The sequence below is a fragment of the Salegentibacter sp. genome, from assembly GCF_036568425.1.
In the GTDB taxonomy this organism is placed as follows: domain Bacteria; phylum Bacteroidota; class Bacteroidia; order Flavobacteriales; family Flavobacteriaceae; genus Salegentibacter.
Genome location: NZ_DATCSO010000027.1, coordinates 1 through 41,470, shown reverse-complemented (window position 1 = coordinate 41,470; position 41,470 = coordinate 1). Strand labels below are relative to the sequence as shown.

At 40.0% G+C, this 41,470-nt stretch carries 42 protein-coding genes and 1 rRNA gene; 18 read left to right on the top strand and 25 right to left on the bottom strand.

Annotated elements, in window-relative coordinates; translation table 11 throughout:
• From VIM94_RS03200 to VIM94_RS03135, 14 genes are all read right to left on the bottom strand, one after another.
• On the bottom strand, window positions 1–495 hold a 495-nt coding region (locus VIM94_RS03200; RefSeq protein WP_332037848.1), incomplete at its 3' end, for a response regulator transcription factor.
• A gap of 3 nt (window positions 496–498) precedes the next feature.
• The gene (locus VIM94_RS03195) at window positions 499–2,070 is read right to left on the bottom strand and encodes a HAMP domain-containing sensor histidine kinase (protein ID WP_332037847.1); all 1,572 of its coding nucleotides are present in this window, start codon (window positions 2,068–2,070) and stop codon (window positions 499–501) included.
• A gap of 67 nt (window positions 2,071–2,137) precedes the next feature.
• Window positions 2,138–2,728 carry a dephospho-CoA kinase gene (coaE, locus tag VIM94_RS03190; protein ID WP_332037846.1) on the bottom strand — a complete coding sequence of 197 codons (591 nt, stop codon included), beginning with the start codon at window positions 2,726–2,728 and terminating at the stop codon, window positions 2,138–2,140.
• Entirely contained in the window at window positions 2,725–3,681 is a 957-nt protein-coding gene (locus VIM94_RS03185; RefSeq protein WP_332037845.1) for a YbbR-like domain-containing protein, read from the bottom strand. Before VIM94_RS03185 ends, coaE begins: the two co-directional genes overlap by 4 nt.
• Window positions 3,674–4,681: a glycosyltransferase gene (locus tag VIM94_RS03180; protein ID WP_332037844.1), complete on the bottom strand. Its 1,008-nt coding sequence runs from the start codon at window positions 4,679–4,681 to the stop codon at window positions 3,674–3,676. Before VIM94_RS03180 ends, VIM94_RS03185 begins: the two co-directional genes overlap by 8 nt.
• Before the next feature lie 82 nt (window positions 4,682–4,763).
• Window positions 4,764–5,585, bottom strand: coding sequence for an enoyl-ACP reductase FabI (locus VIM94_RS03175; protein ID WP_332037843.1), 822 nt, complete (start codon window positions 5,583–5,585; stop codon window positions 4,764–4,766).
• A 74-nt stretch (window positions 5,586–5,659) separates the two neighbouring features.
• Window positions 5,660–7,312 carry a DNA repair protein RecN gene (gene recN, locus VIM94_RS03170; RefSeq protein WP_332037842.1) on the bottom strand — a complete coding sequence of 551 codons (1,653 nt, stop codon included), beginning with the start codon at window positions 7,310–7,312 and terminating at the stop codon, window positions 5,660–5,662.
• A gap of 60 nt (window positions 7,313–7,372) precedes the next feature.
• Window positions 7,373–8,260 carry a DUF4835 family protein gene (locus VIM94_RS03165; protein ID WP_332037841.1) on the bottom strand — a complete coding sequence of 296 codons (888 nt, stop codon included), beginning with the start codon at window positions 8,258–8,260 and terminating at the stop codon, window positions 7,373–7,375.
• A complete protein-coding gene (coaBC, locus tag VIM94_RS03160; protein ID WP_332037840.1) occupies window positions 8,253–9,461 on the bottom strand; it encodes a bifunctional phosphopantothenoylcysteine decarboxylase/phosphopantothenate--cysteine ligase CoaBC in 1,209 nt (402 codons plus the stop codon). Before coaBC ends, VIM94_RS03165 begins: the two co-directional genes overlap by 8 nt.
• Window positions 9,462–9,470: 9 nt before the next feature.
• Window positions 9,471–9,800 carry a DNA-directed RNA polymerase subunit omega gene (locus VIM94_RS03155; protein WP_332037849.1) on the bottom strand — a complete coding sequence of 110 codons (330 nt, stop codon included), beginning with the start codon at window positions 9,798–9,800 and terminating at the stop codon, window positions 9,471–9,473.
• A gap of 16 nt (window positions 9,801–9,816) precedes the next feature.
• Window positions 9,817–10,641, bottom strand: a complete 825-nt coding sequence (locus VIM94_RS03150) for an outer membrane protein assembly factor BamD (protein WP_332037839.1) — start codon at window positions 10,639–10,641, stop codon at window positions 9,817–9,819.
• A 183-nt stretch (window positions 10,642–10,824) separates the two neighbouring features.
• Window positions 10,825–11,700: a 4-hydroxy-tetrahydrodipicolinate synthase gene (dapA, locus tag VIM94_RS03145; protein ID WP_332037838.1), complete on the bottom strand. Its 876-nt coding sequence runs from the start codon at window positions 11,698–11,700 to the stop codon at window positions 10,825–10,827.
• A gap of 6 nt (window positions 11,701–11,706) precedes the next feature.
• A complete protein-coding gene (locus VIM94_RS03140; protein WP_332037837.1) occupies window positions 11,707–12,219 on the bottom strand; it encodes a DUF6913 domain-containing protein in 513 nt (170 codons plus the stop codon).
• Between the two features lie 110 nt (window positions 12,220–12,329).
• The gene (locus VIM94_RS03135; protein WP_332037836.1) at window positions 12,330–13,028 is read right to left on the bottom strand and encodes a hypothetical protein; all 699 of its coding nucleotides are present in this window, start codon (window positions 13,026–13,028) and stop codon (window positions 12,330–12,332) included.
• A gap of 166 nt (window positions 13,029–13,194) precedes the next feature.
• Here VIM94_RS03135 and VIM94_RS03130 point away from each other — a divergent pair, with 166 nt between their 5' ends.
• Both VIM94_RS03130 and VIM94_RS03125 read left to right on the top strand, forming a co-directional pair.
• Window positions 13,195–13,959 (top strand): 5'-nucleotidase, encoded by a 765-nt coding sequence (locus tag VIM94_RS03130; protein ID WP_332037835.1) that lies wholly within the window; start codon window positions 13,195–13,197, stop codon window positions 13,957–13,959.
• Window positions 13,960–14,002: 43 nt separating this feature from the next.
• Complete coding sequence (locus VIM94_RS03125; protein WP_332037834.1) at window positions 14,003–14,911, top strand: metallophosphatase; 909 nt, start codon at window positions 14,003–14,005, stop codon at window positions 14,909–14,911.
• A gap of 83 nt (window positions 14,912–14,994) precedes the next feature.
• Here VIM94_RS03125 and ligA read toward each other — a convergent pair whose 3' ends face one another.
• The 5 genes from ligA to VIM94_RS03100 are packed head-to-tail and all read right to left on the bottom strand — an operon-like array spanning window position 14,995 to window position 19,700.
• Window positions 14,995–16,989 (bottom strand): NAD-dependent DNA ligase LigA, encoded by a 1,995-nt coding sequence (gene ligA / locus VIM94_RS03120; RefSeq protein WP_332037833.1) that lies wholly within the window; start codon window positions 16,987–16,989, stop codon window positions 14,995–14,997.
• A gap of 19 nt (window positions 16,990–17,008) precedes the next feature.
• Window positions 17,009–17,680: a VOC family protein gene (locus tag VIM94_RS03115; RefSeq protein ID WP_332037832.1), complete on the bottom strand. Its 672-nt coding sequence runs from the start codon at window positions 17,678–17,680 to the stop codon at window positions 17,009–17,011.
• 18 nt (window positions 17,681–17,698) lie between these two features.
• Entirely contained in the window at window positions 17,699–18,280 is a 582-nt protein-coding gene (locus tag VIM94_RS03110; RefSeq protein ID WP_332037831.1) for a TIGR00730 family Rossman fold protein, read from the bottom strand.
• A gap of 40 nt (window positions 18,281–18,320) precedes the next feature.
• Window positions 18,321–19,172 carry a peptide chain release factor N(5)-glutamine methyltransferase gene (gene prmC, locus VIM94_RS03105; protein ID WP_332037830.1) on the bottom strand — a complete coding sequence of 284 codons (852 nt, stop codon included), beginning with the start codon at window positions 19,170–19,172 and terminating at the stop codon, window positions 18,321–18,323.
• A gap of 42 nt (window positions 19,173–19,214) precedes the next feature.
• Window positions 19,215–19,700 (bottom strand): GNAT family N-acetyltransferase, encoded by a 486-nt coding sequence (locus VIM94_RS03100; RefSeq protein ID WP_332037829.1) that lies wholly within the window; start codon window positions 19,698–19,700, stop codon window positions 19,215–19,217.
• A gap of 27 nt (window positions 19,701–19,727) precedes the next feature.
• On the opposite strand from VIM94_RS03100, the gene ribD reads away from it, so the two are divergent.
• Genes ribD through VIM94_RS03080 form a run of 4 tightly spaced genes read left to right on the top strand, consistent with a single transcriptional unit; the run spans window position 19,728 to window position 22,850 of the window.
• Window positions 19,728–20,771 carry a bifunctional diaminohydroxyphosphoribosylaminopyrimidine deaminase/5-amino-6-(5-phosphoribosylamino)uracil reductase RibD gene (ribD, locus tag VIM94_RS03095; RefSeq protein ID WP_332037828.1) on the top strand — a complete coding sequence of 348 codons (1,044 nt, stop codon included), beginning with the start codon at window positions 19,728–19,730 and terminating at the stop codon, window positions 20,769–20,771.
• Window positions 20,764–21,372: an HAD family phosphatase gene (locus VIM94_RS03090; RefSeq protein ID WP_332037827.1), complete on the top strand. Its 609-nt coding sequence runs from the start codon at window positions 20,764–20,766 to the stop codon at window positions 21,370–21,372. The genes ribD and VIM94_RS03090 overlap by 8 nt, the downstream gene beginning before the upstream one ends.
• Window positions 21,369–22,241, top strand: coding sequence for an EamA/RhaT family transporter (locus VIM94_RS03085; protein WP_332037826.1), 873 nt, complete (start codon window positions 21,369–21,371; stop codon window positions 22,239–22,241). The genes VIM94_RS03090 and VIM94_RS03085 overlap by 4 nt, the downstream gene beginning before the upstream one ends.
• Window positions 22,242–22,850 carry a YigZ family protein gene (locus VIM94_RS03080; protein WP_332037825.1) on the top strand — a complete coding sequence of 203 codons (609 nt, stop codon included), beginning with the start codon at window positions 22,242–22,244 and terminating at the stop codon, window positions 22,848–22,850.
• Here the strand turns inward: VIM94_RS03080 and VIM94_RS03075 are convergent.
• Window positions 22,847–23,245, bottom strand: coding sequence for a thioesterase family protein (locus VIM94_RS03075; protein ID WP_332037824.1), 399 nt, complete (start codon window positions 23,243–23,245; stop codon window positions 22,847–22,849). The two genes, VIM94_RS03080 and VIM94_RS03075, sit on opposite strands and share 4 nt — an antisense overlap.
• A 206-nt stretch (window positions 23,246–23,451) precedes the next feature.
• Between VIM94_RS03075 and dnaA the strand changes: the two genes are divergently transcribed.
• From dnaA to VIM94_RS03060, 3 genes are read left to right on the top strand one after another with little or no spacing between them, the layout of a single operon-like run.
• Window positions 23,452–24,879 (top strand): chromosomal replication initiator protein DnaA, encoded by a 1,428-nt coding sequence (gene dnaA, locus VIM94_RS03070; protein ID WP_332037823.1) that lies wholly within the window; start codon window positions 23,452–23,454, stop codon window positions 24,877–24,879.
• Window positions 24,880–24,891: 12 nt separating this feature from the next.
• A complete protein-coding gene (locus VIM94_RS03065) occupies window positions 24,892–25,359 on the top strand; it encodes a low molecular weight protein-tyrosine-phosphatase (protein WP_332037822.1) in 468 nt (155 codons plus the stop codon).
• Entirely contained in the window at window positions 25,359–26,090 is a 732-nt protein-coding gene (locus VIM94_RS03060; RefSeq protein ID WP_332037821.1) for an SAM-dependent methyltransferase, read from the top strand. The genes VIM94_RS03065 and VIM94_RS03060 overlap by 1 nt, the downstream gene beginning before the upstream one ends.
• Here VIM94_RS03060 and VIM94_RS03055 read toward each other — a convergent pair.
• From VIM94_RS03055 to dapF, 4 genes are all read right to left on the bottom strand, one after another.
• Complete coding sequence (locus VIM94_RS03055; RefSeq protein WP_332037820.1) at window positions 26,087–26,743, bottom strand: peptidoglycan-binding protein LysM; 657 nt, start codon at window positions 26,741–26,743, stop codon at window positions 26,087–26,089. The genes VIM94_RS03060 and VIM94_RS03055 overlap by 4 nt on opposite strands.
• Window positions 26,744–26,954: 211 nt before the next feature.
• Entirely contained in the window at window positions 26,955–27,998 is a 1,044-nt protein-coding gene (gene mltG, locus VIM94_RS03050) for an endolytic transglycosylase MltG (RefSeq protein WP_332037819.1), read from the bottom strand.
• Window positions 27,998–28,522, bottom strand: a complete 525-nt coding sequence (locus VIM94_RS03045; protein WP_332037818.1) for a GNAT family protein — start codon at window positions 28,520–28,522, stop codon at window positions 27,998–28,000. The genes mltG and VIM94_RS03045 overlap by 1 nt, the downstream gene beginning before the upstream one ends.
• Complete coding sequence (gene dapF / locus VIM94_RS03040; RefSeq protein ID WP_332037817.1) at window positions 28,510–29,301, bottom strand: diaminopimelate epimerase; 792 nt, start codon at window positions 29,299–29,301, stop codon at window positions 28,510–28,512. The genes VIM94_RS03045 and dapF overlap by 13 nt, the downstream gene beginning before the upstream one ends.
• A 136-nt stretch (window positions 29,302–29,437) precedes the next feature.
• On the opposite strand from dapF, the gene VIM94_RS03035 reads away from it, so the two are divergent.
• From VIM94_RS03035 to VIM94_RS02995, 9 genes are all read left to right on the top strand, one after another.
• Window positions 29,438–30,832, top strand: a complete 1,395-nt coding sequence (locus tag VIM94_RS03035; RefSeq protein ID WP_332037816.1) for a trypsin-like peptidase domain-containing protein — start codon at window positions 29,438–29,440, stop codon at window positions 30,830–30,832.
• 126 nt (window positions 30,833–30,958) lie between these two features.
• Window positions 30,959–32,407 carry a glyceraldehyde-3-phosphate dehydrogenase gene (locus tag VIM94_RS03030; RefSeq protein WP_332037815.1) on the top strand — a complete coding sequence of 483 codons (1,449 nt, stop codon included), beginning with the start codon at window positions 30,959–30,961 and terminating at the stop codon, window positions 32,405–32,407.
• A gap of 184 nt (window positions 32,408–32,591) precedes the next feature.
• Entirely contained in the window at window positions 32,592–33,173 is a 582-nt protein-coding gene (locus VIM94_RS03025) for a hypothetical protein (protein WP_332037814.1), read from the top strand.
• Between the two features lie 33 nt (window positions 33,174–33,206).
• Window positions 33,207–33,893, top strand: coding sequence for a tRNA (guanosine(37)-N1)-methyltransferase TrmD (gene trmD, locus VIM94_RS03020; RefSeq protein ID WP_332037813.1), 687 nt, complete (start codon window positions 33,207–33,209; stop codon window positions 33,891–33,893).
• Between the two features lie 113 nt (window positions 33,894–34,006).
• Window positions 34,007–34,357 (top strand): 50S ribosomal protein L19, encoded by a 351-nt coding sequence (gene rplS / locus VIM94_RS03015; protein WP_093405349.1) that lies wholly within the window; start codon window positions 34,007–34,009, stop codon window positions 34,355–34,357.
• Between the two features lie 592 nt (window positions 34,358–34,949).
• On the top strand, window positions 34,950–37,169 hold the full coding sequence (locus VIM94_RS03010; protein WP_332037812.1) for an NADP-dependent isocitrate dehydrogenase: 2,220 nt from the start codon (window positions 34,950–34,952) through the stop codon (window positions 37,167–37,169).
• Window positions 37,170–37,310: 141 nt separating this feature from the next.
• Window positions 37,311–39,683, top strand: coding sequence for a TonB-dependent receptor (locus tag VIM94_RS03005; RefSeq protein WP_332037811.1), 2,373 nt, complete (start codon window positions 37,311–37,313; stop codon window positions 39,681–39,683).
• A gap of 2 nt (window positions 39,684–39,685) precedes the next feature.
• On the top strand, window positions 39,686–40,495 hold the full coding sequence (locus VIM94_RS03000; RefSeq protein ID WP_332037810.1) for a DUF4249 domain-containing protein: 810 nt from the start codon (window positions 39,686–39,688) through the stop codon (window positions 40,493–40,495).
• A gap of 10 nt (window positions 40,496–40,505) precedes the next feature.
• Complete coding sequence (locus VIM94_RS02995) at window positions 40,506–40,727, top strand: DUF6095 family protein (RefSeq protein WP_332037809.1); 222 nt, start codon at window positions 40,506–40,508, stop codon at window positions 40,725–40,727.
• 610 nt (window positions 40,728–41,337) lie between these two features.
• Here VIM94_RS02995 and rrf read toward each other — a convergent pair.
• Window positions 41,338–41,446, bottom strand: a 5S ribosomal RNA gene (rrf, locus tag VIM94_RS02990).
• Between the last annotated feature and the right edge of the window lie 24 nt (window positions 41,447–41,470).

Here is a 41,470-nt window from a genome sequence, read left to right as displayed (position 1 = left end):
TTCTTTTGGAGATAGTTTTTGAGGTTCTTCATCTCTAAAGGTAAGGAACCTTAGTTTTGAATTCAGGTGGAAGTCACCGATTTCAAATTCAAACTGCTTGCTATCGGCAACGCTATCGGTAGCCTTGCGCTGCATAATAGCCTTGATCTTCATAAGCAGAACTTCAGAATCAAAAGGCTTATTCAGATAATCGTCGGCTCCTACTTTATAGCCTTTAAGTACATCTTCCTTCATCGCTTTGGCAGTAAGGAAGATAATTGGAATTTCTTCATTCTTTTCGCGAATTTCCTTTGCCAGGGTAAACCCGTCTTTATAGGGCATCATCACATCAAGAATACAAAGGTCGAAATCGTCTTTCTTGAATTTCTCAAAGCCTTCCATTCCGTTTTTGGCGTGAGTGACCTCATAGTCGTTCATCGCCAGGTAATCTTTAAGGACAGTTCCGAAGTTCGGATCGTCTTCTACTAACAGGATTTTTTTGTTTTCAGTTTCCATATATTAAGATATTAGTGGTAATTTAATTATAAAGGTACTTCCTTTTCCTTTCTCGCTCTCTACGGTGATCTCTCCGTGATGGTCTTCCACGATGCGTTTAGTATAAGCCAGACCTAAGCCGTGGCCTTTTACATTGTGAATATCACCGGTATGTTCGCGATAAAATTTTTCAAATATTTTCTTCTGAACGATCTTACTCATCCCGGCCCCCTGGTCCCGGATCTTCAGGATGATATAGTTCTTTACATTTTCAGTATAGATATCTATCTTAGGCTCTTCTGGCGAATACTTAACGGCATTATCCAGAATATTCACCACCACATTGGTAAAGTGATCGGGATTGGCCAGGATAGAAGATCTCAAGGCTGCGAAGTGTGTTTTCACATAGCCACCACGGTCTTCTATTAGCAGTTGTACGTGGGTAATGGCTTCTTCCACCAGGTCGTGCAACTGTATTCTTTCCTTTTTAAGATCGAGTTCGTTTTTTTCGAGCTTAGAGATTCGTAACACGTTCTCCACCTGCCCGTGCATGCGCTTATTCTCATCCCTTATCATTTGCAGGTAACGACTGATTTTTTCATTATCATTCTTGATCTTGGGATTCTTTATGGCGTCCAATGCCAGGTTGATAGTGGCAATTGGGGTTTTGAATTCGTGGGTCATATTATTGATAAAATCGGTTTTGATCTGGGAAATCTGCCGTTGTTTTATCAATTGAGACAAAGCGCTGGAATACGCGATTACGATAATAAGCGTAAATATAATAGATAGAGCGGCCATCAATACCACTGAAGAAAGCACAACTTTTTTCTTTCCGGGAAGATTAACCAGCAATTGGTAATTGCTGTTCCCTGTATTATCTACAAAAAGAGGTACTCCGTAAGTAGCCGGATGATTTAAACTAAAATTTTCAGAATGAAGGTTGGTCGCAATTGAATTGCTGTAAACACCATATTCGAAATCGGTATCAAGATCACGGTTTTTGAGTTCTTTGGTAAGGAGTTTTTTAATTTCCTCATCGCTAACCCGATTATGCAGCGGAAGTTTACTGGTATATTCGGCAATACTGCTTTTCAGAATATCTTTCTCTACCTGATCCATCCTCATCATACGGGATATTTGTTGCCTGGCACTTAAAGTATTGTTGGCATCAAGGTTTCGCCGGGACACGATATTGGTAACCCGTTTATTAATAAGTTTAGTGAAAGGGATACTATCGTTGGCCGCACTTAAAAAGCCTGAAGAAACCTTATAATCTTCTTCAAGGATAGATTCCGTATGAAAGAGCGATTGATTGCGTAACTTATTTTCGCTGGTATAGGAATATTCGGTGAGTTTAGATTCTTCCAACTTAGAGTTGGTGGTATCGGCATCAATAAATCTTATATAATATTCTTCTAACTCCTTGTTTTGTATCTGGTTAGAGACTTTAATCAGCACCTGTTTTGCATTATAAGAAAACTGTTCTTCCTTATCATCAACCGCACCCTTAATCCAATATCCCTGGACGAAAATAATCCCAATAAGTGAAAGGCTCATTAAGACAACCAGGATGAAGAAAAGCTTTTTATTCATGCCCCCAAAAGTAAGATTTTAACATTTAGAGCTTAAGTGGTTTAACCAAATGTTAACAAAACTTTTTTCATTTTTTACGGGATTTTAAGAGAATCTCATTCAATTCTTCAACCTGTGATTTTGTAAGGGCTAGATCGGTATTTTGGATCCGGAAATCGGCAAGTTCTAACTTTTTTTCATCAGACCACTGATTGTCCATTCGCGCTTCTATTTCTTCTATTTCTGTATTATCACGAAACCGCAATCTCTTTATCTTCTCATCGTGGGGAGCGGTCACCAGAATAGTATAATCGCATTTTTCATCACCTCCGGATTCAAAAAGGATAGCTGCCTCATAGATTATGTAGGGGGCTTTTTGTCTGGTGAGCCAGCTTTGAAAATCGGCAGCCACGGCAGGATGAATTATTTTATTTAAAGCCTCCAGTTTTCCTGAATCCTTAAACACCCGGGAAGCGATATATTTTCTGTCTGGCTCATTACCGGAATATGCTTTTTCTCCAAAAAGCTCCTGCACTGCATCTTTAATTTCTTTGGAAGAAAGCATCAGGCGTTTCCCGGCCTCGTCGGCGATATAAACCGGGATGCCAAGTTCCCTGAAGAAATTAGCCACGGTGGTTTTCCCACTTCCTATCCCTCCTGTTAAGCCTACTATCATCATCGTTTTATGATAAACTGGATCTTCCGTTCACTAAGCCGGATATTAGTAACAAAATCCGGTTTTCTAACCAGCTCGGCCAGTAAGTAATCCTGACCTTCGGTGATATCTTCAAAATCACAAACAACTGAGAAATCTTCAGGATGAACCAGGTGGTATTGCTTAAGGTTTACCTGGAAAAACAATTTCACTTCCTGCGGAAAAATATTCAGATTAACACCTTCGGGAACGTTTTGCACCTCAACCGGCACCTGAACCTGGCCTTCGGTAAATTTTTCCACTTCCAAATTATAGGTTACTTCAGTTTGATAAAAACTTAGCATCCCAAGGCCCGTGGTATCTATGGTGATTTCTCCCATAATATCATCGTTGATATCGCTTTTTTCAAGCGGAAATGTTTTGATTTCGCTTAGGGTATCAATAATAGACGCCGGGCCACTAACATTAATAGAATCGGGATTTAACCGAATCTCTTCATTTGCCGAGTAACCAACGGCATATGAAAGATTTAATCTTGGAACCACTTTAAGTCGTTTCAGCTTTTTAGGTTGAAAATCTATAATTAACTCTTCAAGAAGGAATCGGGTTTCCTCAAAATCAATATCGAGTTGCCGGGCAATATCCTCTCTATTATCTTCGAAAGAATAAATCAATTGACCGTCTTCCTCCCGGGCTTTTTCCAGGTCGATTTGAAGTTCAGGTGTGAATAATTGAAAATACAGAATACTAAATCCTTTATCCTGCATCCTTATCTCTGCATAAGCCGGTTTCTCTTCAGCGATACTTTTATCCATTGGGGGGTTTACATATTCCAAAGGTATAGGCATCACCTGGGTGTAATCTTTTGACAGCTGAACCAGAACCCATACCAGAGCAGCAAAAAGGAGAAAGAACCCAAAGGTTTGCAAATTGGATTTCTTTAAAAAGTCAGGGGTTTTAATCGTGGTTTTACGCATGTTTAAAGAATAAGTTTGGAAAAGCAATTTCAGGATTCTTTTTCAGGACCTTAAGCTGCCATACAGATTTAAAAAAACCATATCCATAACCAACAAATTGCACCAGGACAGCATAGACCGAAAACAATCCAATGCTAACACTTTTGTTCTTAATAGCCGAATCGAGAAACACCAGGATAAAATAAATTAGGTAGAGTCCAAAAAACCACCAAAAGCCGGTACTGAGCAGCAGAATTGACAAAATAAACCCGGCAGTAAAGAGCGTAGGAAACCAATAGGTAATTTTGCCCGAACCGGGATGCCAGGAATTAAGGATGGGCCGCACCATTCCAAATTTTTCAACCTGGTGATAGAATTTATTCCAGTCGATACGGCGCTTGTGAAAAACTTTAGCATCGGGGATAAGGCAGGTTTGATAACCTTCTTTCTGAAGCCTAAGAGAAAGATCGGGGTCCTCTCCGGGGTGGATAAGGCCAAAACCGCCTGTTGCTTCAAATGCTTTTCGGGAAATCCCCATGTTAAAACTGCGGGGTTCAAATTTATTTACCGACGATTTTTTGCCGCGTATGCCGCCAGTACTTAAAAAAGAGGTCATCGCATAATCTATAGCCTTTTGGGTGTTGCTAAAAGAGGGGTGTGCAGCATCTGGCCCGCCAAAGCAATCGCAGTACGTATGGGTAAGAAAGCCGTCTATATACTTTAAATAATCAGGAGGGAGTAAAACATCAGAATCCAGAATTATAAAGTAATCCCCTTTGGCATAACGCATCCCATAATTACGGGAATGGCCGGGTCCTGTATTTTTTTTATAATAATAGCTAATATTAAGTTGCTGCTGAAACTCTTTAATAATCTCTTCAGAAGATTTGGAGGAACCGTCTTCTACTATCACAATTTCAAAAGGCCTTGTGAAATCCAGAGCCAGCATACTCTGCAACAACTCCCTGATTTCCCCGGGCCGGTTGTAGACAGGAATGATAAACGAATATTCCAATTTCATCTTATAAAGGTACTAAAAGAAAAGGGCTGCCAGAAAAAACAATTTTGCATTTTTTCTCACAGCCCTTTATCAGGTAAGAATATTATTCCTGGTCTTTCATAAAAGTATCCATCACTTCCTGGCTAACTCCCATATTGGAGAAACCACCATCGTGATAAAGATTCTGAAGGGTCACTTTTTTCGTAAGGTCAGAGAAAAGTGTAAGGGTATAATCGGCACATTCAAGAGCTGTGGCATTCCCAAGCGGCGACATCTTATCGGCATAGGCAATAAAACCGTCGAAACCTTTCACCCCGGTACCGGCAGTGGTTGGTGTTGGGGATTGTGATATGGTGTTCACCCTTACCTTTTGATTTGTTCCGAAGAAATACCCGAAACTACGGGCTATAGACTCCAGATAAGCCTTGTTATCTGCCATATCGTTATAATCAGGGAACACGCGCTGGGCGGCCATATAGCTAAGGGCTACAATACTTCCCCACTCGTTCATCGCTTCTTTTTTGTATAGAACCTGCATTGTCTTGTGGAAAGAAACCGCAGAAACATCCCAACCCTTAGTGGTGAAATCGTAATTCATATCGGTATAATGATTTCCTTTTCTCACATTCACCGACATTCCGATGGAATGCAAGACGAAATCGATTTTTCCTCCAAGAATCTCCATCGCTTTTTCAACAAGGTTTTCAAGATCTTCTACTTTTGTGGCATCGGCAGGAATAATCTCAGAACCGGTTTTTTCGGCAAGTTGCTGAATGTTTCCCATTCGCATGGCTATAGGCGCGTTAGTGAGTACAAATTTTCCGCCTTCTTCATTTACCCGTTCAGCTGTTTTCCAGGCGATGGAATTTTCATCTAAAGCCCCGAAAATAATTCCTCTTTTCCCTTTTAGCAGGTTGTATGACATGGTTTTGGTTTTTATGGATTGTTGAGCCGGTAAAGATAGTAAAATTCCCTTCAGAGGCTCAACCGGTTAGTTTTCTAATTCAACAAAGCCCGGGCGTGTGCCATGGCCGATTCACTAATATTATTCCCGCCAAGCATCATCGCAAGTTCTTCTATGCGTTCATTTTGCTCAAGTTCAGATATCTTGGTGGTTGTTATTTGTGCCGATTCTTCTTTAAAAATCTTAAAGTGACTGTTACCCTTTCCGGCTATCTGCGGAAGGTGGGTGATCGCGATCACCTGCATAGATTCTCCCATCCGCTTCAGGATCTCCCCCATTTTTTGCGCGATATCCCCGGAAACCCCAGTATCAATCTCATCAAAAATAATGGTGGGCAAACTGCTTTGCGCAGCCAGAATACTCTTCACCGCCAGCATAATACGGGATAATTCCCCACCAGAAGCAGCTTTTTTCATCTCCTTGAAGTCTCCGCCTTTATTGGCGGCAAGATACCAGAATAACTGGTCCTGCCCGTTAGGAAGAAGTTCCTGTTGTGGTTTGAGTTCAATCTTAAGGCGGGCATTAGGCATGCCCAAACCGGCAAGAATTTCTTCGGTTTGTTTGATAAATACCGGAATGATCTTCTTGCGATTCTGGTGGATCTTTGCTGAAACCTCAACAAGGCTGTTTTTCGCTTCTGAAATGGCCTTTTCAGCTTCCAGCAAGGAGGCTTCGGCATTCTCACTTACCGAAACTTTTTCCTGAAGCTGATTCTTAATTTCCAGTAATTCTTCAATATTCTCTGCAGAATGTTTCTTCTGAAGATTATAGATAAGCTGAAGTTTTTGATTTGTTGCTTCCAGCTCTTCCGGGTTAGCTTCTACCCTCTCAAGTGCATCTGAAAGTTCCTGGGAGATATCATCCAGTTCAATGATAATGCTTTCCACGCGCTCATTCAAACTTTCATAAGTAGCTGAAAAACCTGCGATTTTAGACAAGCCTGCCCGCACCTCTTTCAGGGTTTCCAGGCTACCGATGTCTTCCCGGCCTATAAGATCTACCGCCGAACCAAGTTTTTCGGTAAGCTCTTCTACATTATTCAATTCCTCATAACGGCTTTCCAGGGCTTCCAGCATCCCGGGCTCGAGTTTAGCTTCCTCAAGCTCATTGAGCAGAAACAGGTTATAGTCATATTCGCGGGCAGCCTGGGCCTGCTCTTCTTTGAGCTCTTCCAGCCTGCGGTTAAGTTTTTTAAATTCCCTGAAGCGGTTGCGGTAATCAAGCAACAGGGCCTCATTCCCGGCAATAGTGTCTATTACCTGAAATTGATATTCATTATTCCCCAGGCTAAGCGTTTCATGCTGACTATGAACATCTATAAGAAATCCTCCCAATTTATTAAGAGAAGAAAGTTTCACAGGGGTATCGTTTACAAAAGCACGGGATTTCCCGGAAGGCAAAATCTCCCTTCGAATAATAGTTTGGGTTTCAAAGTCCAGGTCTTCCTTAAAAAAGAAGTCTTCTAAATTGTAATTACCAATATTAAAAGTCCCTTCGATAACACACTTTTTAGCGCTATCCCGAATAGAACTATAATCGGCGCGATCGCCAAGCAAGAGACCAAGAGCCCCAAGCATAATTGATTTTCCGGCACCGGTTTCTCCGGTAATGATAGTAAAGCCTTGCTGAAGTTTGATATTTATATCTTCAATAAGGGCGTAATTTTTTATGGATAGTGCAGTAAGCAAGTTCTTAGAATTTGTGCTAAATATACGTGAGAATTATTTCCCAATCAACCGGGAAAATTATTATTGCAGGTTTCGCCAGTTACGGGAATAACGCGGGGCGATATTGTTTAAGGTTTGGGTTAAACCAGGCCGGTTTATAGCAGGACCTCCACTAAAGATTTGCGAGATCTCATCGGCTTTGGAATCGAAAAAAGTACGAAGCAGGAGTGAATTAGCACGACGACGGTTCATGATTTCAAGTTTTTCCAGTGCATCGGCAATTGCCATCTTGCCTTTTTCCTGGTCGCGGTGCATTTCATCCAGTCCGAGGCGGTGGTATTGGTAAAGTGCCGTACGGTATTCAGCAAAGGTATTTGAAAGAAGATCGGTATTCAGGCGATAACGGGAGCTATTCCCATCGGCCCCACTCCAGCCCTGCCTTCCACCCTGCTGTGCGGTTGTGACTATCCTGTTGGCCTCCTGATAATATTGGGTGCCGCCTTCAGGAGAAAAAGTATCGGCATCCAGGCCTAAGATGGTATAGACATAAAAGCTCACCACGGAAACAAGATTGGAGCTGTAAGAGTTCTGGTTATAATTTAAGGGTTCGTATTCCCGGTAATTAAACCCGAATTGTTCATCGTTAAAATTAAAGACAGGACTCACCATTGTACTTCCGTAAACGGGACGGGATGACTGCACCTGGATGGTGCCTGAAAAAGATTCTCCCTCAAAGCTGTTTAGGGTTATAAACATACTACAGTTAATGCGCTCATGCGGCAAAAATTCCTTATCGGTCCAGCTGTTTTGGTTAACGAATTCGGTGAGAGCGCGTTCCAAGGTACGAAAAACCGAAAGATTGCTTTGGCCGGTTTGTTCGGTATTCAAAACCACCTGACAATTGAGTTCCTGGGCGTTTATTTGACTCAGACTGAAAAACATCAAAATAATCAGGAGGAAGTTACGCATTTATCAAAGTTACGATTTCATTTAATATATCCTTCGCTACTTCCGATTTTGGTTTCAAATCAAATTCTTTAACCGAATCTGGATATACGATAGTAATCTTATTGGTGTCTTTCTGAAAACCAGCTCCCTTGTCCTGCAAGGAATTCAAAACGATGAAATCAAGGTTTTTCCGCTTCAGTTTTCCGCGGGCATTTTCAAGTTCATCGTTAGTCTCCAGGGCAAAACCTACCAGAAGTTGTTCACTTTTATTTTTCCCCAGGGAGGCAAGAATATCACGGGTTTTTTCGAGTTCCAAAGTAAGCTTATTGTCGTTTTTCTTGATCTTTTGCGAAGCGACTTGTTTTGGCTTGTAATCGGACACTGCGGCAGCGGCGATCACCACATCGGCTTCAGCAAAGTATTTATTTACCTCGGCATACATTTCCTCGTTACTTACCACTCTGATTAACTTCAAATTTGGTTCACTGATCTCCAAATGGGTGGGACCGGTAACCAGGATAACATCGGCTCCCAAAGCGGCAGCGGTTTCAGCCAGAGCAAAGCCCATTTTTCCACTGGAATGATTCCCGATAAAACGAACGGGATCAATGGCTTCATAAGTTGGCCCGGCTGTAATTAATATGGTTTTATCCCTTAATGGAAGTTCCGCTGAAAAGTGCTGCTCCAAAAACTCAAGAATATCTTCGGGTTCAGCCATCCGGCCTTCCCCGTGGAGTCCGCTGGCGAGTTCACCTGTGCCTGCCGGGATCATAATATTCCCGTATTCCTTAAGTTGATCAAAGCTGTTATTGGTAGACGGATGCCGGTACATATCCAGATCCATAGCCGGAGCGAAAAACACCGGGCATTTAGCTGAAAGATATACGGCAAGCAATAAATTATCGGCGGTGCCTGAAGCCATCTTGGCCAATGTATTGGCCGAGGCAGGGGCTACAATCATAAAATCGGCCCAAAGGCCGAGTTCTACGTGATTGTTCCAAACAGCATTTTCATCTTCTTCATTGGTAAAAGATGAAAAGACTTCATTTTTTGAAAGTGTGGAAAGTGTTAGCGGAGTAACAAATTCTTTAGAGGCCGGTGTCATCACCACTTTTATGTGGGCACCGGCTTTAATAAGCAGTCTTACTAAAAAGGCCGTTTTATAGGCAGCAATACCACCAGTAACGCCTAAGAGTACGTTTTTACCTTTTAGCACGGACATAATACCAGATTATGCTTCTTCAGATTCCTTGGTATTGCGGTAGTAGATTTTGTCATCTAACCACTCCTGGATTGCTAAAGAATGTGGTTTAGGAAGTTTTTCGTAAAACTTAGAAACTTCTATCTGCTCTTTGTTCTCAAAAATCTCATCAAGGCTATCGTTGTAAGTGGCAAATTCGTCCAGCTTCTCAAGCAATTCCTTTTTGATTTCAGCATTGATCTGGTTAGCGCGTTTCGCCACTACAGAAATAGCCTCATAAATGTTATTTGTGGGTGCATCTACCAAGTTCTTGTCGATAGTGGTAGTGTTCACCGGGGCGTCAGATTTCTTAATATCCATCATACTTTCTTGCTAATTATAAATTTTGTAACCTCGTTTCAATATCTTCTAAGGAAGCGTTCATCGAAGAAAGGTATTCCCCTTCCGGATATCGCTTCACGTATGCCTCATAATACGTTTTTGCTTCTTCCAAGCGCTCTTCCATAAGACTGGCAAAACTGTTTATTGCCAGTTGGTAAGCCGCATCAAACCTGTAATAGAAAGCCGCTTCTCTAAATGGAGATCCCGGATACTCTTTGATGAAATTATCAAAGGAGGTGATAGCCGCTCTAAAATTACCTGCACGGGCAAGACCTGTGGTATGGTATTGTTTTGCAATTTCAAAGGCCTTTTTCTCCAGTTTGATTCTTAATTCTGTTGCCAGTTCATTGGCACGGGTAGCATATTCACCCTCTGGGAAAGTATTTAAATAAGCCTGAAGTTCGGTAATAGCCTTCCGGGTATCGGTTTGATCCAGATCATAGCGTGGGGAAAGCTCGTAATAACTCGCAGCTTTCTTGAAAGCGGCCTCCTGCAGCTTCTCAGAATTTGGATAAGACTGCTGAAAACGCTCAAACTGATAGGAAGACAGATAAAAATCACCCAACTGGTAGTAGGTATCAGCAAATAGGAAACTTAATTTTTCTCCTTGCGGCTTACCTCTGTATTTAGGTACTATTTGTTCAAAAAGACGAAGGGCCTTCCTAAACTTAGATTTATCTTCTTCTTCTTTAGCTTCATTATAAAGCTGTTCGGCAGTAGTATATTTCTCGCCGGTGTCCTCACTCTTCAGGAGTTTTTGATACTCGCTACAAGAGACACTTAACAATAATACACTGAGTAATAAAAAGGCTTTTTTCATTCTTTGTAAAAACATCTGGCAAAAGTACATTTTTTCCTGAGTATAAAAAAACTTTCAATCGCACTGCATTAACCCTAAAACAGGAGTTTTATTGTAATTCCTACAAAAACTTAAACCCAATGAAAGCCGGATGAAGTCTAAGAGTAACAACCCCCGCTATAGAAACGGGGGTTAGGGCTTATATTAAAAGTTATCTACAAAATCGTTTATCTGTTTTGTTAAAGCAGCTGTAGCTTTTACAATTGGAAGTCGCAATACATTTTGACAAAGCTCCTTTTTATGAAGTAAAGCTTTGATCCCGGAAGGGTTGCCTTCAGCAAAAATCATATCTATTGAAGGTGCGATTTTATAATGTATCTTATAGGCTTCCTTTGCTTTTCCGGCCAGGCCGAGGGAAAGCATTTCTGAAAATTCTTTCGGAAAGCCCTGTCCAATCACCGAGATCACTCCTTTTCCTCCGGCCAAAACCATAGGCAGGGTAATCATATCATCTCCTGATATTACGAGAAAATCTTCAGGAACCAACGAGATAAGTTTCATTGCCTGTACCATATCTCCGGCCGCTTCTTTAATCCCTATCACATTTGGAAAATCGCGAGCAATTCGGTTTACAGTTTGAGGCAAAACATTCGAGGCAGTTCTGCCAGGCACATTATATAAAATAACAGGCACGGGTGAAGCTTCTGCTATGGTCTTAAAATGCTGATATATACCTTCCTGAGTTGGCTTATTATAAAAAGGCGAAACCGATAAAATAGCTGAAAAACCTTCAAGATTTCCCGTTTTTAGTTCGTCTGCAAGGGCGGCAGTGTTATTTCCTCCCGCTCCCAGGACCAGGGGAAGACGGCCATTATTTTTTTTAACAACCGTAGCTTTTATAAGCTCTTTTTCTTCTTTAGTGAGGCACGCACTCTCTGCGGTTGTTCCAAGAACAACCAGGTAATTTATATTATTTTCAATCTGATTTTCGACCAGGTTTTCCAGGGCTTCCACATCAACTGAAAAATCTTCCCTGAAAGGGGTGATTAGTGCTACCCCTGTACCAACAAACTCTTTCATTTCTATTTACTCTCCTTTTAAAATTTTTAAATATTTGATCAACTCTTCCGTAAAGACCCCAGGTTCCTTCCCATCGTTTATGCTAAGGTTAACCTCTTTTTCTTCAAATCTCCCGGCTTTTACAGGAGCCGGAATCACTTCCCGTAGAAATAAAGCCCTCCGATTATTTTTTTCAGTATAGCTTATCACAAGATCGGGGCCAGACTGAATAACCTCCATTAGAGCCTGGTTTTTAATCCTTCCGGTATAGGCGATATCCTTTAACTGAAAACCTACTGAGTCTTTCATTCCTTTGTTGCCGCTTCCGCAGAAAACAGAGTGGAAAGCCTCTTCAGGAACACCTATCCCGCTTTTCAAGCTCTCCAGGTTTTTAATTAATCGCTCGTCAGGCGAATCATAGAGCAAAACCAGACTTTTTAGCTCCCCTGAAGCATTCTTTCCAGGGGTAAAAGCTTTAAGTCTTTTCTTAGCAAGGTAGAGTTTATAAGATTCCAGCAATACAGTTCTTTTTGGACGCACAAATGTAAATAATTAAAAACACAGCGAAATACTTTAAAGTCTTTCGGATTAAGGAAAACCACATTTTTAACAACTTTATTTTTTTTGTGAAAATAGGTGCTGGCAGGAGATTAAATCATATGTAAAAGCCTGAGTTTCTTTTCCGGGGTTACAAAGAACAGGAAAGCAAAGAGAATAGCAGCTAGTCTTAGCAGGTTCCCCAAAACCACAACCACGGTGTCCTGCAGGTAAAATTCTCCCATATCCCTGAAAACATCAGCGAAAATAAAAGCCAGGACAAGGGTAATAAAATAAACCGATTTCCGGGAATAGGAATTGAGGTAAAAGACAAGAGCCACCCCGCCTAATAACAACAGGTTTAAATAATAAAATACATAAAGCAAATACTCAGCCTGGCTGTTTATATAAAGTTCAAGCTGTAAGAGGTGCTCCAGAAGTAAATAAGAATTCACCATAACCACCAGCAAAAAATAACCAAGCATATATTTACTGGCCTGCTCTCTCTTGGTATAATGCAAAGCCTCCCGACCCAGAAAAATATAAGCCGACATAAAACAAATAAGTCCGGTGATTTTATAATACCAGCTTTCTTCAAGGCTATAGGCAAAAATACCCACCAGAGCAAAGCAACAAAAGGCAACCAGGTTCAAATTTGATGCATTAAGTTTTTTATAATAAAATGCCAGGAGGGGCAGAAAAAACAATAGACCGGAGCCCAAAACTAAATCAGGGATCCCGAAGACCACTCCATAGATATTAATAATGGCCAGGAGAAAAATGCAGCAAAAAAGAAGTATAGGGAATCTCATTATGATTTAATTATGATAAATATAATAAATTTTAGTGTTTATTGCTTATTCTACTGCTTTATCCTAACAATTCATTAAAATCACCTTTCAAAAGGTTGAGATAAATTTTCTTCTTCAGGATTAGACTTTAAATAACTCTTTATCTTTGCTGAAAATATTTCAGCAAATGATCAATCTAAAAAATATTTATTTTCTCGCTCTCGGCTTGCTAATGCTGAATTCTTGTAAGACCGAAAACCTTCGCCTTTCGGAAATAGAGGGAAAAAGAATCGCCATAGACACAAATCAGCAAGCGGATGCTGAATTAGAGGAATTTATACAACCTTACCGCGCACACCTCAACAAAACCCTGGACAGCAGCCTGGCGTATAATCCTAAAAGCATGAATAAGAGTGAGGGAGAGCTCAATACCGCAATAGGCAATATGATGGCCGACATCGTGATGGAACAGGCTAACCCCGTATTTAAAAGCCGGACAGGAAAGGAAATCGATTTGGTCTTGTTAAACAAAGGCGGAATTCGTTCTGGCCTTAATAAAGGAAAGGTGAATGCCAGAAGCGCCTATGGACTGATGCCCTTTGAAAATGAAATTGTGATTGCAGAGCTTTCGGGAGAAAAGATTATGGAGATGCTGGAATATCTGGAACGAGCCAAAACCGCACATCCTGTGAGTGGCGTTCAAATTGAAATGGACAGTGATTTCAAGATTACTTCAGCTAAAATACAGGGCGACGAAATAGATACTGAAAGAACCTACTTTGTAGCTACTTCAGATTATTTACAACAAGGCGGCGACAATATGAATTTCTTTAAAGATCCCGTTTCTCTCTATAATGTAGATTACAAACTGCGCAACGCGATAATCGATTATTTTGAGAAGGTTGACACAATAAGAACTGAAAGAGATAACAGGTTCATCAGAAAGAATTAAACCATAAGGTCTTTAAGCTTGGAAGGTTTAAAAAATAAATAAAATGAAAAGAAGAACTTTTATTCAGCAAACCACGACAGCAACGGCATTTGTTGGTCTCGGCGGACTTTCGAGCCTTGCTATGAGCCCGGTCCCCAAAAAACATATCACGATTCTGCACACCAACGATGTACACAGTCATATTGATCCTTTCGGACCTGATGATGCGCGTAATCCAAATATGGGAGGTGTGGCAAGGAGAGCTACTTTAATAGAAAAGATCAGAAAAGAAAATCCCAATACCCTGCTGCTGGATGCCGGCGATATTTTCCAGGGGACCCCATACTTTAATTTTTACGGAGGTGAGCTGGAATTTAAGCTGATGAGTAAGATGAAATATGACGCATCTACAATTGGAAACCACGATTTTGATAACGGAATAGAGGGGCTCTATGCCCAACTTCCTCATGCTGAATTCGATTTTATTTCTTCCAATTACGATTTTAGCAATACCGTGATGGATGGTCATACTCAGCCGTTTAAAATATTCAAAAAAGATGGGATTAAGATCGGCATATTTGGATTGGGTGTGGAATTGGCTGGGCTGGTATCTAAAAAGCTATACAAGGAAACCCAGTACCTGAATCCCATAGAGATCGCTCAGGATATGAGCAGAAAACTTAAAGAAGAAAAAAAATGCGACCTGGTAATTTGTCTTTCACATTTAGGGTACGAATACCAACACGATAAGGTATCAGACCTTAAACTGGCACGCGCCACCGAGAACATAGACTTAATCATTGGAGGGCACACCCATACTTTTTTAGAGAAACCTACTATAGAAACCAACCGGGCCGGAAAAAAAGTACTGGTCAACCAGGTAGGCTGTTACGGTTTGTACCTGGGAAGGATAGATTTCTACCTGGACAGCCAAAACAATATCGAAACAAACGGCGTGAAAATTGCTGTTTAGAAGAAGACCTTAATGCACTATGAAGCTCTTACCCAGATCAGCCAGCCGGCAAGGCAGGTTTAGAGTACCGTAGTCTTTTAGATTCAGGATAACATCTTCAGAAACTCATTTTCGGAGATTATATTAGTACCAAGTTTTTCGGCTTTAGCGAGTTTACTGGGCCCCATATTTTCTCCGGCCACCAGGTAATCGGTTTTCCCTGAAATAGAGCCTGATACCTTGCCGCCATTCTCTTCTATCATTTTCTTTAGTTCATTACGGGAGACTTTTTCAAATACTCCGGAAATCACAAAGGTATTTCCTGCAAGTTTATCGGTATGATTCGCGAGCACCTCAGCATTTATCTTCAGTTGAACCCCATATTCTTTTAGGCGTTGAACTATTTCCCTGTTTTCTTCTGAAGCAAAAAATTCTCTAACGCTACGGGCTATACTTTCTCCAATTTCGTCAATAGCGACCAGGTCTTCTTCTGAAGCAGCCATAAGCGCATCGATGCTTTTATAATGTTTCGCAAGCTTTTTAGCTACGGTTTCCCCTACATACCTAATTCCAAGGGCGAACAAAGTCCTCTCAAATGGAATTTCCTTAGATTTTTCTATTCCGTTTATCAGGTTATCTGCCGATTTCTCTGCCATACGTTCAAGAGGTAAAATATCCTCTTTTTTCAGGGTATAGAGGTCGGCATAGTTTTCTATGAGACCAGCATTTACAAGCAAGGCTACGGTCTCTCCGCCCAGGCCTTCAATATCCATGGCCTTACGCGAAATATAATGCTGAATACGCCCGATGATTTGCGGTGGACAGCCATTGTAATTCGGACAATAGTGCTGGGCTTCGCCTTCTTTTCTAATTAGCTTTGTTCCACATTCCGGGCAATGTTCAGCATATTTTGTCTCGGGAGTTCCAGGGTCACGTTTGGTAAAATCAACCCCCACGATCTTAGGAATGATCTCCCCTCCTTTTTCCACGAAAACCGTATCCCCTTCCCGAATATCCAACTTAGCGATTTGATCGGCATTATGCAGGGAAGCACGTTTTACGATAGTCCCGGCAAGTTGAACGGGTTCAAGATTTGCTACGGGAGTGATCGCTCCTGTTCGGCCCACCTGATAGGTTATCTTTTTGAGCTTTGTCGCTTCCTGTTCGGCCTTGAACTTATAAGCTATAGCCCAGCGTGGCGATTTCGCCGTATAGCCAAGTTCATCCTGTTGGTGTAAATCGTTCACTTTCACCACAACGCCATCGGTCTCATAAGGCAGGTCATGACGATGAATATCCCAGTAATTGATATATTCCAGCACCTCTCCCATATTATCTTTCAATTCGGCTTCGCCAGGCACTTTAAAGCCCCAGCTTCTGGCTTTTTCCAGGGTTTCAAAATGCGTTTTTGCTGGAATCCTTTCAGCAACTATCGAATAGAGCAAACAATCCAGAGGTCTTCTTGCCACCTCTGCACTGTCCTGAAGCTTCAGACTTCCTGATGCTGTATTCCTGGGATTAGCATAGGGTACTTCCCCCGCTTCTACCCGTTCTGCATTCATCTTCGCAAAACCTTCGTATGGCAGGATAATCTCCCCACGGATATCAAATTCATCGGGATAATCACCTTTCAGCTTAAGAGGGATAGACCGGATAGTCTTGATATTATTGGTCACATCATCTCCCTGAAAACCATCCCCTCGGGTAACGGCTCGTTTTAACTTACCGCCTTGGTAAGTGAGGCTTATGGAAGCTCCATCATATTTGAGTTCACAAACATATTGTAATTTACCATCAACAAGTTTTTTTATCCGTTTTTCCCAGTCTTCCAGTTCCTCCTGAGAATAAGAATTGGAGAGGGAATACATACGATACTGGTGAGCCACCGTTTCAAAGTTTTTAGTTACGGCACCTCCTACCCGCCTGGTTGGGGAATTGGGGTCATCAAACTCAGGATAATGCTCTTCAAGCTCTTGCAATTCCTTAAGTTTCATATCGAAATCAAAATCGCTTATTTCAGGCTTGTCCAGCACATAATAGAGATAATTATGATGATTTAATTCTTCACGTAACTGCCTAATCTTTTCTTCAGTGGTCATATAAAATCTTAAAATATTTTTATTCTGAAAGCGTCTTTAAAGCATCGTTTTCAAAAACTAATTGGTGTTCTTTCTGCTTATGGCGGAATTCCACCCGGAATTCCGCTGCATAAGCTTTATCATCGCTGGGGAACCAGTCTTTTTTATTTCGGTCTATAGTGATCAATAAACCTTCATCATCTCCAATAGCGCAGAATTTCTCGAAATCTCCATCATATTTTTCCAAATCAAAATGGGAATTAAGGAAATTGAACTTTTCCCGAACCTCGGTGGCGCCAATGCCTATCTCAGCAACGCCCAGAATACTTTCTTCTGAAAACAAAGCAGATTGAGGTTTATTAAAATCTCTGCGGGAGATGAATTCCAGAATATTCTCATCGGCATCATAGAAGTATAAGGATTTTGCATTCCAGGCGCTAAAATCTATAATCTCCTCATTATTATTTTTTAAAACCGGCATGCGCTCCTTCACCCATTCAAGAGCCTCTTCTTCCTGATTATCGGGAATATGAAATGCAATATGATAAGGTTTAGCGTCCTGTTTATATTGAAACTCCAGCAAGCTATACCCCATTTGCACTTCAAAATTTCCCTCGGAATTCTGTTTGACCTCCAAACCCAGGGTATTGCGATAGAAATGCAACTGCTCCCTGAAATTTAAAGAGTATAGCTGAAGTTTGCGGATTTTCATTTTTGTATTTTTAGATAATCAGGTCTGCTCTTTTTCTATCCACTTAGAGACAGGCAATGGTTTAAAATTATGCATTTTCTCCAAAAGTTCTTCGGTATCCTCACCGATTAGTAATATATCGAAGTTCTCTTTTCTAAGTAATTCTTTGCGAACCATGGTTTTCAACATGGCTATTAATTCATCATAAAAGCCATTAATATTGAGTAAACCAATGGGGTTTTTATGCAAGCCCAGCTGCCCCCAGGTTATGATCTCGAATAACTCTTCAAAAGTTCCGAAGCCACCGGGCAAGGCTATAAAACCATCGCTAAGTTCGTGCATCTTCAGTTTGCGCTCGTGCATATCGCGGGTGGTGATAAGTTCGCTTAAGCCTGGATGCACCACCTCTTTGGTTTTGAGAAAATCGGGGATAACCCCAATCACCTTTCCTTTATGATCCAGTGCTCCGGCGGCAACTTTTCCCATAAGTCCGAGTTTGCTGCCACCAAAAACCAGGTTTATATTTTTCTGGGCTAGAATTTTCCCCAGCCGGTAGGATTCATCTGAAATGAGAGGATCATTACCGTCACTGCTAGCACAAAAAACAGCAATGCTTTTCATTGTATTTTCTTTCCGGGCTTGTTCCAAATCAGTAAAATTTTCAGGTTTCTTTTACGCCTTTCAACATTCTGAAATTTCCGTAAATATCTTTTCGGAGTTCAGTTTTAAAACCATACTCCTGCAGTAATTTTTCTGTTTCGGGCCCCAGATACTGATTTATTTCAAAATAAAGCTTACCTCCGGGCACAAGTGCTTTTTGTGCCAAGCCTGCGATCTTTCGGTAAAAAACCAGAGGATCATCATCCTTTACATATAGCGCAGTTCCCGGTTCATATCTAAGCACGTTGGGCTGCATATCTGCTTTTTCCAATTCCCGCACATAGGGAGGATTGGATACGATAACATTAAAATCCTGCCCGAGTTCTTCCAGCTTCAATACATCCTTTTCAGCAAAATTAATAACCACTTTATTATTTTCGGCATTCAGCATAGCTGTTTCAAGAGCTTGAGCTGAAATATCCATCGCGAAAATTTCGGCTTCAGGAAGATTTTTAGCCAGGCTAATCGCGATACAACCGCTCCCGGCACCTATATCCAGGAGTTGTATTTTTTTGTTTTCTGATTCCAGATCATCCAGGATCCATTGTACCAGCTCCTCGGTTTCGGGACGTGGCACAAGCACCTTTTTACTCACCTGGAAATGTAATCCGAAAAATTCGGTCTTACCAAGAATATGCTGGATAGGTTCCTGATCTAAAAGCCTTTGCTTCGCACTTTTAAATTTGGCGAGATCGGTCTCGCTTATTTCTTTTTCGCGTTGCAAGGCTACCTGAAATCTGCTCATTCCAAGGTAAGCTTCCGTTAACAAACCAAAAAATGAATTGGCCTCCTCACAAGGATATTCTTTGATAAGTTCAGCAAGAAACGATCTTTTTAATTCCGTTATGGTCAAATTCCTGATATTTTGTTCTTTAGGATAGCCTTATGCTTAAGACTAAACCTCCTTGATCATCCACATAGTACAGTTATAATGGCCGGTATTTCCCATTGGAGCATCCAAAGACCTAAAACCGCTTTTCCCGTAAAGTTTTCTGGCATTTTCCATATACGGCAGAGTTTCAATATAACACTTTTCAAAAGCCTGGGAAGCCGCATATTTAAGACAGGTATCCATCATCTGGGAACCGAGACCTTTGCCTCGCGCTTCGGGAAGAAAATACATCTTTTGTAATTCACAAACCTTTTCCTCCAAGCCTTTTAAGGGAGCTATTCCCGCTCCCCCAATAATTTTTCCTTCACTTTCGAGAACAAAATACTTCATTCTGGAAGGCTCATATGTGCCATACATGTCATCCAAGGCTTTATCTTCGTAGGCCGTACCCACTTTAGGCACACCCATCTCCACGAGTACACTGCGCACTACTTTAGCAACCTGTTCGTTGTCTTCGGGTTGAATTTCCCTTATTTTAAAACTACTCATTCTTGTTATAAATCCTATTTTTGCGGGGTGAATATACACGAAAAATACATAAAAAGATGCATCCAACTGGCCCAAAACGGACTGGGAACCACCTATCCCAATCCTATGGTGGGGAGCGTGATCGTTTACAAAAATAAGATTATTGGCGAAGGCTGGCACCGTGTTGCGGGAGAACCGCACGCCGAGGTGCTTGCCATCAGATCTGTTAAGGATGAATCCTTATTAAAGCACAGCACTATTTATGTGAGCCTGGAACCCTGCAGCCATTATGGAAAAACCCCACCCTGCAGCGATCTAATAATTGCAAAAGGCATAAAAAAAGTTGTAATTGGAAGTGTTGATCCTTTTGCTGAAGTTTCAGGGAGGGGAATTAAAAAACTGCTGGATGCCGGATGCAAGGTACATGTAGGAATTCTTGAACAGGAATGCCAGATTCTTAATAAACGTTTTTTTACTTTTCATCAAAAGAACAGGCCTTATATAATTCTGAAATGGGCCCAAAGTCAGGATAATTTTATTGCTCCCGAGAAGCAAGAAAAGCGTGAACCGGTTTGGATCACAAAGCCGTATACCAAGCAACTTGTGCACAAATGGCGCAGTGAAGAACAAGGTATTATGGTTGGCACCCAAACCGCAGTGGCCGACAACCCAGGGCTTAACACCCGACTATGGAACGGCCCTGATCCCCTGAGAATCGTTTTGGACCGCAACCTCAGGATTCCAAAGGACTCTACCCTGTTTGATGGCAGGATAAAAACCATCGTTTTTACAAAGAACAGCGAAAAGGCCACTTCAAAAAAGAACCTGATCTTTAAAACTATAGATTTCACCAGGGGAATTACCCAGCAGATCTGTGAAGTGCTTTTCAGCCTTGAAATTCAATCGGTAATAATTGAAGGTGGAGCTAAGACGCTTCAAACTTTTATCGATGCCGACCTTTGGGATGAAGCCAGGGTCTTTACCGGAAAAATTCAACTACAAAAAGGAATTAAAGCCCCAGTATTTTCAGAAAAAATAATTTCAGAAAAAAACATCGGGTGCGATAACCTGAAAATATATATCAATGATTAAAGCCATTATCTTCGATTTTGGAGATGTTTTTATAAACCTTGACAAATCCGCAACCCTTAGGGAGATGCGAAAACACCGCATTGAAGATCTTACAGAAGATATTCTGGAACTCAATCGCAAGTATGAAAAAGGCCTGGTAAGCTCCGACAAGTTTATCACTACCTACCAGGAGGAATTCAAGCAGTTGGAAGCAGAGATCTTTGTGAACTCCTGGAACGCGATATTGATAGATTTCCCCGAATACCGCTATCAGTTTCTGAAAAAACTTTCAGAAGAAAAAGATTATAAGCTCATCCTTTTGAGCAATACCAACGAGATCCATATAGATTGGGTAAAGGAAAATGTGCCGTTTTATGAAGATTTCAAGACTTGTTTTGATGCCTTTTACCTTTCACACGAGATCAACTTCAGAAAACCTGATGCCGAAATTTATGAGTTCGTCTTAAAGAAAAATAAACTGGAGCCTGAAGAATGTCTTTTTATAGACGACACCATCGAAAACACGAAGGCTGCCGAAGCACTTGGCATTCACACCTGGAATATCGAACCTACCCGGGAAGATGTGATTGATCTTTTCACCGCTAAAAAGGAATTGTTTTGATCTATCTGCTCCTCAGCATACTCTCTTCCACCATAATATTTGTGGTCTTTAAACTTTATCAGAAATACGGGGTGAATACCTTGCAGGCAATTATCGTAAATTATTTCATCGCCTGTACGGTAGGTTTTGTAGGTTATATTGAAAGCACTGATGACCTGATAAGAATCCCTTCGGAAATCTGGTTTCCGGGATCACTTTTCCTGGGAGCTCTGTTCATAACTGTATTTTATCTTGCAGCTATTACCACCCAACGAAGTGGAATGGCGGTTGTATCTATAGCCTCAAAAATGTCGGTGGCTTTGCCGGTTTTCTTCGGAATTTTTATTTACCATGAAAGCACCGGATTCATGAAGCTGTTAGGAATTGTGCTTGCCCTGGCAGCAGTATACCTGAGTTCGATAAAGAAAAAAGAAGGTCTGAAGATCAAGAAGAAAAACCTCATTTTCCCCTTTCTGGTATTTTTAGGCAGTGGAATTATAGATACCAGTCTTAATTTTCTGGAAAATTTTTACGTATCTGAAACCGATGTAGGTTTGTTTTCTACCAGTATATTCGCCGTAGCCGGAGCTATTGGAACATCTATTATCATTATCCAAGCCATCTCAGGAAAACTCAAGCTCAGTTGGAAAAGCCTTGCAGGCGGAATAGCTTTAGGTATACCCAATTATTTTTCTATTTATTTTCTGGTGATGGCGCTTCGAAGTCCGGGATTTGAAAATTCAGTACTTTTCACCCTGAATCATGTGGGTATCGTCCTGGCCTCAACCCTGGTAGGAATAATTTTCTTTAAGGAGGTACTCTTAAGAAAAAACTGGATCGGACTTATTTTAGCGATAATTAGTATTTTATTAGTGGCAAACTCCCAGTAAATGAAAGATACCTACAAGACCATAACCAAGGCCTCGCCAGAAGTACTTTTTAAAGACAGAAATTCTAAGTTTTTTGGCTATGCTTTTCCGGTTAAAACCGAAGAAGAGATCAATGCACATCTGGAAGAATTAAAAAACAAACATCATAAGGCACGCCACTGGTGTTATGCCTGGCAGCTGGGAAAAGAAGAAGTTCAATATCGTGCCAATGACGATGGAGAACCATCCAATTCAGCCGGAATGCCCATCTACGGCCAAATTCAGTCTTTTGAGGTCACCAATGTTCTAATTGTGGTAGTCCGTTATTTTGGCGGAGTGAAACTAGGGGTAGGCGGCCTGATAAACGCATACAAAACTGCAGCGCAAATGGCCCTGGAGGAATCAAAGATTGTGACCAGGACTATTGATGAAGTATTTGAAATAAAATTTGATTACCCTGAGATGAATACCGTGATGCGCATCATCAAGGAAAATGACCTTAACATCATTGAGCAGAAACTGGAACTGGATTGCAGGATTAGAATTTCAGTAAGAAAAAAAGAGGCCGAAAGTATTTTTCAAAAATTCGATACCACTTATAAGGTTAAGATAAAAAGGCTCGAAGATTAATCTTTTAATTTTTTCAGGATATATTCAGGACACCTAACAGGCCGCCTTGTTTTTGAGTCCATAAAAACCAAAACTGTTGAAGCCTGAGTAAGCAAATCTCCCTCTTTGTTGAACACTTCATAATCAAATTCAATTTTAACATTTGGGAGCGTTTTGAGTCGGGTTATAATTTCCAGTTCATCCCCAAAAAAGGCCGGTTTTAAGAAACGAAATTCCATCGAATAAACCGGTAACATCATCCCGTTTTCTTCCATAGTTCTATATGAAATCCCGAGTTTCTCTAACCACTCAATGCGAGCAATCTCAAGGTATTGCGCGTAATTTCCGTGATGCACCACCCCCATCTGATCGGTCTCGGCATATCTAACTTTAACAAAACTATTATGGCTTTTCATAAAGATTTAATAGGTTAATAGAACAAGGTTTTGTACTTTCATAAGCGGATTTAAGTATGCATAAAATTTTCTTAAAATTCAACCCCCAAATGGTTTTTTTTTTACATTTTTTGTTCACATATTTGTTCCACCAAGATCGGAAGCTTAAACACTTTCGTTCGCCCATTGTAACTAACTACTAACCCATAAATAACGTACAACAAAGCATGTCGAAAACTGCGCAATCAGTTTGGAATAGCTGTCTGGCTTTTATACAAGATAACATCACACCTCAGGCCTACAAGACATGGTTTGAGCCTATACAAGCAGTAAAACTTACCGATTGTGCGTTAAGCATTCAGGTGCCTTCCAAATTTTTTTACGAATGGCTCGAGGAGCATTATGTAAAGCTTCTAAAAGTATCGCTTACCCGGGAACTGGGGGAGAAAGCAAAACTGGTATATGTTATTAAAATGGAGAATACCTATGGCAATAAACTCCCTTTTACAGAGAAAATTCCAAGTACTCAAAGATCCAATATGGCATCCCAGGAAGTAGATGTTCCTATTAAAAATAAAAACCCGGAATTAAAGAATCCCTTTGTAATTCCCGGAATAAGAAATGTAAAAATCGAGTCTCAGTTAAACCCAAGTTATAATTTCGAGAACTTTCTGGAAGGTGATTCTAACAGGTTAGCACGATCTGCAGGGATGGCCGTCGCTAACAAACCGGGAGGAACATCATTTAATCCGCTACTGATTTTCGGAGGGGTTGGACTAGGAAAAACCCATTTGGGACACGCAATTGGGGTTCAGATAAAGGATAAATATCCCGAGAAAACCGTCCTTTATATTTCTGCGGAAAAATTCACCCAGCAGTATATCGAATCGGTAAAGAAAAATAACAGAAACGATTTTATCCATTTTTACCAGATAATTGATGTTCTTATTGTAGATGATATTCAGCTACTTTCAGGGAAAGCAGGAACCCAGGATGTTTTCTTTCATATATTTAATCACTTGCACCAAAATGGAAAGCAGGTAATCCTGACGAGTGACAAAGCTCCTGTAGATATGCAGGATATTGAACAAAGATTGTTATCAAGGTTTAAGTGGGGACTTTCGGCAGAGTTGCAGCATCCTGATTTTGAAACCCGCGTTTCTATCATAAAAAACAAGCTTTATCGCGACGGGGTAGAAATGCCCGAAGACATCGTAGAGTTTCTGGCCAATAACATCAAGACCAATATCAGGGAACTTGAAGGCGCTATAATTTCCCTTATCGCCCACTCTTCCTTCAATAAAAAAGACATCACGCTGGAGCTCGCTAAAAAGATTGTAGATAATTACGTAAAAAATACCAAGCGGGAAGTTTCCATAGATTATATTCAGAAAGTGGTAAGCGATTATTTCCAGATGGATGTGCAAACCCTTCAGTCTAAAACCAGGAAACGCCATATCGTGCAGGCGAGACAACTTGCGATGTTCTTTGCCAAGAAATACACCAAGGCATCTTTAGCCAGCATAGGTTCGCAAATAGGAAAACGAGACCATGCCACGGTATTGCACGCCTGTAAGACGGTTGATAATCTGGCCACGACGGACAAACAATTCAAAAAATTTGTTGAAGATCTCAGCAAAAAACTTACAGCATAAAAAACTCTAGTTATGAAAACCAAGGTATTAATGGTGTGCCTCGGCAATATTTGCAGATCACCCCTTGCCGAAGGTATTCTAAAGTCTAAAATTGATCAGGATAAATTCCATGTGGATTCTGCCGGAACCGGGGATTACCATATTGATGAAATGCCCGACAAGAGATCGATTACGGTAGCCAAAAAATACGATCTTGACATCACAGACCAGCGCGGGCGCCAATTTAGCGCTTCAGATTTTGACAACTTCGATCATATTTATGTGATGGACAATTCAAACTATGAAAACGTAATCTCTTTGGCCCGTAATGAAGAAGACAAACAAAAGGTTAAACTTATTTTAAACGAGATTTTCCCGGGCGAAAACGTTGATGTTCCTGATCCCTATTTTGGTGGCGATCACGGGTTCGAGAATGTTTACCAGATGCTAGAGGAAGCCTGTGAAAATATAGCAAGGAAACTTCACAGGGAAGAAGAATAATGTCTGAAACTTCATTTAAATATTCTGGCAGGTTATTTTTGATTCCTACTACGCTGGGTAATGAAAATCCACTCGATGTAATTCCTGAGAAAGTAAAAAATATTCTGGATGGTTTAAACGATCTCATCGTTGAAAACGAAAAAACAGCCAGAAGACATATCAAACAACTTCTACCTGAAAAAAGCCAACAAGCCCTAGTTCTACACAGCCTTAACAAATTCACGGAAGCGGCTGAACTACCAACATTTCTAAATGCCTGTAAAGAAGGCCGGGATATGGGCCTGATGAGTGAAGCCGGTTGTCCCGGAGTTGCCGATCCAGGGGCAGAAATAGTAAAGATAGCTCACCGGGAAGGAATTCAGGTAATCCCTCTTGTTGGCCCTTCTTCAATTCTGCTTGCCATGATGGCCAGTGGGATGAACGGACAAAGTTTTAGTTTTCACGGCTACCTCCCCATAGATAAAAAGGAACGAAAACAGGAGATTAAATTTCTGGAAAGACTTTCTACAGAAAAAGATCAGGCACAAATTTTCATTGAAACTCCTTACCGCAATAACAAAATGCTGGAAGACCTGATTCAAAATCTACATCCCGAAACCAGAATTTGTGTAGCTTGTGATCTCACTTTAGCCTCAGAATTTGTGATTACCAAAACCGCCTCGGATTGGAAGAAAACAAAAACAGACCTTCATAAAAGGCCTGCTATTTTTATTATTCAGAAAGAATTTTAAGTACGGGTAGGCTGAACTACAGCTTTAGCACGGCGTTCCGGATGAACGAAAGAAGTATCATATCCCCCAAAACGCTTCATATAATTTCTGATACTGGTGCCAAAGGCATCACTAAAGGCATTTGCCCCCCAACTTCTAAGGTATTTTTTAACACTTCCCGGCCCCGCAAGGTGAGCTGCGGCCAGAATTCCGGATTCGGTCACTTCTACCCCATTTATCACTTTTCCTTCAAAACGGGCTATATCTCTAATAAGTATCCATTTATTTCGCGAAGCATTAGCATAAAATGCGGCTTCCTGTAATTCGGGAGAGTCAAGAAATTCGCTTGGGTTATAAATCCCTATTAATTCAAGGGTTCCTTTCCCGAATTGATATTTCCCCATATACCCGTATTCATTCACAACGCTGTAACGTCCACCAGACTCTTTGAAGCCCACAGCTTCTTTAAAACCGAGATAAGATTTTCCGAGAACAGGTAAATCGGTAAGGACTTCATCGTTTTCAGGATCCTCATCATAGGACACAGTATAATCCAGATCCAGATTGGAGGTGGAGTACATTTCCAGGTTTGCCTCTTCTTTGGTTGAAAAGCTAAAAAACATACTACCTGCAAAAACAGGCAAGATTGAAAATTTTGCAACTTTCCTTCTCATTACTTTTTGGTTTCTGAAGGGATAACGGTTATGCTTATTTTAAGACATATACCCCCTTCAAATTCGCCCGGCAAATGTACAACAATTTTTAATAATTTGATATACAGGATGTTAATCAATTCACAAAAGCTTAGGACAGATTAACAAGACGCTAAGATTCTTACTAACAAGGAGTTATAAAAAAGTTAATGAAATTAGAGTTGAGATATCTTTAACGCTTAATACCTTGTTTGTTTATCCATCGCACATACTCCTGCTTATTTCGGTTATGTTGTGCGAGGTTTTTCGCAAATTTATGATACCCCATATTCTGAACATCGGCTACAAAATAGAAGTAATCATGGTCTTCGTAATTTAATACCGCATCGATGGAGGAAATATCAGGCATGCTTATAGGTCCGGGAGGTAATTCTTTATACAAATAAGTGTTATAGGGAGAATCTATGGTAAGATCTTTATACAATACCCTTTTAATAATAGTATCAAAATTTTGATTTTCGTGTTTAATCGCATAGATAACTGTTGGATCGGCATCCAGTTTCCAGCCATTTTTGTATCTATTCATGTAAACGCCGGCTACTTTTGGCCGTTCATCTACTTTGGCCGTTTCTTTCTGAACAATTGAAGCGATAACAGTCACTTCATTGGGGGAAAGGCCTATGGCTTCAGCTTTTTCTATTCTTTCAGGAGTCCAGAATCTATTGTATTCGCGCTTCATGCGCTTTCGGAACTCTTCAGCAGAAGTATTCCAGAAAAATTCGTACTTATTGGGAATATACATGGCCAGAGCCTGGGCTTCGGTAAAATTATTCTCCTTCAAAAAAGATTCTTCTTTAAAGGCTTCCACTAGACTGACTGAATCTGCTTCGATCTGTGTGGAAATTCTACCCGCAAGGTTTTCCAAACGCTCCTGATTGTTAAAGGTGACGTTTATAGGTTTATTACGGGAACGCAGGGCATTAACCATTTCGTTATTGTTCATATTTTTATCCAGCACAAAACGCCCAGCCCTGATATTATTATGATATCCTTTTTTTCTGGCAACGGCATCGAATGACTCAAAATTTTTAACCAATGGTTTTATACTATCTAATAGCGTTTGATAATCGGCTCCGGTCGGAACGTACACAACAGCTTGTTTTTCAGAGAATTCGGTATTAGAAGAAAAGATGCTGTTATAAATATAATAGCTAAATCCCGCCAGGGCTATAATTCCTAAGATAGCAACAACAACGAGTATTTTTTTAATGTACATTATTTATTGATAAGTTGATAAAGGGCTTCGTCTTTAAATTTATTATCCACAAAAATCCAATCTTTTTTTACTCCCACCCGTGTAAACCCAAGGCTTTCGAATAATTTAATACTGGCTTCATTATCGGTGGTGACATTAACATATACCTGGTGGAGTGCCAGGTGTCTGAAACAATAATTGCAAATAAGGGAAATACTTTCGGTTCCATAGCCTTTCTTCCTATCTGCTGGATCTGCAATTAGAATACCTAAAGCTGCCCTTTTGTCTTTTGGTTCCAGATCAAAAAGATCTATTAGTCCTACCGCTGTATGATTATAATCGCAAATAACGAGCCTTAACTGTTTTACTTCATATATATCGCGATGAGCATTCTCCAGGTATTTCTTTATCATATACCGGGAATAGGGAGATTGGGTAGCACTAACCACCCAAAAATCTTCATTATTTTCGACTTCGTGAACGAAATCAAGATCTTCGGGCTCCAGGGCCCGGAGGTATATCTTATTTCCTTTTAGAGTTCGCATACTATTTCTCCTTTAAAAACCTGTGTCGCCGGCCCGGTTAACCATATTTCATTATATCCATTATCATCTTTATGGAAAGTAACACTTAGCTCTCCTCCTAGGGTATGTAATTTCACGCTTTCTCCCTGGGCCCTATTAGAAGCACTGGCAGCAATTGCTACCGCTGTAACCCCGGTTCCGCAGGAGAGAGTTTCGTCTTCAACTCCGCGCTCGTAGGTTCTTACCTTATATTCGTCTATGCTAAGCTGTTCTACAAAATTCACATTTGTTCCTTCCTGTGCGTACTTCTGATTATAACGTATTGCAGCTCCCTGTTTTTTGACATCGAGGGAATCTAAGGAGGTAGTAAATTGGATATAATGTGGAGATCCGGTATCGAGGAACAGGTCTTTCCCTTCCTGTTGTATGGCTTTTACATCCTGCATTTGCAGACTCACCAACCCGTTGCGAATAGTGGCTTTATGAGACCCATCAATGGCAGTAAACTGCGCTTCATCTTTAATGATTCCGAGAAACTTCGCAAAGGCTACCAGGCAGCGACCTCCATTGCCACACATACTACTTTGGTTGCCATCTGCATTAAAATAAACCATCTTGAAATCATCTCCCTTATTTTCAGGAGTTTCGAGCAACATCAAACCGTCTGCACCAATGCCAAATTTTCGGTCACACAGAAAGTTAACCAAATTGGTATTGTTTTTGGAGAAAAATTGAGTACGGTTATCGATAATAACAAAATCATTACCGGTACCCTGATATTTATAGAAATCAAGAGTCATTTTGTAGCAACTAAAAGGATGCAAATATACAATAAAACAGCGGATTTTTCTGCTGTTAAATGGCAGTTAAAAGTCTTAAGTTCAAAATTAAAATAATTAATTTAATGTTTACTTCATTCAAATTCAGTTTGGAAAAATGAAAAAATTTGCAAGTTTACTTATCGTTTCAATACTGGGAGGCGTACTAACGCTTGGCAGTTACAAATTATTCATCGAGCCCGAAACCCAAGCTCAGTTTATTCAGGAGAAATCCACTTCACAAGATTTTATACCGGCTAATTACAGTAGCAGGATTTACGGTACTAATGCCGATTTTACGGAAGCTGCTGAAAACACGGTAAATGGAGTGGTTCACGTTAAAAATGTTGCAGTTTACCAGGGCCCGCGTAGTATCTGGGATCTGTATCGCGGAAATCAGGGCGGCCGTGCCTTACAAGGTGCCGGTTCCGGAGTAATTATTTCTCCTGATGGTTATATAGTAACAAATAATCACGTAATTAAAGGAGCAAGTGAGGTTGAAGTCACCTTGAATAACAATAAAAATTACACAGCGGAAATCATAGGAGTGGCTGAATCTACTGATATCGCCTTATTAAAAATAGATGCTGAGGATCTGGATTATATTCCCTTTGGAGACTCTAACAATGTTAGGCTTGGTGAATGGGTTCTGGCCGTTGGAAACCCTTTCAATCTTAAATCTACGGTTACCGCCGGAATTATAAGTGCTAAGGCAAGGGACCTCAATACTTATGATGCCACCCCTCAGTCTTTTATTCAAACAGATGCCGCCATTAACCCCGGCAACAGTGGGGGTGCCCTGGTAAATATTAATGGTGAATTAGTGGGAATAAACACCGCTATAACCTCACAAACCGGTAGCTATATTGGTTATGCTTTTGCTGTACCTTCTAATATTACTCGAAAGATAGTAGAAGACATCCTGGAATACGGCGATGTTCAGAAGGGAATATTGGGAATAAGAGGAGGAAGTATAACCCCTGAAGCTGCGGAAGAATTCGATCTTGAAACAGCCCAAGGTGTTTATGTAGCCGAAGTAACTTCTGGTAGCGGCGCTGAAAAAGCAGGAATACGGGAAGGAGATGTCATAAGACAGATAGACAATATTACTATCAACAAGTTTTCTGATCTTACCGGCTACATCAATTCCAAGCGTCCTAATGACGAGGTAAGAGTGAAAATTCTAAGAAAAGGCAGGGAAAGAGATCTAAATGTGAGATTAACGAAAAACGAGATCTACAGGGTAAATAGTATTGGACTGGAAGTAACCAATGCTACTCAGGAAGAACTGGATGCCTATAATGCCCCGAACGGAGTTAAGATCTCACGAACCTTAATGAGCAATTTACCATCAGAGGAGTTGGTAGGAACTATAATTACCGCCATTAACAATCAAAAGGTAAGTAATATTGGAGACGTAGAAAGGATTATGAAAAACAGAAAAACTTCGGAATCTATCGTAGTTAGTTTTATTGACCGGAATGGAGAAAAACAACGGGTAGTATGGCGCTAAAAAACTGTTAAGCCTTAAAGAAATTAAGCTCTCCAAAAGGAGAGCTTTTTTATTCTAAAAATACTTTACGAAAACGTTTGAAATATATACTTTTGCTCAAGTTTAAACAAAACACACAACAAAATAATGAGCTTTAATCAAGGTTACGAAAGGGAACTGGCATTTCAGACTAACAGGCGCCGGGCCACAGTAGAATTTATCAACATCGTTAGTGACTTATGGTATGACAAGTCTATTGAACTTGTTCTTTTCAGAAATCAACTTTTAAACCGGAATGTAAGTGACATTCTTAATTTACACGAATATGCCGGAGAGGTAGTTCAAAAGCCTATCTCTATATTCGATTCGGTAGAGATAGCAAAGGCTATTCAAGACCTTAAAATGCCCCCAGCAAAACTGGATATCGGTAAACTTACTTATGAATTCCACCTGGAAGATCAAAAGTACAGTAATGCCATGGCCTTTGTATCTCATAAACTCAAAGATGCCAAGGATTACACCAAGTTAGTTCCTAAGGATGTAGTACTATATGGTTTTGGTAGAATTGGCCGGCTTATAGCCCGCGAATTAATGAACCGTACCGGGAAAGGGAACCAATTAAGGCTTAGAGCAATAGTGACCAGAGGAAAAGTAGATAGAACCGTTCTGGAGAAAAGGGCTTCCTTACTTAAAAACGATTCAGTGCATGGTGACTTTTCAGGAACCGTGGCGATTGATGAAAAAAATTCAGCATTGCTAATTAATGGCACTACTGTATACATTATTTCTGCAAATCAGCCCGAAGATATTGATTATACTAAATACGGAATAGAGGATGCATTGGTGATTGACAATACCGGGGCGTTTCGCGATAAAGAAGCACTTAGCCGACATCTGAAATCTAAAGGAGCTTCACGGGTGCTGTTAACTGCACCAGGAAAAGGCGTCCCTAACATAGTTCACGGTGTGAACCATAAGGAATACAATCCTGATGAGATCGAGATATTCTCAGCCGCGTCCTGTACTACCAATGCCATCACCCCGGTTTTAAAAGCGATTCAGGATTCTTTAGGCGTAGAAAAAGGGCACCTTGAAACCATTCATGCGTACACCAACGACCAGAACCTTGTAGATAATATGCACAAAAAATACCGACGCGGAAGAGCTGCTGCCCTGAATATGGTTATCACTGAAACCGGTGCCGGAAATGCTGTTGCTAAAGCATTACCTGTTTTTGAAGGGAAATTAACCTCAAATGCGATAAGGGTTCCAGTTCCTAACGGATCACTTGCAATTCTAAACCTGGAAATTCAAAAGAAAACAAGTATAGACAAGGTGAATGCTATCTTAAAGAAACATGCCCTTGAAGGAGAACTTGTAGAACAAATTAAATATGCTGTGGATAATGAACTGGTATCATCAGATATTGTTGGTTCAAATGCTCCCGCAATTTATGACAGTAAAGCGACTATAGTTTCAAAAGATGGTAAGAGTATCGTACTTTATATATGGTATGACAATGAATACGGTTATAGTCACCAGGTGGTTAGACTGGCAAAATATGTTGCTAAAGTAAGAAGATACACCTATTATTAGAATAAACTGAAATTTTATTAAATCTTAACCCACCTTTTATTGGTGGGTTTTTTCTTTTTATCATTAACTTCGCAGCCCCAAAAATTTAAAAATAAACGATTTAGAATTAAGATTTAAATTGTTACAATAAGTTATCCTGGCCGGCGTTGTGTCCATATAAATTAATGCATTTAACCCCAAAGTAATGAACAAAACTATTTTCGCAATCTTAAGTTTAAGTCTGCTAAGCCTTCAGTTTTATGCCCAGGACAGTTTAAACACAAACCCTGTTCAGGATGAATTCAATGAACTTATTGAGAACTCCAATAATTACCAGGGCTACAAAGTTGTTGATTATGAAGCCTTGGTAAGATTGAAAAACAACACAAACCGGTATTTCGATGAATTACGAGCTGAAATAGAAACTCAAAAAAACACAGCTAACCAGCAAATTGCCGAGATTGATTCCCTCAAAGAAGAGTTAAAGGCTACTCAGCAAGACCTGGAAAAAGTAAATGCTGAAAAGGATGCTATCAAATTTCTTGGGATGCCTATGAGCAAAGGTAGCTATATGGGAATGATGTGGGGAATTGTAGGTATTTTACTAATTGCCTTATTATTCTTTATATACCGTTATAAAAACTCTCATGCTACTACCAGTGAGGCACGTAAACGTTTAGCTGAAACAGAAAAAGAATTTGATCTTTACCGTAGCAAAGCTCTTGAAAAAGAACAACGCCTCGGCAGAATGCTTCAGGATGAGCGCAACAAAAACTCTAACAGTTAATCATATTCGGCCTTAATCTCTAAAAATCACCATATGCGTATTGATATAATTACGGTAGTCCCTGATTTGCTGCGAAGTCCGTTTGAGGCTTCTATACTGAAAAGGGCGATAGAAAAGGGTTTGGTTGAAATTCATCTCCACAACCTGAGGGATTACGTAACCGATAATTATAAACAAATTGACGATTATCAATTTGGCGGAGGCGCTGGAATGGTAATGATGGTAGAGCCAATTGATAAATGCATTACGAAGCTTAAGAGCGAAAGAGATTACGACGAACTAATCTATATGACCCCTGATGGGGAGCGTTTAGAACAAAAAATGGCGAACCAGCTTTCCATGCATCAAAACCTTATTATTCTTTGCGGTCATTATAAAGGAGTTGATCAACGGGTTCGGGATCATTTTATCACAAAAGAAATTTCTATTGGAGATTATGTGCTCTCAGGTGGAGAACTTGGAGCCGCAGTACTTTGCGATGCGGTTATAAGACTTATCCCTGGGGTTTTGGGAAATGAGACTTCAGCATTAACCGATTCCTTTCAGGATGATTTATTGGCGCCACCGGTTTACACCCGTCCTGCAAATTACAAAGGCTGGAAAGTCCCGGAGGTATTAACTTCAGGAAACTTCCCTAAAATCGAGCAATGGCGGGAAGAACAGGCCTGGGAACGAACCAAGAAGCTTCGCCCGGATCTTCTGGATGAATCAGAAAAATAACTCCTTCACCTGCTTGCATTTAAAATTTATATTTGTAATTTTGCACTCATTCTAAAATAACCTCTGGCGAAAACCGTGAATGTTGTTTTGGATTATACCTTAAAAATATATCGATGGAATCGTTAATTAAATTTGTACAGGACGAATTCGTAGCTACAAAAGATTTTCCTGAATTTTCTGCCGGTGATACAATCACCGTATTTTACGAGATTAAAGAAGGACAAAAAACCCGTACCCAGTTTTTTAGAGGTGTGGTAATTCAAAAAAGAGGATCTGGATCTTCTCAAACTTTCACCATTAGAAAAATGAGTGGTACTGTTGGAGTAGAGCGTATTTTCCCGGTTAATCTACCTGCAATTCAAAAGATTGAGGTGAATAAACGAGGTAAAGTAAGAAGAGCACGTATCTATTACTTTAGAGGCCTTACCGGTAAGAAAGCCCGTATTAAAGAAGCAAAAAGATAATTCATTTTTCTTCAATATATCTAAAAGCCCCGATTTTCGGGGCTTTTTTTATGGCTTAACCTGAAGGATTGGTGAGATAATATTTTAACAAAATCACTAGAGAAAATTGACTTTTTTATTTGTATATTTAGTATCAGGAATTCATATTAAAGCTGAATGACAAAAGGATTTTAAGCTTTAAAAAATATGTAAAGTTTATTCTTTACATATGATTTTTATCTTCTATATAACGCTCATTTTTTGCAATGGCAAGAATAGTTTGAAAGATAAAAATCATCATCTGAAAGTTTTTTTCGCTTATACGAATAAAAGCTTTCAATTGAAGTTCACCCACCAGGGCTTTTGTCCTTTAAAGAATTTAAACATTCGGTGATTGTGTGATACTTCAGTGAAGCCATTTCATTTTAGCAATTAAGATGAAATGGCTTTTTTATGCCTTCTTTTCTCCCGCCAATCTCTTAATAGCAAGTCTTAACTTAACTATGATAGAAGCCCGAAAAATCTTATATTGCACATATCAATAACGCCCGGGATTCCTACGGGCGTTTCTGAAGTTTAAGCATTACTAAATTATACCGATAAAAATTAAAAAATGACACAAGAAGCAAAAATAATTTATACCAAAACAGATGAAGCACCTGCCCTGGCAACTTACTCTTTTCTTCCGATAGTCCAGGCTTATACCAAGGCAGCCGGCGTTAGCCTTGAAACAAAAGACATTTCCCTTGCAGGTCGTATTCTAGCTCAGTTTCCAGATAAACTTAAAGCCGATCAAAAAGTCAGTGACGCCCTTGCCGAATTAGGAGAACTCGCTAAAAAACCCGAAGCAAATATCATAAAGCTTCCAAACATCAGTGCTTCAATCCCACAGCTTAGAGCAGCTATAAAGGAATTACAGGAAAAAGGCTATAACCTCCCCGATTATCCCGATGAGCCAACAACCGAAGAAGAAAAGCAAGTGAAGACTAAATACGATAAGGTAAAAGGGAGTGCAGTAAATCCTGTATTAAGAGAAGGAAATTCAGACCGGAGAGCTCCAAAAGCCATTAAGAATTTTGCCAGAAAATACCCTCATAAAATGGGCGAATGGAGTTCAGATTCTAAATCACATGTTGCCACAATGGAAGACGGTGACTTTAAAGCAAACGAAAAATCTGTAACGCTTTCTGAGGCAACTAAGGTAAAAATCGAATTTACTTCAAAAGAAGGAGAGAAGAAGATTCTTAAAGACAACCTGGCTCTTTTGGAAGGAGAAATCATCGATGGGACTTTTATGAGCAAGAAAAAACTTGTTGCTTTTTTAAAGGAACAGGTGAAAGACGCCGAAGATAAAGGAGTTTTATTTTCATTGCATATGAAAGCTACCATGATGAAGGTTTCTGACCCCATTATTTTTGGCCATGCTGTGAAAGTTTTCTTCGAAGATGTTTTTCAGAAATATGGAGAAGACATTAAAAAAGCCGGAGGAGATCCAAATAGTGGGCTTGGAGATGTTATAAATGCATTGGATAATTTACCAACAGAGAAAAGAAATGAAATAGAAGCAGCTATCAAGAAGGATCTTGAGGATGGACCAGATGTTGCGATGGTTAATTCAGATAAGGGAATAACGAACCTGCACGTGCCAAGTGATGTGATTATTGACGCCTCAATGCCTGCGATGATAAGAACCTCAGGGCAAATGTGGAATAAAAATGATGAAACTCAGGATACAAAGGCAGTAATTCCTGATAGTAGTTATGCTCCCCTTTATGAAGAAACCATTCAATTCTGTAAAAAACATGGTGCTTTTGACCCTACAACCATGGGGACAGTCCCTAATGTTGGTTTGATGGCACAAAAAGCCGAAGAATATGGTTCTCACGATAAAACCTTCGAAATTCCGGCAGACGGTACAGTAGAAGTAGTTGATATCAACGGGAATACACTTATACAACACGAAGTAGAGGCTGGCGATATCTGGAGAATGTGCCAGGCAAAAGATGCTCCTGTTCAGGACTGGATAAAACTGGCTGTTAATCGTGCTAAAGCATCAGGAATGCCTGCTGTTTTCTGGCTTGATAAGAACCGTGCCCACGATGCTGAATTGATCAAAAAAGTAAATAAATACCTTCCTGATCACGATACCTCCGATATCGAAATCGAAATAATGTCGGTTGCAGAAGCGACCCGTTACACATTGGAAAGAGTAAAAGAAGGAAAAGATACCATTTCAGTTACAGGAAATGTGCTTCGGGACTATTTAACCGATTTATTCCCAATCCTGGAAGTTGGCACCAGTGCTAAGATGCTTTCCATCGTACCACTAATGAACGGTGGAGGTTTATTTGAAACCGGAGCAGGTGGCTCGGCCCCAAAACACGTACAGCAATTCCTTGAAGAAGGACATTTACGCTGGGATTCCTTGGGAGAATTCTTAGCCCTGGCTGCTTCACTGGAACACCTGGGAGATAAATATGACAACAAAAAAGCTCTTATTTTATCTGAAGCTCTTGATGATGCTACAGATAAATTCCTTGAAAACAGCAAATCCCCTTCAAGAAAGGTGAATGAAATAGACAACCGGGGTAGCCATTTTTACCTGGCATTATACTGGGCACAGGCTCTAGCCGCCCAGGATAAAGATTCCGACTTAAAAGCTCACTTTAGTCAACTTGCTGAAACCCTTAAAGAAAATGAAAACAAGATCAATGAAGAATTGATCGCAGCCCAGGGATCTCCTGTAGATATAGGCGGTTACTACAAACCTGAGGAAAAACTCACCAACAATGCAATGAGACCTAGCAAAACCCTGAATAATATTATTGCATAGTGAAATCAGAATAATTGAATAAAGCCGGATTATCTCCGGCTTTATTATTTTTAATACTGAACATTTGATCATTAAACAATACCTAAATAAATGTTTAGCATTTTTATTTTGAATTAACCTGTTCTATCTTTACCCCAAAAATTGAAACAAAATTTTCGCCTTTTTATTTTAGCCTGTTGCTTTGCCTTTACAAGCTTTGCTCAGGAAAACTATACCCTAAGCGGCACAATCACCGATGCCTCCAGCAATGAGACTTTAATAGGAGTTAATGTGCTCATTCCTTCCCTAAACACAGGAGTAGTTACCAATGAATATGGTTTTTATTCATTGAAAGTACCAGAAGGCACTTATGATTTGGTTATCTCATACTTAGGTTTTCAAACCATTTCAGAAAACATAAGGATCTCCAGCGAGACCAGTCTGAATTTTAAATTAAACAAAAGCTCAGAATTTCTTGATGAAATAGTCATAAACCAAAGCTCTGATGGCCTTAACATTCAAAAGCCGCAAATGAGCTTGAATAAGCTTTCCATAAATACAATAAAGAAAATGCCGGTGGTTTTTGGAGAAGTAGATGTAATTAAGTCTTTATTATTGTTGCCGGGAGTCTCAAATGCCGGAGAAGGCTCTTCCGGTTTTAACGTTCGGGGTGGTGCTGTAGACCAGAACCTAATTTTGTTGGACGAAGCTACTATTTATAATTCTTCGCATTTATTCGGCTTTTTCTCAGTTTTTAATCCTGATGCTATAAAAGATCTCAAACTTTATAAAGGGGGAATACCAGCAAAATATGGCGGTAGAGTATCTTCGGTTTTGGATATTTATCAACGTGATGGCAATAGTCGTGAATTTAAAATGCAAGGTGGAATTGGTGTGATTTCAAGCAGACTGCTTGCCGAAGGTCCTATAGTAAAAGACAAAGGCTCATTTCTAATTGGCGGCCGTAGCTCATATGCACATCTTTTTCTGAAATTTACGGATAATGAGAATTCTGCTTATTTCTATGACCTTAACACCAAACTGAGCTATAGGTTAGACGATAAAAATAAGCTTCTATTTTCAGGATATTTTGGAAGAGACGTTTTTTCGCTAAGCAGGAATTTCAAAAATACCTATGGAAACACTGTTTTAAACCTTAGGTGGAACCATATTTTCAGCACTAATATATTTTCCAATCTCTCGGTGATTTACAGTGATTACTATTACGGATTAACTCTTGGATTTGTTGGTTTTAACTGGGATAGCGGGATAAAAAACATCAATCTTAAATATGATTTTGACCATTACTTAAACGATACCTTTCAGCTAAAATATGGTCTTCAGAATACCTATTATGATTTTAACCCTGGAGAGATCGAACCCATTGACGAAACTTCAGGAATAAATTATTTTAAACTCAAAAATAAGTATGCTGTGGAGACCGCGGTCTATTTATCGGCAGAGCATAACATCTCCAACAAGATTTCGGCTGAATATGGTTTGAGGTATAGCGGGTTCTACCGGCTAGGCCCCGATGAAATTAGCACCTACGAAAATGACACTCCCGTTGTTTATAATGAAGACCGCGATATTTATGAAGAAGCTGAAGCAATAGGTACGCAAACATATGAAAGTGATGAAATTATAAGCTCTTTTGGGAATTTTGAACCCCGGTTCTCCATTGCCTATAGCTTCAACGATAATCAATCGGTTAAGGCGAGTTATAACAGGATGGCACAATATCTCCATCTAATCTCCAATACAAGTTCCCCTACTCCCTTGGACGTGTGGACCCCAAGCGGCCCGTTTATTGACCCGCAGATCCTGGATCAGTATGCATTTGGGTATTTCAGAAATTTTAAGGAAGGCACCTATTCCCTGGAGGCTGAAACCTTCTATAAAAAAATTAGGAACCGCATTGATTATGTAAATGGTGCAAATCTTATTGCGAATAACAATATTGAGAGAGTCATTCTAAACGGAAAATCCAGGGCTTACGGGCTGGAGATACTCTTCAGGAAAAATGAAGGCAGATTTACTGGATGGCTGGCGTACACATTATCCAGGGCTGAACAAAAAACACCGGGCAGGACACCAGTAGAAACCGGCATTAATAGCGGAGGTTGGTACAAATCAAATTATGACAAGACCCATGATATAAGTATTACTGCCAGTTATGAGGTCTCAAAAAAATGGGAGCTCAATGCAAATTTCAACTTCCAAACCGGTTTGCCTTCCACATTTCCTACTGCTCAGTACAACTATAAGAACATAACAGTGCCGGTTTATTCACAAAGAAATAGCAATAGATTACCGGCTTATCACAGGCTGGATCTTTCTGCTAACTATAACCCAAATATTTCTTCAGAAAAAGATTTCAAGTCTTCCTGGAGTTTTGGAATTTACAATATTTACAACCGAAAAAACGCCTATTCCCTTACTTTTAAGGAAAATAGCGATACCGGAGTTAACGAAGCGGTCAGGCTTAGTTTATTTGGAATTATCCCCTCTGTTACTTATAATTTTAGCTTTTAAAAATGAAAACGCTTTTAAAAATATTCAGTCTCTTTCTTATTTTTATCGTTGCATCCTGTGAAGATGTAGTGGATATCCCTTTAGATGAAAGCGAAGCTAGATTGGTAGTAGAAGCTTCAATTCTTTATTATAAGGGTTCTGAAAATAATATTCAGCAAATTAGACTAACGGAAACTGCAGCTTTTTATGACGAAGAAATACCACCGGTTGAAAATGCAACGGTTAAGATAATCTCTGAAGAAGGTATTGAATACAACTTCATTCATACTTCAGAAGGCTACTATATCAACGAAGACCTTAAGCCCAATTTAGGGGAAAGTTATGAATTAGAAATTGTATATAATGATGAAGTTTACACTGCAACTGAAACTATGATGAGCGTTACAGATATTGACTTTATAGAGCAAACGGAAACCGGAGGTTTTTCAGGAGAGGAGATTGAAGTCAAAGTATTTTATACAGATCCTGTTGATGAACCTAACTACTATCTCTTTATCTTTAGAAATGACAAAATAAGTTTGGAAATTTATGAAGACAAATTTACTGATGGTAACCAGATTTTTGGATACTATTCCAATGAAGACATCACACCGGGAGATATTATAGACATTGAGATGTACGGTATTTCGAAATCCTATTATGAGTACCTCTTTATTCTAAGGGCTCAAATTGGGGAGAATAGTGGAGGACCTTTTGAAACCCAACCGGCAACGGTAAAAGGAAATGTCATAAACCAAACCAATAAAGAAAATTATCCTTTTGGATACTTTCATCTTTCAGAAGTGGATACCACTACTTATATTGTAGAATAAACAAAAAACAATGAAGCATACTAACAAAAAGATACTTGGTAAAGGTTTAAAATATCTTGGCATCGCATTACCACTATCTTTAATTGGCCCCAGTGTTTTGTTTACCGCCTTTAATAATCAGGACCACCCCTGGTATTTTCCTGTTCTGGTTATTGGTATCATAGCCTTTATTGCAGCTATTTTTCTAATGTTTAAAGGAATTCTTACTATAGTAAAGGCAGTATTTGATTAACCTAAACCTCCTATGCATTATTTCTGTCCGGCTAGCTCTTCGGCTTCCTGGAAAAATTCCCGTTGAAGTTCCAGGGTTTTCTCATCAGCACCAATAGCCCGGAGAACTTTTACCATAGCTTCTACTTTCTCTTCCGTAACCAATTTACCGAATTCTATGCCTGCCTTTTTCAGTTTCCCCGTACCACCCCATTATATACGGTTGGAATTCCCGGTAGCATTATCTGGGCAGCACCCTATTCATTAATAGCCCTGTCACATGGCACAGGCGCAGATATAATAAAGAAAAAGTTTCTAATTCTCCTGTGTGCATTTCGCCTATTGGATGAATTTTTCTCACTGGGTTAAAATCCTTCTGAAATTCAGGATACGGAGAGGGATTATAAAACCTCTGGCGATAGAAAGATAAAGAGATTGATAAATTAAGCGCTTAAAAGAATGCAAGCCCGCTGGCAGAAAGGCGGCGTCGACCTATTAAATAACCACCTTTTGAATACCAGAACCTTGCACGCAGTATGCAAAGCTGTGGGAATTAATCCCGCTACGCAGCGGGACCTCCCAAGATTATGCAAAAAAAAAGACCCTTACAACTTAATGCAAGGGTCTTAAAAGAAAGGCGGCGACATACTCTCCCACAAATAGCAGTACCATCTGCGCTAACGGGCTTAACTTCTCTGTTCGGAATGGGAAGAGGTGAGCCCCGTTGCCATAACCACCTTAAGTCTTTGAGTGTAGTATAAAGAC

Coding starts and splice junctions, on each gene's coding strand:
- VIM94_RS03195 (WP_332037847.1), bottom strand. CDS start 2,070: ATGAATAAAAAGCTTTTCTTCATCCTGGTTGTCTTAATGAGCCTTTCA.
- coaE (WP_332037846.1), bottom strand. CDS start 2,728: ATGATGATAGTAGGCTTAACAGGAGGGATAGGAAGTGGGAAAACCACC.
- VIM94_RS03185 (WP_332037845.1), bottom strand. CDS start 3,681: ATGCGTAAAACCACGATTAAAACCCCTGACTTTTTAAAGAAATCCAAT.
- VIM94_RS03180 (WP_332037844.1), bottom strand. CDS start 4,681: ATGAAATTGGAATATTCGTTTATCATTCCTGTCTACAACCGGCCCGGG.
- VIM94_RS03175 (WP_332037843.1), bottom strand. CDS start 5,585: ATGTCATACAACCTGCTAAAAGGGAAAAGAGGAATTATTTTCGGGGCT.
- VIM94_RS03165 (WP_332037841.1), bottom strand. CDS start 8,260: ATGCGTAACTTCCTCCTGATTATTTTGATGTTTTTCAGTCTGAGTCAA.
- coaBC (WP_332037840.1), bottom strand. CDS start 9,461: ATGTCCGTGCTAAAAGGTAAAAACGTACTCTTAGGCGTTACTGGTGGT.
- VIM94_RS03155 (WP_332037849.1), bottom strand. CDS start 9,800: ATGGATATTAAGAAATCTGACGCCCCGGTGAACACTACCACTATCGAC.
- VIM94_RS03150 (WP_332037839.1), bottom strand. CDS start 10,641: ATGAAAAAAGCCTTTTTATTACTCAGTGTATTATTGTTAAGTGTCTCT.
- dapA (WP_332037838.1), bottom strand. CDS start 11,700: ATGAAAGAGTTTGTTGGTACAGGGGTAGCACTAATCACCCCTTTCAGG.
- VIM94_RS03135 (WP_332037836.1), bottom strand. CDS start 13,028: ATGAGATTCCCTATACTTCTTTTTTGCTGCATTTTTCTCCTGGCCATT.
- VIM94_RS03130 (WP_332037835.1), top strand. CDS start 13,195: ATGATCAATCTAAAAAATATTTATTTTCTCGCTCTCGGCTTGCTAATG.
- VIM94_RS03125 (WP_332037834.1), top strand. CDS start 14,003: ATGAAAAGAAGAACTTTTATTCAGCAAACCACGACAGCAACGGCATTT.
- ligA (WP_332037833.1), bottom strand. CDS start 16,989: ATGACCACTGAAGAAAAGATTAGGCAGTTACGTGAAGAATTAAATCAT.
- VIM94_RS03115 (WP_332037832.1), bottom strand. CDS start 17,680: ATGAAAATCCGCAAACTTCAGCTATACTCTTTAAATTTCAGGGAGCAG.
- VIM94_RS03110 (WP_332037831.1), bottom strand. CDS start 18,280: ATGAAAAGCATTGCTGTTTTTTGTGCTAGCAGTGACGGTAATGATCCT.
- VIM94_RS03100 (WP_332037829.1), bottom strand. CDS start 19,700: ATGAGTAGTTTTAAAATAAGGGAAATTCAACCCGAAGACAACGAACAG.
- VIM94_RS03090 (WP_332037827.1), top strand. CDS start 20,764: ATGATTAAAGCCATTATCTTCGATTTTGGAGATGTTTTTATAAACCTT.
- VIM94_RS03080 (WP_332037825.1), top strand. CDS start 22,242: ATGAAAGATACCTACAAGACCATAACCAAGGCCTCGCCAGAAGTACTT.
- VIM94_RS03075 (WP_332037824.1), bottom strand. CDS start 23,245: ATGAAAAGCCATAATAGTTTTGTTAAAGTTAGATATGCCGAGACCGAT.
- dnaA (WP_332037823.1), top strand. CDS start 23,452: ATGTCGAAAACTGCGCAATCAGTTTGGAATAGCTGTCTGGCTTTTATA.
- VIM94_RS03065 (WP_332037822.1), top strand. CDS start 24,892: ATGAAAACCAAGGTATTAATGGTGTGCCTCGGCAATATTTGCAGATCA.
- VIM94_RS03060 (WP_332037821.1), top strand. CDS start 25,359: ATGTCTGAAACTTCATTTAAATATTCTGGCAGGTTATTTTTGATTCCT.
- VIM94_RS03055 (WP_332037820.1), bottom strand. CDS start 26,743: ATGAGAAGGAAAGTTGCAAAATTTTCAATCTTGCCTGTTTTTGCAGGT.
- mltG (WP_332037819.1), bottom strand. CDS start 27,998: ATGTACATTAAAAAAATACTCGTTGTTGTTGCTATCTTAGGAATTATA.
- VIM94_RS03045 (WP_332037818.1), bottom strand. CDS start 28,522: ATGCGAACTCTAAAAGGAAATAAGATATACCTCCGGGCCCTGGAGCCC.
- dapF (WP_332037817.1), bottom strand. CDS start 29,301: ATGACTCTTGATTTCTATAAATATCAGGGTACCGGTAATGATTTTGTT.
- VIM94_RS03035 (WP_332037816.1), top strand. CDS start 29,438: ATGAAAAAATTTGCAAGTTTACTTATCGTTTCAATACTGGGAGGCGTA.
- VIM94_RS03030 (WP_332037815.1), top strand. CDS start 30,959: ATGAGCTTTAATCAAGGTTACGAAAGGGAACTGGCATTTCAGACTAAC.
- VIM94_RS03025 (WP_332037814.1), top strand. CDS start 32,592: ATGAACAAAACTATTTTCGCAATCTTAAGTTTAAGTCTGCTAAGCCTT.
- trmD (WP_332037813.1), top strand. CDS start 33,207: ATGCGTATTGATATAATTACGGTAGTCCCTGATTTGCTGCGAAGTCCG.
- rplS (WP_093405349.1), top strand. CDS start 34,007: ATGGAATCGTTAATTAAATTTGTACAGGACGAATTCGTAGCTACAAAA.
- VIM94_RS03010 (WP_332037812.1), top strand. CDS start 34,950: ATGACACAAGAAGCAAAAATAATTTATACCAAAACAGATGAAGCACCT.
- VIM94_RS03000 (WP_332037810.1), top strand. CDS start 39,686: ATGAAAACGCTTTTAAAAATATTCAGTCTCTTTCTTATTTTTATCGTT.
- VIM94_RS02995 (WP_332037809.1), top strand. CDS start 40,506: ATGAAGCATACTAACAAAAAGATACTTGGTAAAGGTTTAAAATATCTT.